Origin of the sequence: Mariprofundus ferrooxydans PV-1 (genome assembly GCF_000153765.1) — a bacterium.
GTDB classification, from domain to species: Bacteria; Pseudomonadota; Zetaproteobacteria; order Mariprofundales; family Mariprofundaceae; genus Mariprofundus; species Mariprofundus ferrooxydans.
On sequence record NZ_DS022294.1, the window covers coordinates 791,619 to 848,841 of the forward strand.

The window sequence follows — 57,223 nt, forward strand, 5'->3', positions numbered from 1 at the left end:
CACAGCCGACCTGAAACGACTGCGGCCCGACCAGTTACCGGAACTGGCCAGCCAGATGCGTCACTACCTGATTGAAACACTTGCGCCCATCGGCGGCCATCTGGGTGCCGGCCTCGGTGTGGTTGAGCTGACCATCGCGCTGCACTATCTGCTCAACTCTCCGCGCGATAAAATCATCTGGGATGTCGGTCATCAGGCCTATCCACACAAGATTCTCACCGGACGCCTGCCGGGCATGCCCGGCATACGTCAGTACGGCGGCCTGTGCGGTTTTACCAAACGCGCCGAATCGGATCATGATCCGTTCGGCGCAGGCCACGCATCCACCTCTATTTCGGCCGCCTACGGCATGGCCGTAGGACGCGATCTGAGTCATCAGGATCATCAGGTGGTGGCCGTAATCGGAGACGGTGCACTGACCGGCGGCATGGCCTTTGAAGCGATGAACCATGCCGGTGGAAACAATAACAAGCTGCTGGTGATTCTGAACGATAACGAGATGTCGATTGCCCCCAATGTCGGTGCCATGTCCTCTTATCTGGCACGCATTATCTCCGGCCGCTCCTATACCCAGGCCAAGGACACAGCCAAACGTATTCTGGAGAAGTTGCCCGGCGCACTGGATGCAGCCAAGCGGGTGGAAGAGCACGTCAAGGGCATGATTACGCCGGGCACACTGTTTGAAGAGATGGGCTTCCGCTATATCGGTCCTGTTGACGGGCATGACTTTGATCATCTGCTGCCAACGCTGCAAAACTGCTCCCGCCTGAACGGGCCGACGCTGCTGCATGTCGTCACCCGCAAGGGATTGGGATTTTCGCCTGCCGAAGAGGATCCGGAAACATGGCACGGCCTCGGCCCTTACGACGTGAAGACCGGCGAGCCGTTCAAGAGCAGCGGCCAGGCAGCGAGCTATACACAGGTGTTTGCCGATATGCTGGCCGATATGGCCGATGCCGACGACCGCGTGGTTGCCATTACCGCCGCGATGCCGGGGGGCACGGGTCTGACCCGCTTTGCCGCCCGTCATCCGGATCGATGCTTTGACGTCGGCATCGCCGAGCAGCATGCCGTCACCTTTGCCGGCGGCCTGGCCGCCAGCGGCAAGCGCCCTTATGTGGCGATCTATTCAACCTTTATGCAGCGCGCCTATGATCAGATTATTCATGATATCTGTATTCAGAACCTGCCTGTGACCTTCTGTCTGGATCGCGCCGGTATCGTCGGCGCCGATGGTGCGACCCACACCGGCATGTTTGATCTGGCCTTCATGCGCAACCTGCCGAATATGACGGTGATGGCGCCCAAAGATGAAGCCGAGCTGCGCCGTATGCTGGTCACCAGCCTGACGATCGACGGACCTGTCGCCATCCGTTACCCGCGTGGTCATGGCTATGGCGTGAGCATCGAAGACAGCTCCCCGCTGCCTGTTGGTCATGCCGAGGTTCTGACAGAGGGTGATAGCGGGCTGGTCATCGCGGTCGGTTCACGCGTACACGATGCGCTGCAGGCGGTGGAGACACTGCGTAGCGAGCATGGCCGCGCGATGACATTGCTGAATCTGCGCTTTATCAAGCCGCTGGATGAGCAGGCGATCATGATCCACCTCAAGAGCGGGCAACCACTGATCATCGTTGAAGAAGGCGTTGCCGCCGGCGGCGCAGGACAGCAGATCGCCGTGCTGGCGTTGCAGCACGGCTGGCATGGTCCGTTTGCCCATATCGCCATGCCCGATGCATTTCCGGCTCACGGCACGCAAGCCGAAATCCTGCGTGATCTGGGGCTGGATGCGGCTGGCATTCTCTCCCGACTCCGTCAGCTGATCGCCTGATCTTAAGCGGTGGCCAAAGCAAAAAAGATACGGCTCGATCAGCTGCTGTTCGATCGCGGGCTGACTGACACGCTCGATATTGCCCGCCGCCATATTATGGCGGGCCTGGTTTACGTCGATGGACAGAAAGCCGACAAGGCCGGCATGACCTGGCGTGAAGATGCCGACATTGAAGTGCGTGAGGTATTGCCCTATGTCTCTCGCGGCGGGCTGAAACTGGCCGGAGCGCTGGACTTCTTCCCTTTCCAGGCAAAGGGAGCCGTATGCATGGATGCCGGTGCCTCCACGGGCGGCTTTACCGATGTATTGCTGCAGCAGGGTGCACTCAGGGTCTATGCAGTCGATGTCGGGCACGGTCAGCTGCACTACCGGCTTCAGCACGACGAGCGCGTCATTAATCTGGAAAAAACACATGTGCGCAAGCTCGATAACACGCTGATACCTGAACCGGTCGATGCACTGGTCATCGACACATCATTTATCTCATTAACGCGGGTACTGCCATGCTGCTGGCCTTTCCTGAAGCCGGGCGGCTGGTGCGTGGCGCTGATCAAACCGCAGTTTGAAGTGGAGCCGAAACATCTGGATCGCGGCGTGGTACGTGATGACGAGTACCGGCAGCAGGCAATCAAGCGCGTTTGCGATATGGTTATCACACTGCCCGATGCCGAAGTCGTCGGCATCACCGAATCTCCGATCCACGGCCCCAAAGGCAATGTCGAATACCTGCTGGGCATCACCCGCACCTTAAAGCCCTCGGATTGACGACAACAAAAAGCATCAGCAGGAGAGTAATACCATGGTAAAACATATCGTGATGTGGAAGCTGCGCGACCGGGCGGATGCAGCCCCTATCAAGGCGAAGCTGGAGGCGTTGGCCGGCCGGATTCCCGGATTGCTGAACATCGAGGCAGGCATTGATTTTCTGCAGTCGGAGCAATCGGCCGATCTGGTACTGGTCTGTGATCTGGCAGATCGTGCTGCACTGACTGCATACCAGCAGCATCCCGAGCATCAGGCCATTGTGCCGATGGTGAAGGCGGCGGCTATTGCCCGCACTGTGGTCGATTTCGACTGCTGACGACCAGCCGGGGAACCAGGACAGTCACATTAAAACGACCCTTTATTCATGTACTGAATATCCAATCCGCAGTCCCGCCCAGCTGGTCATTAATCACAAGTAAAAACTGTATCAGCATTTACCTGTCCTTTCTTTGGCGACACAAAACAGCAGGACAGCTGTTTTGGACGTGCTTTAGCTCGCCCACAGGGTGAGGGGCAGGAAGCCCCGAATCACAAAAGGACGAAAGACAAATCAGCAGGACAGCTCATTTGGGGACCTGAACAGGTGGGGAGAAGCCCTGAGGGCTAGGATAGCCCGAATCAAAGCCGCCCATTTATTACGGAACGGACCTATCGCGCGGCGGGACAACGCCGCTTGCTCCCTTCGGGTGCCCTCGGCATAAATATTTTAGCGGCCACGGCTCCGCCGCTCTACTCCGCGAAAATATTCATACCGAGGCAGATCTAAAAGGAGGATTTGTTTAAGCAGCACCAACAACAGGAGCATATACATGGTGCCAGCCCAGGATCACCCATCTAATCAATATTGAGTGACTACAATACATTTAATCCGATTCCCCCTGCAGGGAAACTGCCACCCGTTCGCACCCGTTGGATATCTGGACTATACTGATTGACTGGATACAGGAGGTCATAATGAATATCTGGATTGTTGTTGCGGACAGTGCAAAAGCGCGAGTCTTGTCAGCGGAGAAACCGGCGGGGCCATTGAGTGAGGTAGCCTCTCTGGAGCATCCCGAGTCCCGCCTGCGGGAGAACGAGCTGACATCCGATCAGCCTGGACGGGCATTTGACAGCGGCGGTCAGGGGCGACATGCCATGGGCACGGCTGTTGAGCCGAAACAGCATGAAGTCATTAAATTTGCCAAAGAGGTCGCGGATTATCTGGAGGCCGGTCGCAATGCCCGGAGCTTCGGGAAATTATATGTGATCGCAGCACCCGGGTTTCTGGGACATTTGAGAGCCCACTGCCCGGCTCCGTTGACCAACAGCATCGCAGATTCAATCAACAAAAACCTGGTAGACCGGGATATTGAGGAGATCAGAACACATCTGCCGGAATTCCTGTAACTCTCCGTTGCAGATCACTGCAAAGGTATTGGTTCCCCGTTAGCAGCCCCTGCTAGCGGGGGGGCGCAAGCCTTATCTTCCCGCTGACGCCAAGAGCCGATAGTAAACACTTACGCTCTGGCCAGTTCGTCCTGAATCACGGCACGCAACTGATCAATGCCGGTAGCCTTGAAGCTGGAGGTAGGCATCGGGCGCAGCAGCCCACCCATGGCATCGGTCATCTCCTGCAGACGGATAGAGCGGGAGTTGCCGGATAATTTATCCGCCTTGGTCGCCACAGGCAGCCAGCGAATGCCGGCTTCATTGAGCCACTCAATCAGCTGCAGGTCGGAATCCTTCGGACCGTGACGAATATCGAGTAGCAACAGCACCAGTTTGATATCGGCATTCGCCAGATAACCCTCGATCATGCTGATCCAGCGGTGCTGCTCCTTTTTTGGCGCCCTGGCATAGCCGTAGCCGGGCAGATCAACCACCAGCAACTGCCCGTCGACATCAAACAGGTTCAGCAATCGGGTGCAGCCCGGATTCTTCGAGGTCTTCACCAGTCCATTGCGTCCAAACAGGGCATTCATTAGTGACGATTTGCCGACATTGGAGTGCCCTGCTACGGCAATCTGGGGCAGATCAACCGCGGGAAAGGCGCCGGGATCGGCGACCGATTGGACAAATTGCGTATTGGGCCAGTGAATGCCGGTGGATGGTAAATGCTCGCTCATGAGGCGAAGCTGACAAGCAAGCGCGATTCGGGCAAGCCGCGACTGGATATCCGCAAGCGACAATATCTGGCCGGAACAGAAAAAAGCGGATATGCTTGCCCATAATTTAGGCACAGGATTGCTTACCCCATGGAAAACAGACTGCTACCCGGCTTCCGGCTCGGTACCTATATGATTGATAACCCGCTGGTACTGGCTCCTATGGCCGGCATCACCGATCTGCCTTTCAGGCGCATCTGCAAACGCTTCGGTGTCGGGCTGATGGTGACCGAGATGATCGCATCGCGTGCGGTCGATATGGGGCGCGAGCGCACCGAGCGCATGGCTGAGCTGGGCGATGATGAGCATCCGGTCTCTATTCAGATTGCCGGTTCCGACCCCGAATTTGTCACCGAAGCCGCACGCTGGGCAGTCGGGCATGGCGCAGATTTCGTCGATATCAATATGGGTTGCCCGGTCAAAAAAATATGCAAGCAGGTTGCCGGTTCCGCCATGCTCAGGGATGAAGCGCTGGTGGCCCGGGTTCTGGCAGCCGTGGTGGCGGCCGTGGATGTACCGGTCACACTGAAAATACGCACCGGCTGGGATGATCAGTCGAAGAATGTACAAAATATCGCCCGCATTGCCGAAGATAGCGGCATTCAACTGCTGACGGTTCATGGACGCACGCGGGCGCAGATGTTTCACGGTCACGCCTGCTGGGAAGATATCGGTCTGGCCAAAGCCGCCGTATCGATACCTGTGATCGGCAATGGCGATATTGTTGATGCCGAATCGGCCCGTGAGATGATTCGCGTATCAAACTGTGACGGAGTCATGGTCGGACGCGCCGTACAGGGCAACCCATGGGTGCTGGGTGAAGTACATGCAGCGATTGCAGGCCTGCCAATTCCGCCCAAACCCACCGCAGCCGAGCGATGGCTCATTGTTGATGAGCATATGCGCCATCTGGTTGAGCATCACGGCATCCGCACCGCCTCAAAACTGGCGCGCAAACATGTGATCTGGTATAGCAAGGGGCTGCATGGCTCCGCCGAATTCCGCCAGTCGTTTCAAGTCATGACAGACTGGCAGCAGATGATGGACTTTGCCGCCGCTTATTTTCTGGGACTGGGTGAATCATGCATCCGGCACGAGTTGTCTTATGCCGCTTGATCAGGTCCCCATGTCGATTCTGCCGCTGCCGCTGATTATGCTCGACACGGATGCCCGCATTATACAAACGAATTTGCTCTGTCAGGAGGCGCTGGGCAAATCCAACCGGCAACTGACAGGCCGGCACCTGTCAGAACTGTTTTCTCCCTCCGTGGAGATCGATCGACTGCTGGGCATGCTGACACCCAATAGCGGCGGCATCTCCGACCATCAGTTATGCATGCATGATGGCGGCATGCCGGTATCGATGCATCTGGGCAAACACGAGGATGGCATGACCGTCGTATTCATCCCCGAGGCTCACCGCAGCGAAGTAGAGCAACATACCCATCGCCATGAGATGGCTGAGGCGGTGGCTCGCATCGCTCTGGAGATGGCGCACGAGGTAAAAAACCCGCTGGCTGCGCTGAAAGGCGCAACACAGTGGCTCAATGAGCAGGAGTTATCACCTTCGGCAAAAGAGGCGTCAACCCGCATGCTTGCCGATGTGGAGCGAATTCGTGAACGCATTGATGCCTTCCTGCAAGTAGGTCCCCGCGCATCCATCCAGATGCAGCCGGCCAACATCCACGCCCTGATACTGGACGTCTGTCAGCCGCTGGACGGCATTCGGCTCACCCGGGTTTTCGATCCCAGCCTGCCGGAAACACTCGTGGACAAAGGCCGGCTCAGGCAGGCGCTTGAAAACCTGTGGCAAAACGCCGTGGAAGCGGCCGATACTTATATCGAATGGCAAACGCGTCTGGCCCCGCTGGTGCATTTGCCCAACCATCACGGGCAGGTCATGGAAGTGCGCATTATGAATGATGGTGAACCGGTGCCGGAAGAGCTGCGCGACCGGCTGTTTGAACCCTATGTAACAGGCAAAAAACGCGGCAGCGGCCTGGGACTGGCACTGGTACAACGGGTAATGCTGGAGCATGGCGGGCGTATCTCCATGCGCAGTGAGAAAGGACGTACAACAATGATATTGCATCTGCCGATACGGCGTGCAGGAGAGGGTAAATGAAGATGCGTGCATTGATTGTCGATGATGATGAGGGCATCCGCTGGATTCTGGACAAGGTGTTGCAGGAGGAGGGCGTCGATGTGGTGCAGGCAGGCAGCATTGCCGAGGCCAAAGCGGCACTGGCCGACGGTGATTTCTCGGTCACCTTTCTCGATGTCTACCTGCCCGATGGTAATGGCATGGATTTGCTGGCGTCAGGATTGTCGATGCCTGTGGTCATGCTGACAGCGGAAACCACGTTTGGTCATGCTGCTGAAGCATATCGTATGGGGGCGATGGAATATCTGCCCAAACCGTTCGATCTGGATGAGGTGCGCCAACTGCTCTCCCGCGTCCGTCCGGCTCAGAAAGCCAGCGCTCCGGCACAGAAAATGGCCGATGGATTGATCATCGGGCGCAGCCCGGCCATGCAACAGATGTTTCGTACACTGGGTCGGGTGGCCAGCTCCGATTTGACGGTATTGATTACCGGCGAATCCGGTACCGGCAAGGAGATGGTGGCCAAAACCCTGCATGAGCGCAGCCAGCGTGCTGACAAGGCCTTTGTAGCCATCAATACCGCAGCGATTCCCGCCGACCTGCTGGAATCAGAGCTGTTCGGCCATGAGAAAGGCTCTTTCACCGGTGCCGATAAAATGCGCGAAGGCCGTTTTGTACAGGCCGATGGCGGTACGCTGTTTCTGGATGAAATCGGGGATATGCCGCTGGCCCTGCAGGCCAAGTTGCTACGCGTGCTTGAAGAGGGACGTGTCCAGCGCGTAGGCGGCAGCGAGTCGAAAGTGGTGAATGTACGACTGCTGGCGGCTACGCATCAAAACCTGAACACTAAAATCGCCAAGGGCGAATTCCGTGAAGATCTCTACTATCGGCTGAATGTGATTCCTGTGCAGATTCCCCCGCTCAGGGACAGGCGCGATGATATCCCGGAGCTGGCCAATTTCCTGCTGGAGCAGGCGGTCAAAGAGCTGGGTATGGAGCAACCGATTCTGCTTGATGATGCCATGGATCTGCTCAGTCGGCATGACTGGCCCGGCAATGTGCGTGAGTTGAAAAATGTCATGCGCAGGCTGGCTGTGCTGACACCGGGAGCGACCATCACACTGACCGATGTGGCATTGGCGCTGGGCAATGTCGACAACCATACGGGTGAAGAGGAGACGCTGGCCGATGCAGTGACACGCTGTACCCGGCAATACCTGCATCAACTGGGCTATGCCAGTGCAACGAATCTGCACCAGCACCTGCTGGAGCAGATCGAGCCGCCACTGCTGGTACTGGCGCTGGAGCAGTGCAACGGCAACCAGCTCAAGGTCTCTGAAATGCTCGGTCTCAATCGCAATACCGTGCGCAAGCTGCTGAATAAATACAACATCAACCCGCAGTATTTCAGGTAACATATAAGCCCCCGCATCGTAGTGTGTCAGGGATGCCGAGCGCTCCACCTGCGATCTTGACTACGACAAACCGCTGCGTAAGGCTGGCAAATGGACAGGGACGTCTGATGCAAAAATACAGAGCGTATGATACTTGAAATAGCATTTATTCGGGAGAAATACACCATGAAATCTCTATTGCTTCGTCTTTTCACACCCACGCTGATCCTTGCCGCAGGCATGATTGCTACAACTCCTGCCAATGCGGAAGACCTTTCCGACTGGAAATTGCCGCCGGTACCTGTACCTGCCGATAATCCACAATCCGCTGCCAAGGTGGCCCTCGGCCATCAACTGGCTTTCGATACCCGCCTGTCAAAGAATGACTCCATCAGTTGCGCCGGTTGCCACCTGCCGTTTGCCGGCGGCGGCGGGCATACCCCACGCGCATTCGGCCAGGGCGGCGAGCTGGGGCGCTGGGCTCCCTCCTGGGTCAATGCAGCCTATTATACCTCGTTGTTCTGGGACGGCCGTGCCGCTTCACTGGAAGAACAAACAGGCGCCCTGCCCGACCATATGGGGCCGATCAGCGCCCCCGGAGAAATGGGCGGGCATATTGCAGCCATAGTAAAAAGGCTCAATCGCATCCCGGCCTATAAAAAAGAGTTCAACAAGGCCTTCGGCGAAGATGCCACCCGACAGAACATTGCCAAGGCCATTGCTGCCTACGAGCGCACACTGATCGCCTCCAAATCACCATTCCAGCGTTACGTTAACGGTGATAGCAAGGCCATATCAGCAGCAGCCAAACGCGGCTTTGCGCTATTTCAGGGCAAGGCAGCGTGCGTAGCCTGCCATTCGGCACCCCTGTTCACCGATAATGCCTTCCACAATATCGGCGTACCGCAGGTTGGCCCGCTGAAGGAGGATTTGGGACGCTATGCCGTGACCAAAGATGATGCCGACAAGGGGGCTTTCAAGACGCCGTCGTTGTATAACTCCGCATCGTTTGCCTTCTTCATGCACGATGGCGCGATGTCCACAATGAAGCAGGTGATCGAGCACTACAACAAGGGCGGTAACCCTAAAGACGCGCATCAGGATGCCATCATCCAGCCGCTGAAGCTTACGCGTAAGGAGAAGTCCGATCTCATTTCCTTCATGAAAACGCTGACGGACAAGCGGCTAAACCACATCCACAGGCCGTGGCTGCCCTGAGTCTTGTTTGACGCAGAGCAGGGCTGGCCATTTGGCTGCGCCCTGTTCTGCGTCATTGATCTGTTTTTTGAACGGGCCGGCCGTAGCTAACTGTTCACACCTCTGTCAGCTGGTCTATGCCGCTTCGGCAATGGCCATCGCGGCGGCATAGCCGGACGACCAGGCCCACTGGAAGTTGAATCCTCCGAGGTGACCTGTGACATCGACCACCTCACCGATGAAATAGAGACCGGGCACGCGCTTGCTCTGCATGGTTTTGGAGGAGAGCTCGTCGGTATCAACGCCGCCGACGGTCACTTCGGCCGTGCGATAACCCTCCGTGCCGTTTGGCTTGAGCTGCCAGGCATGCAGCAGCTCCGCAAGTCCTGTCACCTGCTGCCGGCTGAGCTGGCTAAGCTGCGTTTCGCCCGGCCCATCCTCCATCAGTAGTTGCACCAGCCGTTTGGGCAGCAGCTCGGAGAGGACGGTTGCCAGCTGTGCATGCGGCCGCTCACCGCGTTTCTGCTCGATAAACGCATGGATATCGATGCCGGGCAACAGATCGATCGACAGCGTATCGCCCGGTCGCCAGAACGATGAGATCTGCAGCATGGCCGGGCCCGACAGGCCACGATGGGTGAACAGCATCGCTTCGCTGAATACGCGATGGTTACAGGAGACACTCACATCCAGTGAAATACCGGCCAGTTGCTGCAGCCGCTCCTTCTCTTTCCCGGTAAAGGTAAACGGAACCAGACCCGCGACCGGGGCAATGACATTAAGGCCGAATGATTCGGCTATCTTCAGTCCGAACGCCGTGGCTCCCATCTTCGGAATGGAGAGACCGCCGGTAGCAATGACCAGTGCATGCCCGCGGAATTCGCCTTTGGTTGTTCGGGCGACAAAGCGATCATCCTGCTGCCTGACATCGGTGACTTCCGTATTCAGCGAGAATTGCGCGCCGCCTTCACGGCAGGGGGCCAGCAACATGGCCAGAATATCTTTGGCGGATTCATCGCAGAAGAGCTGTCCGTGTTGGCGCTCGTGGTAGGCAATGCCCGCCCGCTCCACCATATCGATAAAATCAGCGGCGGAAAACCGTGCCAGTGCGGATTTGCAGAAGTGTGGATTAACCGAAACAAAGTCGGCCGGCCCGGCAAAACGATTGGTGAAATTGCAGCGGCCCCCGCCTGAGATCAGTATTTTCTTGCCTGCTTTCTCGGCGTGATCAAGCACCAGCACTGATTTCCCCATCAACGCGGCTGTACCTGCACACATCAGACCTGCGGCGCCGGCGCCGATAATGATGACATCAAATGTATCCATATCCGCATTGTGCACACTATGCTGTTGTCATTCATCAGAAATTCAGAAGTCGCCTGTAATAATCCGGCAACATCTCCGACTGATGATATAATCAGGAGGCTTTATGAAACGAATTATCTTGTTAATGATGGTGACCATGATGGCGATGACGAGCCATGTACAGGCATCGGAGTTGGAACACGCCACGTTTGCAGCGGGTTGCTTCTGGTGCATGGAACACCCGTTTGACGAACTGCCCGGCGTGATCTCCACAACCTCCGGCTATACCGGCGGGCATAAGGATCACCCGACCTACGAAGAGGTTTCGGCAGGCGGCACCGGCCATGCTGAATCAGTAGATGTCCTCTTCGATCCGAAGATCATCAGTTATCAGCAACTGCTCAGTGTCTACTGGCGCAATTCCGACCCGACCACACCCAACCGCCAGTTCTGCGATGTCGGGACACAGTACCGGCCTGCCATTTTTTACCATAACGAAACGCAGAAGAAGCTGGCAGAGGCATCGAAACATGCACTGGAGCAGAACAAGCCGTTTGCCGCGCCGATTGTCACCGAGATAGTAGCTGCCGGTCGATTCTGGCCTGCCGAAGAGTATCATCAGAATTTCTACCTGAAGAACCCGCTACGCTATAAATTTTACCGTTACAACTGCGGTCGGGACCAGCGGCTGGAGCAGTTGTGGGGAGAGCACAAATGAATCGCAGAACCTTTATCCGGGCAACACTGGCAGCGGTTGCATTGGCAGCCCTGCCGCGCAGCCTCTATGCGGGCAGGGAGGCTGGCGCAATTGAAAAGCTGGTAAAAACCGACGATGAGTGGCGAAAAATCCTGACTCCGATGCAGTTCGATGTGCTGCGCAACGAGGCCACAGAACCGGCGTTCAGCAGCCCATTGAACAAGGAGTACTCTAAAGGGGTATACCAGTGCGCCGGCTGTGAGCTGCCTCTGTTCGACTCCTCAACAAAATTTGACAGCGGCACCGGCTGGCCGAGTTTTTATGCGCCGATTGCAGGACACGTCGAAACCAAACGTGACTTTAAACTCATCTGGCCGCGTACGGAATATCACTGCGCCCGCTGCGGGGGGCATCAGGGGCACGTATTCGATGACGGTCCGGCTCCGACCGGCCAGCGCTGGTGCAATAACGGCGTTGCCCTGCACTTCATCCCGGCATAGGCGCTCACCTCTGAGGACGCAGAGCAAAACGTCCAGAGTAAAAGCAAGGAAGCGAAAAGCATGATGGCTTTCGCATAGGGAAATGTGAGTCCCACAAGACAAAGGTGGAGGAAATGATTCTTTCTCAACACTGCTTTGCCTTCCTCTGCGTCCTTCGCGTACTCTGCGGTGAAAGGTTTCTGAGTAGATACATTTCCGGCTTCTCTGATTGATGTGAAGATGTCAGAGTCGGGACATGGCTGAATCACAAGCAACGAAACAGGTTTACCGGGTTGATCTGGGCGCACGCGCCTATGATATCCATATCGAGGCGGGCTGCCTGAAACGGATCGGAGAAGCCCTCAATGGTCTGTTTTCCAGGCCCGCGCGCTGCATGGTCATCAGCAATGTCACCATCGCGCCGCTCTATATGGCAAGCGTCCGTACATCGCTGGAGCAGGCCGGCTGGCAGGTTTCCGAATGCATCCTGCCTGATGGCGAGCGCTACAAAACAATGGAGTCATTCAGCCTGATCATGGATGCGCTGATGGAGGCCCGTCTCTCACGCAATGAGCCGGTGATTGCGCTCGGCGGTGGGGTGGTCGGCGACATGACCGGCTTTGCCGCATCCTGCTATCGGCGCGGTATCCCGTTCATTCAGATACCGACGACTGTGCTGGCGCAGGTGGACTCCAGTGTCGGCGGAAAAACCGCGATCAATCACCCGCATGGCAAGAATATGATCGGAGCCTTCTATCAGCCGAGGCTGGTATGGGTGGATCCGGAGGTACTGCACACACTGGCCGCACGTGAAATCAGGGCGGGTATTGCCGAGGCAATCAAATACGGACTGATTCGGGATGCCGCTTTTTTCGACTGGATGTGCAGCAATATGCAGGCGGCACTGGCTCTCGATCCGGCTGTGATCTCCACGATGATTCACACCTGCTGCCGCCACAAGGCGGAAGTGGTTATGCAGGATGAGACGGAGCAGGGGATGCGCGCCCTGCTGAATCTGGGCCATACCTTCGGTCACGCCATTGAATCAATGACCCGTTACACCACCTACCTGCACGGAGAGGCAGTGGCGCTCGGTACGCTGTTGGCCGCCCGCCTGTCTGAGCAGACGGGCCATGCACCGGCCGGTACCGAGACCAAAATTGCCGCCTGCTATCAACAGGCAGGGTTACCACTGACCATGCCGGACTTCGATGCCGCGCTCTGGCTCGATGCCATGGGTCATGACAAGAAAAACGTCGGCGCACGGATCCGCTATATTTTGCTACGCGGGATCGGCGATGGCTTTATTGCCGAGGATATTCAGCCGGAGAGCATCCGCCGGCTGATTGCTTCTTACCATGCATGATTGCCCTGGCATGCTGTGTCATAAGCCGCCGCAGTCGTCTATACTGATGCTGAAGTTACAGAAGCTGGCGGTACCGCTGCATCCTGTATTGTTTATCGAAGCATAGAGAGAGGTGTAATGGAAATTCCCTCAATTCATCCTGAACAGGAACGCCACAGCACGCTGTTAAAGCCCTCCGGCTACGTAAATCAGCTGGAGGCTATCGCGTCGTGGTTTTCCATGCGGCAGAATCAGGCTATCCCTGAGCCGCTTAAGCCGGAGGTGATACTGTTTGCCGCCGATCATGGTGTTGCAACACCAGCGAATCACGGAGAAAGGACCACTGATCTGGTACGTGAAAGTGCCGCTGAAGGCTCGGCCATTCGACACCTTTGCCAGCAGGCAGGCGCGAACCTCCATATCGTTGATCTCGGAGTGGCTGACGGACTCGTCGATGTCGAGGATATTGAGCATGCGAAAGTGCGCTCAAACGGAGCCGCCGATATCAGTAGACAGGCTGCCATGGATCAAATGAACTATTGGGAGTGCGTGGGTATAGGCGAGGAGATGGCCCACCGTGCTATCGCTGACGGCGCCAATCTGCTGGTCGCAAGCTCTATCTCATGCGGTGACAATATTGCCATTGCAGCGATCGTTGCCGAGCTGGCCGGGCTCCCGCCCAAGGAAACACTGATATCTTCGCATGATTCCGATACCTGTGCACGAGAACTGGCTGCTGTGGAGCAGGCTCTGGCGCGTGCCAGGGGAACGCCGTCGCGTGATATTCTGCGTGAAATCGGAGGCCTCGAATTTGCGGCGATGGCAGGTTTTTATCGCGCTGCAGCTGCAAAGGGCGTTCCTGTCCTGCTCGACGGATACGCTTCGGTTGCCGCCGCATTGGCCGCAGTTGCCTGGGATGTGCGTATCGCAGGCTGGCTGCTGGCCAGCCATGTCTCTGATGATAACGGTCATCGCGAGGCTCTGGAATCTCTCGGTCTGGAGCCAATGATGGAACTGCAATCAAGTATCGGCAAAGGTAAGGTGGCGGCACTGCTGCTGCCTGTCCTGCAATCAGCCGTCACACTGCGACGGGGGCTGACGGCAATCGAGGCCTGATACCGGCTGATGCCAAAGCTCGTCACTACAATCTAATTCTTCAGGATGGATAGACAATGACATTATGGACATGGACGGTACTGCTGTTTGCAGTGACCGCTACAGCTACAGGGCTATATCTCTCCTGGCGGCAAAAGAATGCTGTACGGATGCACCGGACTCAAGTGCCGGCTGCCTTTGCCGACAGCATCAAGCTAGCAGCCCATCAGAAGGCTGCCGACTACACAGCTGCCAGGCTGAAGCTGGAAGATATCTCGCAGCTGACAGGATTGCTGGTGCTGCTGGCATGGACGCTTGGCGGCGGGCTGAATCTGCTCGATGGCGTCTGCGATCTGGCCGGTCTCTCCGGCCTGTGGGGCGGCGTGGTCTTTATGTTGCTGTTCTTCCTGATATCCCAGCTGCTGGATCTGCCGGTCGATATATACCGGACCTTCGCCATCGAGGCACGTTTTGGCTTCAACAAGATAACCCCCGGCCTCTATTTGGCGGATATGCTTAAACAGACGCTGTTGATGCTGCTGATCGGCACACCGTTATTATGGGTGATGCTGGCACTGATGCAGGGAGCAGGTGACCAATGGTGGCTCTATGCGTGGCTGGTATGGGGCTCATTCATGCTGCTGATGATCTGGGCCTACCCGACACTGATTGCACCGCTGTTCAACCGCTTTGAACCGCTGCCGGACGGGGAGATGAAAACGCGTATCGAATCACTGCTGACGCGTTGCGGCTTCCATAGCAGCGGGCTCTATGTCATGGACGGCTCGCGCCGCTCCAGTCACGGCAATGCCTATTTTACCGGTCTGGGCAAAGCCAAACGCATCGTCTTCTTCGACACACTGGTCAAACAGCTCAAGGCTGAGGAGACCGAGGCTGTACTTGCACATGAGCTGGGCCATTTCCACCACGGTCACGTCAAAAGACAGATAGCCATGATGCTGGTTTTGTCGCTGCTGGGTTTTGCGCTGCTGGGCTGGCTGTCGCAGCAGACATGGTTTTATACGGGGCTGGGTGTCAACCAGCCATCGAATCATGCGGCACTAACCCTGTTTCTGCTGGTTATGCCTGCCTTTACCTTTGTGCTGACGCCGCTGATGAATCGCTTCTCCCGGCGCAATGAATTTGAAGCCGATGCCTATGCTGTCGCCAACAGTGACGGGGGTGCACTGATCTCTTCACTGGTGAAAATGTATGAAGACAATGCCAGCACACTGACACCGGACGCCATCTACTCTGCCTGGCATGATTCGCATCCGCCGGCTCCAATCCGCATCGACCATATTGAGCAGTGCATGCGCCAGTAAGCAGGTGAGGTTCATCGCGGAAGTCCGGGAACTGGTGACGCTTCCTGTCCTGCTATTGTTGTTGCGGGAGATATTTATTCACTCTTGGGTGTACAGGAACGAACCAGGACAAATGGCAGAAGTCATTTGGACGCCTGAACAGGCGGGGAGTAGCCCTGAGGGGGCCAGGACAGCCCGAATCAAAACGCCTCATTGTTTTGAATAAGTCCTGTCGCGCAGCGGGAATCAATAAGCATTCTTCAGCCATATTTCGCGCTAGCGCGATGAACAACCGAAAGCGAGCCTGTAGAGGAATGAAACCTGAAAAGGTAAGTTGCTGATTTTACCCGGCAGTATCGTCGTCAGTGACCAGGTGAATATCGACACGGCGATTCTTGCTGCGACCTTCAGCGGTATTGTTGTCGCTGATAAAACCAGTTGCTCCCATGCCTGTTGCATGAACAAGCGTCTGGGGAATGCCTGCATCAATCATCACTGCGGCTACTGCATCGGCTCTGGCCTGCGTCAACGCCTGCAGCGACTTGAGATTGTGTCTGGGTTTGTGCGAATGCTTATAGCCACCAATCGGCTCATCATCGCTGTATCCCCTGATTTCGAGGTGCATCTTGCCCGGATGGGCCAGAAATTTCCCGGCTATGGCGGTCAACACCTTGCGGGTTTTCGGCTCCACCGAAGTTTGACCTGATTTAAAGCTGATTCTGGCCCATAAACGATCATGCGGCTCAAGCATTGCGGGGAGGGCCTTATGCGATATCTTTTGCAATCGCGCCAGCTCATCTTCCGCAGCTTTCAGCTCCTGCTTCATGGCATCGTTCTGTGCCCGTAGTTCATCGTTGGTTTTGCCATCGTCGATAGATGGCGTATGACTGACTGGTGCAGCCTGCTGATTCTGCACAGTCTGCGGAGCACTGGAGTGCAGAGGGGTACCATCCGGATTGGCATCAAACAGAAATGCATCAATTTTCGCACATCCGGAGGACATGAGTATCGTTACGAGACAGACTGTTTTTACTACACGATTCATAGTGATGCTTCCCCCGCCAGACAGTATCTAATTTATTGTGCGCCGGATTGTGTGCTGGCCTTCATGGCCTCAAGTTCGGCTTTTTTCTGTTTCAGCGCCTGACGCAGCGCAGCCGACTCTGCCTTTAGGCGGGCATTTTCGGCCTGTTCCTGGCTGGTTTGTTGCGCAGTCACATCTTCAGCAGGCGGCCCCATCAGGGTAGAGCAACCGGATACGAGTAATAGTACAGAGAAAGCGATTCCAATTTTTAACATGATTGTGACCTCCCGAAGGTACTGTAAGAGTGAGCATAGAAATATTTCCATTACTCAGCAAGCAATCTATTCATAAACCTTGCGCAGCCCCTGCAAATAACGTTGGCCTCGGGTGGTTTCACCTTCAATCCGGGCATCAGGGTCTTCGCCCAGTGCCTTGACCGATGCATCGGCATAGGCGCGTCTTGCGTCTTCTGTCATTCGGGCCCAGTCAGAGGCATCCACGATACCATCTCCTGTCAGGTCAAACTTTGCATCCACCGACAAGCCACCGGCTGCCCGGGCGGATGTTGCACATAAAGCGGACATGAGGATGGCGATGCAAAACAGGCGTTTGATCATCACCATCCTCACCCTCACCCCTTAATAACGGTAGTGATCCGGCTTGTATGGACCTTCTACCGGCACACCAATGTAATCAGCCTGCTGCTGTGACAGCGGTGTCAGATTCACGCCAACCTTGGCCAGATGCAGACGTGCGACCTCTTCGTCCAGCTTCTTCGGCAGGGTGTACACCTCATTGGCGTACTGACCGGTCTGCGTGAACAGCTCGATCTGTGCCAGCGTCTGGTTGGTGAATGAGTTGGACATCACAAAACTCGGATGTCCGGTACCGCAGCCCAGGTTCACCAGGCGGCCTTCTGCCAGCAGCGTGATGCGCTTGCCATCCGGGAAGATGATCTGGTCGACTGCGGCTTCACGTTGTCCCACTCGTAATCCTTGAGGGATGCAACATCAATCTCATTATCGAAATGGCCGATATTGCAGACAATCGACTGATCCTTCATCGCCGCCATGTGATCGTGGGTAATCACGTGGTAGTTACCGGTGGTCGTAACAAAGATATCGCCGAGCGCGCATGCCTCGTCCATATTGACCACACGGTAGCCTTCCATCGCCGCCTGCAATGCGCAGATCGGATCGATCTCGGTGACCCAGGTGGTAGCACCCATACCGCGGAAAGCCTGCGCACAACCCTTGCCTACATCGCCATAACCGAGCACGACACAGATCTTGCCGGCGATCATCACGTCGGTAGCACGCTTGATGCCGTCGAGCAGCGACTCACGACAGCCGTAGAGGTTGTCGAACTTGGACTTGGTGACCGAGTCGTTGACGTTGATGGCCGGGAACGGCAGGTCGCCCTTCTCCTGCATCTGGTAGAGACGGTGAACTCCGGTCGTGGTCTCTTCGGTTACACCGCGGATCGCGGCCTTGCGCTCGGAGTACCAGTTTGGCGAAACTGCCAGCTTCTTTCTGATCGCATTAAACAGGCAAACCTCTTCCTCGCTGGTCGGGTTATTCAGCACGGAGAGATCCGTCTCGGCCTTTGAACCCAGAATCACCAGCAGCGTGGCATCGCCGCCGTCATCAAGGATCATGTTCGGCGTACCGCCGTCATGCCACTCCATGATGCGGTGGGTATACTCCCAATAATCGTCCAGACTTTCACCCTTGTAGGCAAAAACAGGAATGCCTTCGGCAGCAATCGCTGCAGCCGCATGATCCTGGGTAGAATAGATATTGCATGATGCCCAGCGCACCTCGGCACCGAGGGCTGTCAGCGTTTCAATCAGCACGCCGGTCTGGATGGTCATATGCAGGGAGCCGGCAATACGTGCGCCCTTTAAGGGTTGTTCGGCGGCATATTTCTCACGCGTTGCCATCAGGCCCGGCATTTCGGTCTCGGCAATTTCAGCTCTTTACGGCCCCATGAAACGGTTTCAGGGGACATATCCGCCACTTTGTAATCGTTAAAATCAGACATTCTCATACTCCTATACGCGCCTTGGCAGGCATATTGTATGAGCACCGTTGAACTGTTTTCCGACCCAGCCTGCCAAGCGGATTCTTCCTCCAGCGCTCCTCGGTCTTACCACCGCCAGCCCCCACCTCGGCCGCGACCTGCCTGCCTAGGTATAAATTAAATCCCGGCAGCAGCCTTGAGAGCATCAACCTTATCGGTTCTCTCCCAGGTGAAGTCAGGCAGCTCGCGGCCGAAGTGGCCGTAGGCGGCGGTTTTGGCATAGATCGGACGCAGCAGATCCAGCGACTGCACGATACCCTTTGGACGCAGGTCAAACACTTCGCGTACGATCGACGCCAGCTTGTCTTCATCAATCGTGCCTGTGCCGAAGGTATTGACCATGACCGAGAGCGGGTGCGCTACGCCGATCGCGTAAGCCACCTGAACTTCACAACGCTCGGCCAGACCTGCAGCCACGATGTTTTTTGCTACATAACGCATCATATAGCAGGCAGAGCGATCCACTTTCGTCGGATCCTTGCCCGAGAATGCGCCGCCACCGTGGTGGCCGAAGCCGCCGTAGGTATCGACGATAATTTTGCGCCCGGTCACACCACAGTCGCCAACTGGACCACCGATGACAAAACGGCCGGTCGGGTTAATATGATATTCGGTACCGGCATGCAGCAGGCCGGTCGGCCCCAGAATAGGCTTGATCACGGTTTCCATGACCGCTTCGGTCAGATCCTTATGGGTAACTTCCGGATCGTGCTGTGTGGAGAGTACCACGGCATCGATCGCCACCGGCTTGCTGTTCTCATAGCGAACAGTGACCTGTGACTTGGCATCCGGCCGCAGGAAGTCGAGTACACCGGCCTTGCGAACGGCAGCCTGCTTCTCTACCAGCTGGTGCGACAGATGAATAGGCGTCGGCATCAGCACGTCAGTCTCATTGCTGGCATAACCGAACATCAGACCCTGATCGCCGGCACCCTGATCCAGATCCAGCCCCTCGCCCTCATTCACGCCCTGGGCAATATCGGGAGACTGCTTGTCCAGCGTAACCAGCACTGCACATGATTCCCAGTCGAAACCCATAGCCGAGGAGTTATAACCGATATCACGGATCGCACTGCGCACAACATCCTGATAATCGATCACCGCAGATGTGGTGATCTCGCCGGCAATCAGTGCCATACCGGTAGTCACCAGGGTCTCGCAGGCTACGCGAGCATACTTGTCCTGCTCGAGCAGTGCATCGAGCACACTGTCGGAAATGCGGTCGGCAACCTTATCAGGATGACCTTCCGATACGGATTCGGATGTAAAAACAAAATTTCGACTCATAATTTCCTCGTCATTGGTTTGCGCCGGAACATTCATTCGTCAAAAGGCGCTGTGAGGGCCGAATGATAGCTGAAAAAAAAAGATATACCAAACCCGGCAGATGTAGGTGAAGCTCGGGCTATGAACCGCTCAAGGTCAGCAACAGACCTGTACCCAGTATCACTGCTGCCGCCAGCATGGTTGCGCCGGTCAGATCCCGGGCGGCCAGCCAGGCCAGCCAGGCACTGCCGCCTGTCATCAGCGCCACGCCAAGTAGCAACTGCATGCGTGACGGTTCAGGCGCCAGCGGACCACCTTCCGCCTCCAGGCGGGAGAGTGTGCGCTCGAATTTCTGCGGCAGCTGCATCCAGCCAAGCAGCTGACTGCGCAGCTCTTCCGACACCGCCTCGGCCTTGCCTGCCGGCCCCATATGGCGGCTGACCCAGTTGCTGATCAACGGCTTTGCCAGTATCCAGATATTGGCCTGGTCAGCCAGCTCTCGGGCTACCCCTTCGATCACTACCATGGTTTTCTGCAGCAACAGCAACTGCGGCTGGGTTTCCATCTTGAAACGTTCGGTGACGGCAAACATGCTGAGCAACAGCTCTGCGATGGAGATCTCGCCCAGCGGCCGGTTAAAAATCGGTACGGCAATCTCGCGCAGCGCATCCTCAAAAGCGGAAAGGTCTGTATCTGCCGGCACAAAACCGGCATCCAGATGCACCTGTGCCGAACGGTGATAATCCTCTTTCAGAAAGGCCAGCAGCATACCGGCCAGATAGCGACGCGTTTTCATATCGAGCCGACCGACAATGCCGAAATCGATCAGCACGATCTCGCCTGATTCATCGACAAAGATATTGCCCGGATGCATATCGGCATGGAAATAACCATCAATAAACACCGTATGGAAGAAGAGGGTGGCAACCCGTTCGCACAGTTTCATACAATCGTGCCCGGCGGCCTCAAGACGCGCTTTCTCATCAATAGGCACACCGATTATACGCTCGGTCGTCAGCACCTCGGTATGGGTGTAATCCCATAATACTTCCGGCACGCGCACGCCTTCCACATCGACGAGATTCTCGGCAAAGCGGCTGGCATGCGCGGCCTCCGCACGCAAGTTCAGCTCACCCCGGATGCTGGTGGCAAATTCCTCAATCACCTGCGGCGCTTTCAGGCGACGGTACTCGGGAAAATAACGGTCAAACAGGGCTGCCAGCAGGCGCAGGATGGCCAGGTCCGATTCAATCGTGCGGCTGATGTGGTCGCGGCGTACCTTGACTGCCACCTGTCGCCCGTCCCTGAGCTCGGCAAAATGGACCTGAGCAATGGAGGCCGCGGCAACAGGTATTTCGTGAAACTCTGCAAACAGGCCGCCTTCGCCGGTCAGCGGCTGCTTAAAACTCCTCTCAATCACCCGGCGAACACGCGCAAACGGCTCCGGAGGCACATCGTCCTGCAGCTTTTTCAGCTCCAGAGCCACATCTATCGGTAGCAGATCGACGCGGGTGGAGAGCATTTGTCCGAATTTGATAAAGGTCGGCCCCAGCTTTTCCAGAGCCAGACGAATCTGGGCACCGAGATCTTTGGGTAATTCATCGCCGCGCAGCAGCTGTACCACCCAGACATAGGGGTAAAACAGGCGTAGCCGCACAGCCAGTGCGGCCATGCCGTGGGTCGCCAGAATATGGGCTATGCGCATCAGGCGCAGATTACGGCGGAAACTTGCGGGCAGTCGCACCGGACTATTCCCCCCGGTCGTTCAAATGCTGTTCGAGTCGGTGCTGCAGCCGCGTCACCCGCCCCTTTACCCGCGATATCTGGTGCGACAGGTGCTCAACGCCCGCCTGCCATTGCTGCAGGCGGTCACCATCGGGCAGCTCCATCTCACGCAGCCGTGCGCTGACGGTTGCGCGCGAGGCCTCTGCCAGCTTCTGTTCGGTTTTTACCAGTGCATGCGCCGCGCGTGCGACACGCGAGCCGAAGAAATCCCCGAAACTGGCGCGCAGCTCCCTCTCCCAGTCAAGATCGGCAGCAGCAAACAGCTTTTTAAATCGCAACATGGCATCGGAATCGCCGGAGAGTTTCAGTACCTGTTCAAATACCAGATCATCCGGATCCTCATGGCCGAAACACATACGGGCAAAACCGGCGGTACTGCCGGAGAGGCGCACATCGATATCGTCCGTACACATCGAGTGTACCCATGCCCGGTTGCGAGCAAAGCCGAGATACATGACAGCGCCGGTGTCGGTAATATGGATACGGAACACGCGCCCGTTCAGATCATGCAGCAGCGGCTTGAGTGTCTCATCACGCGCAAACACCAGATCCAGCACCGTGGTCATGACAACGCATTGTACCTGTACGGGTATCAGCCGCAGCGGCAGAAACATGACACTCATATTTTATAACCCCGATGCAGGGCGACGATGCCGCCTGTCATGTTTTCGTATTTGACCATCTCAAAACCGGCGCCGCGGATCAGCTTCGCAAAGCGCTCCTGATCGGGGAATCGGCGGATCGACTCCACCAGATACTGATAGGAGTCGCGGTCGCCCGTCACTTTCTCACCGATTAGCGGAATCATGTTAAATGAGTAGGCATCATAGATGACGTCCAGCAGCGGCAGTACGGGTCGTGAAAATTCCAGGCAGATAAACTGCCCTCCCGGCTTGAGTACACGGTAAAATTCGGCAAGGCCTGCCTCTATGTCGAGAAAGTTGCGAATGCCAAAGGCAATGGTCACACAGTCAAAACTGTTGTCGGCAAAAGCCAGTTTGGTGCCGTCTGACTGGATGCAGTCGGCCCTGCCCGGCAGCAGACCAACATCAATCACCCGACGTGCCCCTTCGGCCAGCATCGGACCGTTCAAGTCGGTTAGCACCACGCGCCCCGACGGCCCCATTTTCTTACTCAGGCCGATGGCAATATCGCCGGAGCCGGCGGCAACATCCAGCACGCGGCTGCCTGCACCGATCGCCGCCACGGAAAACAGGCGTCGTTTCCATAACCGGTGCATGCCGCCACTCATCAGGTCATTCATAATATCATACTGGCTGGCTACAGATGAAAACACGCCCATTACCCGCTGCACCTTTTCGGCGCCGCTGACGGTTTCATAGCCGAAGTGGGTATTCGTATCGGCCGTAGTATTTCCGGTTGTCTGATTTGTTGTATTCATGGTGTTGCGCATCGTATCAGGCAGGGGCTTACTATCCAAATGAAAGGCTCTGTTATCCACCGGATGGCGCCGCCAGATGTGCACATCCTGTGGATAAACGGTGCATGGATTGTGTGTGTCAAAACACTACAAGTGGTGTGATGATATATCTTGACCCGCTAGATATAGTGTCTATAGTCGCCCCTCGGGACAGCCGTGCAGATGCGGTTCTGTCAGCCGGAAACAGTTATCCGGCTTCTTAATTACAGTCAGGGAGAGGGAAATATGAGCAGTACGTCCAGCGCGTTGAATATTGCATCGTCAGATGTCGAGGCAAATGATTTACCGGCAGAAATTCCCTTTCAGCCGGCATCCGAAGATATCTGGGACAAGAAATATCGTCTGAAGGATAAGCTCGGCCGGGAGATTGATCTCGACATCCAGGCGACGTACGACCGCGTGGCCACTGCGCTGGCTCAGGTAGAGAACGAAGATGTGCGCGAGCTCTGGCATGAGCGCTTTGTCTGGGCGCTGGCCAACGGCGCAATTCCGGCCGGCCGCATCATGTCCAATGCAGGCGCTGAAGCCCACAAGCCGGCCACCTCGACCATCAACTGCACCGTCTCCGGTACGATCCCTGACTCGATGACCGGTATCCTCTCCATGGTGCATGAGGCCGGTCTCACACTGAAAGCCGGCTGCGGTATCGGCTATGAATTTTCCACACTGCGTCCGAAGGGTGCCTATGTATCGGGTGCCGGCGCTTATACTTCAGGGCCGATGTCGTTCATGGATATCTATGACAAGATGTGCTTCACCGTATCCTCTGCAGGCGGCCGACGTGGCGCCCAGATGGGCACGTTCGACATCTCGCATCCGGATATCGTTGAATTCATACGCGCCAAGCGCGAAGACGGGCGCCTGCGTCAGTTTAATCTCTCCTGCCTGATTACCAGGGATTTTATGGAGGCGGTGAAACATGATGCCGACTGGGACCTCGTCTTTCCGGCCAGCCAGACGGAAATTGACGATGCAGATACCCGCATCGTCTTCAAGCCTGTGGCCAACCCGCCGAAGGGTTCGGTAAAGGATGATCGCGGCCATGTCGCCTGCAAGGTATACAAAACCATGAAGGCGGTGCGTTTGTGGGATGTGATCATGGCCTCCACTTACGATTACGCCGAGCCGGGCTTCATCCTGATTGATGAAGTCAACGAAATGAATAACAACTGGTTCTGCGAAGATGTGCGCGCGACCAACCCGTGCGGTGAGCAGCCACTGCCACCCTACGGCGCCTGTCTGCTCGGCAGCGTTAATCTGACCCGTTTTGTGCGTGACCCGTTCACCGACAACGCCCGCTTTGACTGGGATACCTACCGCGAAGTCGTCTCTATATTCACCCGCATGCTCGATAACGTGGTGGAGATCAACGGCCTGCCGCTGGAAAAGCAGCGTCAGGAGATTATGCGCAAGCGTCGCCATGGTATGGGCTTCCTGGGCCTTGGCTCCACGCTGACAATGTTGCGCACACCTTACGGATCGACCGAGTCACTGGCCTTCACCGAACAGATCGCCTATGAAATGGCCCGCACAGGTTTCCAGACCGGCCTGGAGCTGGTTGATGAAAAGGGTGCGGCACCGGCATTAACGGATCTGTACGAGATCACTCCCGAGATGATGGCCAAGCGTCCTGAAATGGCCGACGACGGCATCAAGATCGGCGATATGGTGGCAGGCAAGGTATTGTGGGGTAAATATTCGCGCTACATGCAGAAGTTCCGCGACACCGCCAATGCTGAAGATGCCGCCATGCTGGACGAGCTGATTGAGAAGGGCTGCCGCTTCACGCATCACTCATCGATTGCACCGACCGGCACGATTTCGCTCTCTCTGGCCAATAACGCATCCAATGGCATTGAACCGAGCTTCGCCCACCACTACAGCCGCAACATCATCCGTGAGGGGCGCAAGTCCAAGGAGAAGGTCGATGTCTTCTCCTACGAGCTGCTGGCATACCGAGCGCATATCAATGCCGATGCCATGCCTTATGCGACGGATGAAAATGCAAAACTGCCCGACTATTTCATCAGTGCAGATGAAGTGACACCGAAGCAGCATGTGGATATTCAGGCGGCAGCACAGCGTTGGGTGGATTCGAGCATCTCCAAGACAGCCAATGTGCCGACCGAGTTCCCTTATGATGAGTTCAAGGATATCTATCTCTACGCCTACGAGCAGGGACTCAAAGGCTGCACCACGTTCCGTTTCAATCCCGAAGCGTTCCAGGGTGTGCTGGTCAAGGATAACGATCTGGCCAATACCACCTACAAATTCACGCTTGAGGATGGCACCGTGGTTGAGGCCAAAGGCAATGAAGAGATCGAATATGACGGTGAAATGCACAGTGCCGCCAATCTCTTCGATGCCCTGAAAGAAGGGTATTACGGGAAGTTTTAAGCATGAATCACGAAGAACACAGAGGCGATGCGGGCGAGCGATTTGAAGCCTGCCACCTGCCTTCGGGTCTTCGTGGTGAGTAAGGTTACATGGGCGGCAATGCGATTTCCGCCGATAAATCTGTGGGTAGTAGCGAGTCTTTCCGAGTGTGAACCATTCCGATGTGACCGCGCCCGCAACCACCGGTCGCAGCGCCCGGGCATAACAGGCACACATGCAAACGCGCTGCATAAAATCGGGCATGAGCAGATGCAGCATATTCTGAACATGCATGGAGGTAAGGGATGAGTATTAAAATCGACAGGAAAATAGTCAGCTATGCCGTGAAACAGCCGGAGGATCAGGCGGAAGCATCAAAAGTGACCGCCATCGCCCCGCTGCTGGAACGGGACGATATTCTCGAAGGCAACACCTACAAGATAAAAACGCCGATGAGCGATCATGCCATGTACATCACCATCAATGATGTGGTGATGAACGCAGGCACGCCGGAAGAGCATCGCCGGCCGTTCGAGATCTTCATCAACTCCAAAAACATGGAACATTTCATGTGGATTGTGGCCCTGACCCGCATTACCTCGGCCATCTTTCGCAAGGGCGGCGATATCACCTTCCTGGTGGAGGAGCTCAAGGCGGTCTTTGATCCACGCGGCGGCTACTACAAGCGCGGCGGCAAATACATGCCGTCACTGATTGCCGAGATCGGCGAAGTGATCCAGCAGCATCTGGTCTCCATCGGCATGATGGAAGGCCAGCTCAATAACGCCGAGCTGCAGGCCAAGCGTAAGGAAGCTGAGGACACGCTCGGAGCCGACGCTATTGCCAAGGGCGGCCAGTGCGACAAATGCGGCGCGATGGCGGTTGTACGCCTGGATAATTGTAACTGCTGCCTGGAGTGCGGCGATTCCAAGTGCGGGTAAGCCCCAAGGGCTGTAAACTTACATAGAGCTGCTCCAACCCTGCTAAAGGCTGCTATTCACATGGATAGCAGCCTTTTTTGTTCAGGTCTGATTCAGAGGTTCGAAACGCCAGCTCCAACAGAACTAGCATGCAGGCAGAAGCCTAACGCAAAAAGGGAAGGTGACATGAAGTCACGTCGACTTTGTATAAAGGAGAGAAACCTAACGCGAAAGGGGGAGTGACATTGAGTCACTCCGGTTTTATTGGATACCCCCTAACGCGAAAGAGCCACGTGACATCAAGTCACGTGGCTCTTTCTTGTTGGTACCGGGAACGGGAGTCGAACCCGTACAGTATTTCTACCGAGGGATTTTAAGTCCCTTGTGTCTACCAGTTCCACCATCCCGGCATGGAATCAAGCGGCAGGAATCATGCCAAAGAAGCGCCGGAGCGCAAGGAGGGCTGTGAAATCGCCGATGCCACCTGAACAGCGCGCTTCTGCAAGGCCACATCATGCACGCGCAATATATCTGCGCCAAAGGCAATACCCATCGCACCTGCAACGGCCGTTTCCAGCTCACGATCGCTGACATCGCTGCCGGTCAACTGGCCGAGAAAGGATTTTCTCGATACACCGAGCAGCACGGGCATACCGAACCGCTGCCTGATCACGCCCAGATTCCGGATCAGTGCCAGATTATCTTCCAGCCGCTTGCCAAAACCGATACCCGGATCAAGCAGCAGAGCCGACTCATCGATGCCAGCAGCAATGCAGACTGAAATGCGCTCCTCGAAAAAGGCACAGACCTCATCGACCACATCAACATAGTGGGGAGCGTTCTGCATGACGTCCGGCTGTCCCTGCATATGCATCAGGCATACGTCCACGCCGGCCCCGGCAACAACCGCTATGCTCTCTGCATCAAAGCATAGCGCACTGACATCATTGATCAGTGTCGCACCGGCAGCAATACCCTGTCGCATCACTTCGGCCTTCATCGTATCGAGCGAGACCGGACAGCCGGCAAGACTCAGAGCACGGACAACCGGGATCACGCGCGCCAGCTCTTCCTGCTCGCTGACCGCTACTGCTCCGGGACGGGTGGATTCGCCGCCAACATCAATAATCGCGGCACCCGCCTGCTGCATGGCCAGGCCATGCCGGACTGCGGCGTCGACGTCGATATAATCGCCACCGTCCGAAAACGAATCGGGGGTGCAATTAAGCACCCCCATCATTCTTACATCACCATGTTCCGGACGATGCCAGCGTGAGCTCATCAGTGGATCTGGCCAGCCTCATCAGCCGGTGATTTGGATGCATCGCTCTCGTCACCGATATCCACTGTCGCAGAAGGCTCTTCCGGCGGCTGCTTGTTGGAAGAGGACTTTGTCTCCATCTCCTTGATCAACAAAGGCTCCTTGCCTTCCATCACACGATCAATATCGGTCGTATCCAGTGTTTCATACTTGATCAGGGCCTTGGCCAGCAGGTGCAACTGATCCATATGCTCTTCAAGGATATGCTTCGCCCGGTCATAATTATCTTCGATCAGCTTGCGTACCACACCATCGATCTTGCGCGCAGTCTCCTCGGAGATATTGGTCTGACGGGTAATTTCACGACCCAGGAACGGCTCATGCTCGCGCTCACCGTAGACCATTGGTCCCAGCTCATCGGACATGCCCCACTGTGTCACCATATTGCGTGCCAGCTGGGTAGCCCGTTCGAAGTCATTGGAGGCACCTGTGGTCATCTGACCCAGCACCAGCTCCTCGCCAAGGCGACCGCCCATCATGATTGAAATCTGATCGCGCAGGTATTCACGGTCATGATTGAACTTGTCCTCAACCGGCATCTGCATGGTAATACCCAGCGCCTGACCACGCGGGATAATGCTCACCTTATGCACAGGATCGGCATTTTTCAGGAACTTGGCGACCAGCGTATGGCCCGCCTCGTGGTAAGCCGTGGTCTTTTTCTGATCTTCGGAGATGATCATCGAGCGGCGCTCGGTGCCCATCATCACCTTGTCCTTGGCTGTTTCAAAATCCGCGCGCATCACCTTGTCACGATCAAAGCGGGCCGCATTCAATGCCGCCTCATTGACCAGGTTGGCCAGATCAGCACCGGAGAAGCCGGGCGTACCCTGTGCCAGCTCCTTGCCATTCACATCGGCAGCCAGCGGCACCTTGCGCATATGCACTTTCAGAATCTGTTCGCGACCCAACAGATCCGGACGCGGCACCACCACCTGACGATCGAAACGGCCCGGACGCAGCAGCGCCGGATCCAGTACATCCGGACGGTTGGTTGCGGCGACAAGAATCACGCCTTCATTGGATTCAAAGCCATCCATCTCCACCAACATCTGGTTCAGTGTCTGCTCTCGCTCATCATTGCCGCCGCCGATACCGGCACCGCGATGGCGACCCATGGCATCGATCTCATCGACAAAGATAATGCACGGCGCCTGTTTCTTGGCCTGCTCGAACATATCGCGCACACGGGATGCGCCGACACCGACAAACATTTCGACAAAATCGGAGCCGGAGATGGAAAAGAACGGCACTTCCGCCTCACCTGCAATGGCCCGGGCCAACAGTGTTTTACCGGTACCCGGAGGGCCAACCAACAGAACACCCTTGGGAATCTTGCCGCCCAGACGCGTGAACTTGGACGGCTCACGCAGAAATTCGATCACTTCGGTGACTTCCTGCTTGGCTTCATCGCAGCCGGCCACATCTTCAAATGTAACGCGTGCAGTATTCTCATTAAGCAGCTTGGCCTTGCTCTTGCCAAAGCCCATGGCGCCGCCCTTGCCGCCGCCCTGCATCTGGCGCATGAAAAACACCCATACGCCGATCAACAGCAGCATCGGGAACCAGGAGATCAGTACCGACAGGAAAAACGGCACCTCTTCCTTCTCTTTTACGTCCAGCTGCACATGCTGATCCAGCATGCGCTTGGACAGGGTCGGGTCATTGGGTACGGTGACATCGAAGCTTTTAAGCTCGCCTGTTGTATCACGAAACTGGCCGCTGACATGATGATCCCTGATCGTAGCCGTTTCGACCATGCCCTGATCGACTTTATCGACAAATGTGGAATAAGCCATCTTGTCCGCTTTCGACATAGGTGCCGAAAACATATTGAACAGGCTCATCATTGTCAGACCGATCACGATCCATAGCAGAATATTCTTTCCCATCAACACAGTCCCTGTCAGCCGTCAGATTAAGTTCGTATAGCTGAATCTTATAATATAATGTTAAGCAACATGCCAAAGCATGCATGGATCAATATGAAATCAAGATTAAGATGACAAATCTGCCGCAGTACGCCGCAGATGCAAGTCCTTACGGCTGCGCAGCAGGCGGCAGCGCGACAAATCCAGCCCGCCATGGCCGCCGCGCTGCGTCCACGCTTCTATCATCAGAATATGCCGCCGACCGGGGGTAACCCCTTCTCCGAGCACAAAGGCCATCATCTTTTGCAGCATCCGCACCCGTATCGGCGCAGCCGTGGCGGACCATATTAGCCAAGGTACGCTTGCGCTTCGTACGCCCTGATTCCTGAGCGATATATCACCCAGCAGTAACTGGGCCTCACTATCAATCTGCTGACCCAGCCGTTCAGCCTGCACCTGCCAGCGCAAAAACAGTTCAGACGGCGATACACCAGCCCGCTGCATGGCGGGAAACAGTCCCTGCCTGATCCGGTTACGCCAGATGGTCATATCATTGTTACTCGGATCTTCCAGCCAGTTGATGTCGGCTGCTCTCAGCGCAGCCTTCAGCTCGCCCGCCTTCACCTGCAACAGTGGCCGAAAAATATCCAGCCGGCCGTGCCTGCGGCGCTGTTGCATACCGCGACAGCCGCTGATGCCGGCTCCCTGCAACATTCGCATACATACCGTTTCGGCCTGATCATCACGATGATGGCCCAGGCAGAGGGTGGTGATGCCGGTTGCCTCCGACCATTGCTCGAATTGGGCATAGCGCCCTTTGCGCGCCTCAGCCTCCCTGTTGCGGCCGGAAGGTGCAGGCAGGCGTGCAACCTGCAGTTCGATCTCCCATCCTCGCGCCTTCTCTGCCAGCAGCTCTGTCTCTTTAATCGAGGATTCCCGCCAGCCATGATCGACATGCCAGGCCTGCACCCGATAGCCCTGTTGCTGCAACATCAGCAGCAATGCGGTTGAATCGGCGCCACCGGACCAGCCAACGGCCACTTCAGCTGGCAGGCCGTCCATCTGCATCCGGCCTGCAACGCTGTTAAAAGGTGTGATCACGCCGGCAGCAGCCCCAGCCCCCTGAGATGCTGAACTGCCGGATTGTGCACATCCATCACCTCGAACAACTCCACATCCGCACCTGCCAGACTCGCCATACCAACCTTCATCAACAGCCAGGGCTCCTCATCATGTCCATGCCGCTGAACAAGCAATAACTCCAGCGGCATTGTCGGCATTCGCCATGCATTCACCATCCCTTTGAGCTGCTGCTTGTCCAGATGCAGCTCGCGAATCGAGGCTTTTCCTGCCAGCGCCCGGGTCAACTCAAACATGGCCGCAGCCGTCATGGCAAAACCGGCATTATGCAGCAGATGCACCGGCTGGCCGGATGCAGCCTTCACTGTTTCGATGCCAACCGAGGCAACCTGTTTCAGCTCCAGCTTTGCATTGCGCGCCCGGACTAACTGCTCTACCGCGCTACTCCGACATACGCCGGCAGTCGCTCGCGCAACAGCCTGCGAGAATGCAATGCGCTGAACACCGGCATGGACATCGGTGATCTCCGAATAACTCCACTCACCACCCATATCCAGACACATGGAGAGTGCAATCGATTCAGGACGGGCATCCAGATGCGCTGAAGCATCCGATAACCACTGCCACAAACGCTCCCGCAATGCGATGCCGGCCTCGGTCAGCAGCACCACAGGCCCACGCAGCAGACAACCGGAAGCCGAGCAGCTATCCAGTAATACACCCTCTCTCTCAGCAACCCATGCAAGGATGCCGGGCAGGAAGGTACGGCTGAAAAATGCATCTGTATCCCCTGTATGCCAGGCAAGCAGGGCGGTAAGATAGTCGCTCCACTCCACAGACAGACTGCCATGCCTGAGCGACAGTTTTTTGCCACTATGCAGGGCGCGACTGACATCCGGCTGGATCAGTACAACTTCCCCTTCCTGCCATGCCTTTTCCATGCCCTGATCGATATCCTGATGACCACCTGCCACGCTGCGCAAACCCGAAGCCTTACGCATGCCGGCCGTACGACCGGCGGAGGGCTTGCCGGACGGACTATCCTTGCGCTCCAGCCAGGCGCGCTCCGCCTGCCTGCGCGCCACTTCGATTTTGATATCTTCGTCGAATACGCGGAAAGCCATCAGAGTGATATTATCATGCAACCATGGCTCACCCGCCGCATTGGCGGCACGTCCGCCCTGTATCTGGGCCAGCAACCAACCGGCTACCGGCACATCGGCATTCGCTTTCAGATTCTCCAGCAGCGCCTCGCCCGGCCGGGTTTGGCCGGCCAGCAACTGATCCAGTTGCTTGGCATTGAGCACATAGCGCATCCAGCCACCCTGATCGCTATCCATCGCCAGCTTCCACAGTGACAAACGCGCCCACGTTCGCCTCTGCAGATGTGTCCCCAGTTTATCTCTGGCCAGCAGCTGAAGGATTCCCCCTTCATTGCGCATGCCCACTTTTGCCCGCAACTCGCGCATGCGGGGTACGATTTCCGGCTCAAGGCCGTATGCCCGGACGATTCGGCTGTCATCCGCCAGCAGAGATGAATCCGGCTGATACTGCATAAACACCATCGGTGTCGCCGGTAGCATCATCGACTCGTAGCTGGCAACGCGGCGCACTTCCACAGCACCTTCCAGATAACGCTTGAGAAATGCCTGCAAAGCCCATGTATACAAACCGCCGATCACATGCAGCGTCACATGCGATGTCAGCTCGATATTCTCATCGGAGAGTGCCGCAATTTCTGTTCTGATCAGCTTCAACAACAGGACATTGACCGCCGGCACCCAGGGCGCGGCATCGGCCTGATCCTGCCTCCACCCCTGCTCCCACAACCCCTCGCAGACACGCAGCAGGGCCGTAGCGCCATCCGGATCTGCACACCAGTGATGCAGCAGATCGCGTGACAGGTGCGGACATTGGCTACGCAGATATGCGACCATTTCGCGCGCCTTCTGGTCCATCGGCGGCAGCTTATGCGCCGAAATTTTTTCGCCGCGAACCATATATCGCAGCGTATAGTCCTGCAGCCGATGCAGGGCCGTGGAGATGCTGCGCTGCAGCGCAGGATGCACGAGATAAGGGATATATTCAGCCGCATCCTGACCGATCATACGGATGGGCAGTTGCCTCACTTCAACCCGGCAACGATCAGAAGGCTGCTCCATCCGGTTCAGGATCGGCCGGTACCAGCTCCAGCGAAAAGAAAAATAATCAGGTGATATCATAGGAGAGATAGTTTCCTCGAAATGCGTCATGAAGCAAGTAACTTCCGCATCAGCGGCTCACCGTGAAACTACAGTATGCATTTATTCCGCTTCACCATAGCATGCTGCGCATGCGTAATCTCACTCGTCTCATTCCTGTTGCCCTGCTTTGGCTATGCGCGCCATCTTCGCTGTGGGCTGCCACCATCAGCGTAACGCTGCCCCCTCTGGCCGGGCTGGTGATGATGCTGGATGATCAGGCCGAGGTGCAATGTCTGCTGCCGGCAGGCGCTGACCCGCACCATTTCCAGATGCAGCCGCGTACCGTCGAGCGCCTGCAGCAAAGTGCACTGTTGATCCGCGCATCCCGCGATGATGGCGGCTGGCCTCTGCCACCCCTGCTCGGCAACACCCTCGATCTATGGCCTGATATTGATCATGGATGGGTCAGTCCCGACGCAGTGCGCAAAGCGCTACCAGTCATCGCAAACGCTCTGATCAGGATACAGCCTGAGCGCGAGCAGCATATTCGGGCACACCTCCAACCAGCTCTTCAGCAGGTGGAGCAGATTGACCGCGCCTGGCAGCAGGTATTAAAACAGGCAACAACAGGCGTCATCATGCAGCACCCCTCCTGGCGGCGGTTAATGCAGGAGATGGGCGTACCTGTGCTCAGTACGCTCGAATCAGGTCATCACGGACATGAATTCGGCCCGCATCAACTCGAACAGACTCTGGCAACGCTCAACCAACATCCCGGCGCATGGCTGCTGGCTGATACAGGTCACAGCGCCGCAGCACTGGACTGGCTGGCCGCCCATAGTGATGTGCCTGCGCGCCGCGTCACCCTTGATGCACTGGGTGCATGCGGAGAGCCGTGGAGCAAATTGATGCTGGATAATATTCAGCTCCTTGACGGACAACGATGAGTGCGCCTGTAGTCCGGATCAGTCATCTGCGCTTTGGTCCGGTCGACCACCCCGTACTGGATGATATCGACCTGACTCTGGAAGCCGGTCACTTTCTCGGCATTGTCGGCCCCAATGGGGCGGGCAAGAGCACGCTGCTGAATATTGTTGCCGGGCTGATCAAGCCCGATGCCGGTCATATTGACCTGATGGGCCAGTGCCTGCGCCGATTCAATCGCCCGCATCTGCTCAGGGATGTCGGCTTTTTGCATCAGCTGCATGACCATCAGCCGTCCATGCCGATGCGCGTGCGCGATGTCGTGGCCATGGGGCTGCGTGCCTACCACTGGCCATGGAATCGTACAGCCAAAAGCGAGGCCATCCCGCAGGCGCTGTCGCTGGTTGACATGGCCGAGCATGCCGATGCCGATTTCCGACACCTTTCGGGCGGCCAGCGTCAGCGCGTTCGTCTGGCCCGCGCACTGGTACGAAAGCCCCGCTTGTTACTGCTGGATGAGCCTTCGGCCGCTCTTGATACGGTGCGCCAGGAAAAGCTGTTCAGGCTGCTGCGAAACCTGTGCGATGAGACCGGCATGGCGGTGATTATGGTTGAACACGATATCGCCGCGATCAGTTCGCATGTCGATTCAGTGGCCTGCCTGAACCGCAGAATCCATCACCACGCCATGCGCGGTGAAAACATACCTGAAGAGATATGGCGCGCGATGTACGGCAACCATATCCATATCGTCGCCCACGATGCCGGCTGCATCGGTTGCGGGCCGGGCGAGCATCAGCATGATTGAGATGCTCAGTGAATTCATTGCCAGTCCGGTGATGCGGGACGCGCTGCTGCCGTCGCTGCTGATTGCCGTGGTTACAGCATCGATGTCGGTCATGGTCATGGCCCATCGCCTCTCCTATCTGACCGTCGGCGTCTCCCATGCCTCGCTGGCCGGCCTCGGTATCGCTGTCACCCTGGCGCTGCCACTACTGCCCACGGCAACCCTGTTTGCCGTCCTGATCGCCCTGCTGCTGGCGCTGATGCCCCGGCGCAAGGGGATCTCGGAAGATGCCGGAACCGGCATGCTCTTTGCAGGCAGTATGGCGCTGGGCATCATACTCATCTCATCGGCCAGTAATGCCCAGGTGGATCTGTTCGGCCTGCTGTTCGGCAATATCCTAACCATTTCCGAACAGGACCGAATCTGGCTATACCTGTTGGCAGGCTTGATTCTGGCCGTACTTGCACTGGCATCACGGGCGTGGTGGAGCATTGCATTTGACCCGATGACGGCCGAAACATCCGGCCTGCCCGTGGCCGGTCTGCGACTGCTGCTGTACGGACTGGTCGGACTGACCGTCATTCTGTGCGTGAAGCTCGCAGGCATTGTGCTGACTGCGGGGCTGATGGTATTGCCGGCCGCCTGCGCCTGGCTCTGGGGTCGTTCACTGGGCAGCCTGTGGCTGTTATCTGTCGTCTTTTCCATGACCGGCACAATCATCGGCCTGCTCTGGTCCTATGCCCACGAATGGCCGTCCGGCGCGTCGGTGGTACTGGCGTTGTGCGTACTGTTCACCCTCAGCTGGGGAGCAAGGGAAGCCGTGAGCCGGCTGGGAACAACACGGGACTGAGCAAACAAAAAGGCCAGCGGAGGAAACAGTCAAAGAAGAGCAGGCTTACGGCTTGCCTTCGTTCAGAGTGACGTCGAGTGCGAGCTCGTGCATCTGAACCGATTGTTGCCTGCGCCACTTATATACCGTGGCATAGGCGATGACATGCTGTACGTAGCGTCGCGTTTCATTGTAGGGAATCGTCTCCACCCAGACCTCACTGCTATCGAACGGGGTTCGCTCCAGCCACTGACTGACCCTGCCAGGACCGGCATTATACGCGGCAGCAGCCAGTGCCAGTTTATTGTCAAAACGGGACTTCATATCCGCCAGATAACGTGAGCCGAGACGAATATTGACGGCAGGAGAAAACAGCTGCCTGTGTCCTCCGTGCAGGTTGATCTGACCGGCCACCATTTTGGCTGTCTTCGGCATCAGCTGCATCAGCCCGCGGGCCCCCGCAGGTGAGAGTGCCTGCCTGTTGAACAGTGACTCCTGCCGGATAACGCCCCAGATTGATGCCGGATCAAGCCCGGTCTCCTTTGCAGCCAGCATCACATCGGATTCAAACTGGAGCGGGAAACGTTCGTCCAGTGCATTCATTTTACCGGCCCGGTATGCAGCACGTATCGCCTGATCGGACCAGTTCCATTGAGAAGCCAGTTGTGCCGCCGCTTGCCACGTTTTCCTGCTTACGCCGGAGAGCGCAGCATACCATTCACGATTCGCTTTACCGTACTGCCCCAGAGCCAGCCACTCCCGCGCGCGCTGAATCCCCGGCAGCTTATCCAGGTCTTGCGTCAGGGCAGGCAAGGCATCCATCTCCTCATTGCTGAAGTTATAGGGCAGGTTTATGCGCTCTGCACTGAGAAAACTGTAATAACCCCGATCCTGAGCCAGACCGGCAAAAACAGCTGTTGCCTCCTCCTCGCTCTTGCCGGTACTCTGCAGTGCGTATGCCCGCCAGTACTGCCAGCGGGCCTGCTGCTGCTCGGCACGAGGCATGGCACGGATCACCTCCAGCACTTTCGGCCAGTCCTGTTGTAACATATACAGCCGTGCCTGCCATGCCCGTGTCTCCTCATTCTGCCGGGCTGCAGGCAAATCACCCAACCACTGAGCCGCAATCGGCATGTGCTGTTTTGCAGCCCTGAGTGCAATCTTTTGCGCCATCACATCGTAGAATGAATCCTCAGCATCCAGTCGGAGCTGTTTCCTGAGCTGCTGTAATGAGAGATCAGCCTGCAGCGGGTCTTTGCGCGCCAACCTTGTCAGCCCATCCCTGATCATCGCCTTTGCCAGCTGAACCTGGTGACTGTCAGGGTGCGATAACGATGAGGGCCAACTGGAAAAAGCGGCCTTGGGGTCGGTTTGCAGCTTGTGCCAGTAACTGAGCCACTGTTTCTCCCGTTTACCTGAACTCAGGGATGGAATTTCCCGCCAGGCGCCCCTGTCTGCCAGATGAATGATACGCGACCAGCGCTCTTCACGGTTTGGGTGACCATGTTTGAGCCAGGCTTTGTGCAGGGATCTGGAGGTGTCAGTCAGTCGGTCATTGTTGCGCCAGCGCTGCGAAAACTGCTGCAGGGCGGCCTCTTTTTCGCCTGTGTACCAGTCGCTCATCATGGCAATTTCGGGATATTTTCGCTTCAGGCCGGGATACGCCCTGAGCTGTTCGGCGACCTGTGACCACTGATCGCGTTCGGCCAGATATTTCACCCACGCAATCCGAAGGTCCTTCGATTCAGGAATATCGGCAAACGTTTTGAGCACAGCTGCCACCCTGTCGTCTGTACCCGCCTTCAACATTTTGCGGGCCTGCCAGATGTCCAGATAGGGCGTCAGCGGGTAGGTATCGAGTTTTGCCTTCAGCTTTGAAAATTTATGCGACTGATGTGCCGCTAGTGCCTTATGCGCCTGCTCAAACCAGTCGCGCTGCTGCTCTATGGTGGACGCCTGCACTGCAGGCGCACCAATAAAGCATAACGCAATGACCCACGACAAAAACCGCATTCGAATGAAACCCCTTGCACGTCCCTGGGGACAGCTTAGATGGCTTTCAATGCTTATGCCAGCGCTGTTTTCCTGTTGCCGGTTATTCCGCCTGATGAAAGGCCAGCGACTCAACCACCTTACCGCCTCTGAAGTGCTCATTCACAATACGATCAATACCGGCTTCATCCAGATGGCAATACCAGACACCCTCCGGGTGCACGACCATGATCGGCCCCTCGCAACATACGCCCAGACAACCGGCCCTGTTCACGCGCACGGCGTCGGGATCACCCATGATCAGTCCCGCCTCTGCGACACGTTTTTTCAAATAGTTAAGCAGTGGCAGATTTTCTCCACAACTTTTGCCGCAGCACATAATCGCATGCCGCTTATAGGGTGCCAGTACAGGCTTGTTCATGACTCGTCTCTCCAGGTGGTGCGGGATGCCACTACATCGCCGATAATGACAATCGCCGGCGATAGTGCCTGTAGTTGCCCGGCGGCTGCCTGCTGCAGGGTGCCGATTGTCGTATGCTCGTCCCTGGTTGTGGCTGCGTGAATGATAGCAACTGCCGTTTCTGCATCCAGTCCTGCATCAAGCAGGCAGGATCCAATGCGTTCCAGATTTCGCGCTGCCATATAGAATACCAGCACCGGAAAAGCACTGACCAGCGCCCGCCAGTCCATGCGACTCTCATCGCTGGCCTCATGGCCGGTGAGAAAGGCCAGCGTGGCATTGACCGAACGATCTGTGACCGGAATACCGGCCATGGCCGGAGCTGCAACACCGGCCGTGATACCTGGAATAATACGAAAGCGGATACCGTGTGCGGCCAGTGCCCGCACCTCTTCACCACCGCGACCGAATACAAACGGGTCGCCACCCTTGAGCCGAACCACACGTTTGCCCGCTTGCGCCCGTGCAATCAGCAGATCGCAGATATCACTCTGGCTGGCCGAAGGACGACCGCCGCGCTTGCCCGCCGCAATGATTTCAGCATCGGGCGCAGCCATCGCCATCACTTCATCCGACACCAGCGCATCATGGACAATGACATCACAGTCGGCGATCAGCCTGGCAGCCGCCAGTGTCAACAGGGCAGCAGCGCCGGGACCTGCACCCACGAGAGCCACTTCACCGGCTATAAGAGGCGCATCCAGTTTCATACAGACTCCTTCAGGCAGTTGGCGATGAGTGCTGTAAAACCATCGTAACTGCTCAACACAGGTGCCAGTGTTACATCTGTTGCAAACGACGCATCAATCATCTGCCGCAATCTAGCAAGCGTGTGTCCATCAAACAGCAACATCGGTTGTACGGTTACCGCTCCGATTTCATCACGTTGCCACAGATTCAGGACACTGGTGATCGAAGGCTCGGAGTGCATGGAGCCCGTAGCGACAAGCGAACAGCGCTTGTTCTGCGCATGCAGCGCAGCAGCCACCGCTTCAAAGCCGGCAAAGCGGTAAAGGGCAAAGAGTATATTCACCCGCTTGCTCTCACGGGTCAGGTGGTCATAGGCCATGGCTGAAAAATCTGCAGCATGATCGCTCAACGGCGCCAGCAGCGTACAGTTTGAGGCAGCAGCCATTGCCGGCACATCTTCCATCATATGCTTACCGGCACCCAGAAACAGCGGCAGCACCTGCGCCCCCTCAGGCAGAGACTCATCCGAGAGGAATGCGCTGCAGACCTCCTCTCCCAGTATCGCGGATACATCCGATGCCAACGTGCGCACCTGTGCTGCATGCGCCGCTGCAGGGGAACCATGTGCCAGCAGTACCTTCATCTCGCCACACCCTATTCCGGCACGAGCCAGCTGAACTGTTTGCGCCCCTTGCCATCGGTAAGCTTGTCGCATACCCAGTTCAGCGACTGCTGCATCGCCTGCTCCGCATGCCATGGCGGGTTAACGATCAACATGCCTGAGCCGTGCATCTGCATATCCGGAAAGAGATCGCCGCAATCAAGTTCAATGCGCAGAATCTTGCGTATGCCGGAGTGCTTGAGCTCCCTGAATAGCTCATTGTGGCGTTCAGCCGGCAGCAGCGGATACCAGATCACATAAACACCGCCGGCAAACTTCCGGTGCGCGCCTGCAACAGCTTTGGCAATAGCGCGATACTCCTCCTTCACCTCGTAAGAGGGGTCGAGAAAGACCAGACCACGCTTCTCCTTCGGCGGCAACATCCCCTTGATTGCCTCGAAGGCGTCTCGCTTGAGCAGGCTGAACCTGCGACTGGCCTGAAAAGAGACGCGCAACGTATCGAACTCCTGCGGATGCAAGTCGCACGCTGCAATACGGTCGCCCTCCCGCGCCATCGCATGCAGCATGGCGGTAGAGCCGGGAAAACGGGTATAGGAATCATCCATATTCAGCGATGCAATCAATTTAAACCAGCGCCGGACACCGGGCGGGTTGGTGGGCTCATCCCGTAGCGGCCATAGCTTGCCTACGCCGCTATCGGATTCCCGATTTTTCAGCGCTTCCGGCGAATTCAGGTCATAGATACCCCGGCTGGCGAAGGCATCAAGCATAAATATCGGCGCATCTTTGTTGAACATACCCGCTGCCACGTCGCCGAGGATAATATGTTTCAATACATCGGCGTGATTGCCAGCGTGATAGGAGTGTTGGTAACTGAGCATGCCGCCACCCTGCAGGGATTCGCGCCGAATGCATAGCCCATTCAATATAGATGCATCATACAATGGTTGCGTTATACAACTATATCGCTAGAGTGCGGCGAAAGGAGAAACAGATGAGCGAATTGAATTCGGATTTTCAACTGGAGGAGGCCATCGGCATGCACGTCAACCGTACTGCATTCCTGATGACCGAAGAGATCGCCAAACGCTTTGCCAGCCACGACCTCCCGCTATCGGCTCAGGATTTCGGCATCCTCTTCCGCCTGCAAAAGCAGGGACCCGTAACACAGGTGGAGATCGCCTCAATGATGATGCGCGACAAGACCACCATCACCCGCCGCATTGACGGGCTGGTGAAGAAGGGGCTGGTGGAGCGCAAGCCCTGCCCTGATGACCGGCGCTACTTTCGCGTCGGCTTAACCAAAGCCGGGCAACAGGCGCTGGTGGTGATGATTCCGCTCGTGCGTGCTTTCCAGCAGGAGGTGCTCAGCGATATACCCGATGAAGAGAAAGCCATCACCATCAGAACACTAAAACAGATATCAGACAAACTGATTAAACTGAAATAAAGGAGAAAGAGATGAAAAAAACAACACCACACTGGATTGCAATTATAGTACTGCTGGCCGTTCTCGCGGCAGGTGCAGTGAAAATCATCGTCATCGGCAATACGGAAAAAGCAGCCGATGGCCGCACGGCAGTAATTCTGGAGCCGGCTGAGCGGGAGGCTGTACTGGGAGAGATGAGGCTGCTGCTGGAAACCACGCAGACAATAGTCGCGGCACTGGCCAATGACGATCTGACTGCAGTGGAAGCCGCTGCGCGTCCAATCGGCAGCGCCGCAATTGCCACGGTGGATTTCCGCCTGCGCGCCAAGCTGCCGCTGGAGTTCAAGCAGCTGGGCTTCGGTACCCACTACGCCTTTGACGATATCGCCAACATGGCCAAAGAGGGCAAGCCTGCCAAGGCGATCCAACAGAAGTTGGCGGAAACGATGAACAACTGTATTGCCTGCCATGCCAGCTTTCAGCTGCCGACGGCACCATTCAAGCAAGGAGAGTAATATGACGACAGAACGCGTTATTCGTATCATTGCAGGATTTTTTATCATGCTGTCGGTATTTCTCAGCTCCCAATATAATGCCACCGTGCTGACCGGGCCGACCTGGCTCTGGTTCACGCTGTTTGTCGGGGCGAACCTGTTCCAGTCCGGCTTTACCCGGTGGTGCCTGATGGAGAAGGTCCTTGTCAGGCTGGGTGTGAAGCCGGGCGGCGCATGCGGCAGTTGCGGATGATCTGAATCAGCATATCTGCAAGCCTGAGATACCGACACGCCTGCGAACAGCGACCCGTGGTACAGCCACCGGTTGCATCAGGGCGCGCGCAGTCGGATACTTGCTCAGGCTTGCCGGTTGCTGATCTGTGCCGGTAACCAGGAGGTATCTATGAAGAAAGCCCTGCTTCTGGCAATCATCATGTTATTAACAACTACTGCCCGGGCCGCTGACAATCTCAATGAAGGAAAGCAGTTGCTGCAGGATAACTGCATGGGCTGTCACAATGCCGAGCTCGATCCGCCAATGGGGCCTCCGATGTTTGCGGTGCAGAAGCGCTATAAAATGGCAACTTCCGACCGGAATGACTTTATCAATCAACTGACGGTATTTACGTTGCACCCCTCCGAGGATCGGGCCGTGATGATCAATGCGGTCGAGCTGCTCGGTGTGATGCCCGATATTGGTGCCGATGAAGCCGATGTGCGCAAGATTGCCGCCTATATCCATGATACCACCTTTGCCCCGCCGTGCGCCCACTGGCAGGCGAGCATCAAGGCGGCCAGAGCACGCGGCGACATGCGGCACGCAAAAAAAGATCAGATGATGTATAATAGAATGTGCAAATAGCGGCTGCGACAATGTGTCCTGTGACACGGATGCTGCTAATCGTCTATCATATAGTGCGAAAACTATTCCCTGTAGAGGTGCTGAAGATGAAGCGAGAAATGTATATGGGCATGATGCTGGCAATGACACTCGGTGTGATGGGCGGCTCAACAGCCGCATACGCCAGCGATGATAAACCGAAGGTATACGGGCGTGAGCTGATGAGCGGGCAGGAGCGCAGCGAGCAACGTCAGAAGATGCGCAACATGAATGAAACAGAGCGCGAGCAGTATCGGGCAGAGCAACATGAGCGCATGCGGGAGCGGGCCAAAGAACAGGGAAAACAGATTCCGGCTGAGGTTGGCGAGCGCAAAAAGGGCATGGGACAAGGTGCCGGTCGTGGCAGCGGTATGGGGCAAGGTGCCGGTCGCGGCAGCGGTATGGGGCAAGGTGCCGGTCGTGGTAGCGGCATGGGACAAGGTGCCGGTCGTGGCAGCGGTATGGGGCAAGGCGCCGGCGGCGGTCAGCGAGGCAGATAGGCGGATGGAAGGCCCTGCATTGCAGGGCCTTCTGGTTTAGGGACTATTCAAACTCTCGCGAGACGGGAGAAGCACCGTTTGCTAATAGCGCAGGAAACGTGCCCTGATCCGCTCTGTCTTGCCGCTTAATTCGAAGGTGGCAAGGCCGGTGAGGATCAGCAGTGACCCTGCGATAATTTGCAAGCTCAGTGGTTCATGATTGAGCACATGCCCAAGAGCCAGCGCGCAGAGCGGTGTAATCAGTGTCAGCAGCGCCACCCGCGTTGCATCGACCTTGCTCAATACATAATAGTAGAGTGCAAAGCCGAGCACCGACCCCAACAGAGCCAGATAAGCGATAGCGCCGATCGTGCGGGTGGAGAGCTGGTCCGGCAACATTGCACCGCTGACCAGCCAGGCGGCCAGAAACAGCGGCGCGGCAAACAACAAGCCGCCGCTGGTTTGAACAATGGCAGGCACCTCCGGCCTGATCCGCTTGATCCATACCGCACTGGCGCAATGAATACTCACCGCCACCAGTATGCCAAGCACACCGAGGGCAGCCTGATCATGCAGACTCAAGCTACTGCCGAATATTACCAGCAATCCGGAGAGCCCCGTCAGCATGCCGAACAGGCGCGGGCGGGTCAGCGGCTCCGCATCCAGCCAGAGACGAGCCATCAGGGCAGTGACAATCGGTGAGATGCCGAAAATGACAGAAATCCAGCCGGTAGGGATGTATTGCGCAGACCAGTAAACACCCATCATACTACCGAAAATGCCGAAGCCGGCAGCCATATAGGCAAGCATGGCACGACGATGCCAAACCATTCCGGCCCCCATCAGGGCGGCAATGATCAGCGCCAGCACGGCACCGATCAGCATACGGCTGCTGACACCAAAGACAAAGCCGACCTCCTGACTGCTCCACAGAATAGCCAGCGGGGTGGTACTCCAGATAAGGATAACGCCCAAATATGCCGATGGTACACCCATTTTCATCTCCTGTTGTCTCGTCCGTTAAAACAGCCTTCACGGCAAAATAGCCGTTTGCAGGCACAAAAAAAACGGCCATGGATTCATCAAAACCCATGGCCGTTTAAACTGATTCAGTACTTAACGAATCAACATACTCCGGCGCACAGGGGATCACTCCAGCGGGCCACTAGCCAGCCGAATGGAACTACCTTTTTGTGCGCAAAATACGTGTTCATGACGGCAGAGTGTCACTGCCAGCAGCTCTGCGTCAACCGGCATGAGAAGCGCTGTGGCAGGAGTGCACAGGCGCATCGACACCCGATGGCGTGTATTTGTTACTGCAGGAGAAGATCAGGCGGGTATTGTATGGCGTGTGCAGGGAGGTGAATGGTGCGAATATTCAATAACATAGTAATCGGACTCTTCCTTCTGTTGACCGGCTGTGCGACACCCTCCGAGCAGCAATTTAAACTGGCTCAACAGAGCGTGCAGCAGGGCGATTATGACGCGGCCTTTAATCAGGCAGCGCAGTCGCTACAGGCGAATATCGGTAACTATAAGATGATCGGTCTGTTTCCCGGCATCACCAGGCAGGCTTATGCGCAGCAGTTAAGCCAAATCGATCACTATAAACAGGCGCGTAAGTGGGATCAGGCGGCCCACGGCTATGACCGCATCAGTGTCATGAACCGGACACTCAAGCAGCTGCAGCAGGCGCTGGCACTATTCGGCAACAGGGTGAATACGTCAAAAGCGAACAGGGCGGCGATTAACAGTATGCTGGCCATAGAGCCGCGTGATGTGGACGTGCAGCGCAATGATGCGTACAAAGTCGCTGCAGAGGCGCATTACGCCAACGGCCAGCGCTATGCCAAAGGCGGTGCCTTCCGGCAGGCACAGTCGGAGTTCGCCGGAGCCCTGTCATTCATCAATCCATACAGGGATGCCGGAGCACAGGCTGCAAAGAACGGACACCTAGCCGATCTTGCTGATGCAAAAATGTATTACAGGCAGGCTGTGCAGGCCGTGCAACAGCAGCAGTACCGGGCAGCAGCCAACGCCTTTGCCAGGGCAGACGGGTTTATTCCCGGCTACCGGGATGCCTATGCGCTGGCCGCAAAATATAAGGCTATCGCCGATCAGGCGGATGCGCTCTTACACTACCAAAGCGGCAAGCAGCTGGCGGCAGAGCATCAGTACAGGGCTGCAGCAACCGCATTTACAAAGGCATTGTCATTTGTACCCGGATATCAGGACGCATCTCTGCTGGCCGCCCGTTATACCAGACTTGCCGACAGGGCGGATGCTGATCGCTATTACGAGCAGGGGATACAGCTGATGCGGGCAGATCGCTTCGCCGAGGCTGCCCGCTCATTCGCTCGGGCGGATCAGTTTGTACCCGGCTACCGCGATGCCCGTGACATGGCGGCAAGAGCCGCTTATTTTGTACCACCGGATGATAATCAGCTCATGCATATCGTGCAGCAGAGCGTGCAACTGGGCATACCGATCAGTTGGTTGCATGATGTACATCGCGGCTATACCGAGAATGTGCAGATCCGCAGCATCAGCGTGCTTCGGCAAGGACGATTTAATCATCGACACGAGTTCTGGCCATACCGCTTGCGACTGAGCGGCACATGCAAACTGGGGATCGCCAGGGGTAACGAGCAGGTCGTGGGTTTTGATGCCGTCGTGGATTATCGTGTGTTCAGGAATGATTTCGGCGACTGGCAGGCAAACTTCAGGGAGACCCGCAGCAACCATTGAGTCCACCAGCACCTGCAACGAAGAAGGCCTTCCAGCGGGACATAGCCTTCCAACATACATGTTCACACGTCAGCCGGAGGGCCGTCGCTTCACACGCGCCCGGTGCACTGTTGCAAAACCACCACAGCTGACAGGCAACGCATGTTAAAGTTGTCTGGATCGTTGACTATAATCAGAGGCAAAACAGCGCAACATGTCGTCAATCAGCAAGGAGGTATTATAATCCCATGGCTGTTTCCCCTCCCGATCCCATAGAGTTTTACACCCGCCTGCGGCACGACGGGCCATCAGAGCAGATTATCAGCGACTTTTCCGCAGCCATGCGCATGCTGCTGGCGCAGCTTGAGCGGGATCTGAGACGCGATGGCGAAAGCGAGTTCGGCGGGCGGCGCGAGGCGGTACTGCATGCACTGGCCGACACGGTACCTGCGATGCTCATGCATGTGGACAGGTTCGAGGCCACCGCACTGCATGCCTCGGAGAATGAGGCCGAGCGTGAAGCCGTGCGCAATATTGTCGCCAATGTTGCCGCCGACCATAACTTCAGCGGGCTTGCCGCAGCCCGCCAGAGCGTACCGCAGGCCAACGAGGCAAAGTTTGATCAGGGACTGGGCGGCACACTGATCGGTGAGACGCCGGAAATGGCAAACAAGTTCAACGACCTGAGCACACTTTTCCCGCCCCTTGCGATCATCGCGGCAATAATCCGAAACATCGGTATTTTCGGCCGCACAGCGCTTGAGCTATCCGGCGGCGATGAGGTCGGCGAACAGCTCGAAAACAAACTGGAGTACGTGATCGGTCAGGTTGGTGTAATCAAGGATGGCATTGCCGGGCTCTCGAACGGGCAGGACAAAATTCAGACGGTAACCGAGCGGATCGATCGCGAGGCTGCAACACTGGAACAGAAGCTGCTGATCCTGGGTCGCCTGCTGGGCAGTACACTGGTCGGCGAGCCGTGGAACATTGAGCCGATGACAACAACTCCGAACAAGCTGCCTGCCCGCGATGTCAAACAGGAGCTGCACGATATTGAAGCACTGCTGCGCGCCCTGATTACCATCATCACCGGCTGGACGCCGCCACCACCTGATAACGGCGATCCTCCGCCACCCCCACCGTTGCCGCCGCTGCCACCGACACCCGAAATTCCACCTGTGATCGACAGTCGCCTGAAGAAGATATTTGTCTATGAGGAGGGTGTCTTCACGCCACAGTCGGTAGCCGATGAACAGGTGATCGATGTGAAAACTGCTGCCTTTGATCTGTTCGGCTGGCTGGATTTAAGCGGCATGCGTAGCGGTGATATGGTAGAAACAATCGTCTCCGTCTCTATTGCCGGTCGTCCCCTCGTCACTCTGGAGAAGCGGACATTTTATCAACCGGGACTCTATTCACTGGCGGATTTTGCCCGCGGTGAAAGCCGGATCTCCGGCAATCATATCCGCATCGGCATCCGGCAATCGCGCTCCGTCGACAGCTTTGCATCGCTTATTGAGCTGCCCTACCAGTTTGTTGTCGAAAGCCAGTGAACCGGCTTCAGCCGCCCTCGTTGTCCTGCAGGCGAATGCCGTCATTGGTGATCAGGATGATCTTGCGTTTGTAGAGCGAGCCGACAGCCTTTTTGTACATCGCCTTGCTGAGGTTGAATGCTTGCCTGATCTCATCCGGTGAGCTCTTGTCGGTGATGGCGAGAAATCCGCCGCCGCGCTTGAGCGCCTTGAGGATGATGTCGCAGGCATCATCGGTCTTGTCGCGTGCGCGCAGATGCAGGGCAATGTCGATCTTGCCATCCTCGCGGATATTTTTGACAAAACCTTTCAGCCGCTCGCCGCGTTTGAGCGGGTGTACAATCTCGTAGTTGTGCAGCAGCCCCCAGTGGGTGTTGTTGATAATCACCTTGTAACCCAGATCGGATTTGTTGGCGACAAACAGATCCACCTCTTCACCGGCTTCAAAATCATTTTCACTCTCTTCATAGAGGAAATCATCCAGCCGGGCCGAGGCGACGATGCGGTTGCTGCTCTCATCGAGGTAGACACGCACCACATAGCGCTTCTCCTCCTCCATCTCATGGATCTGTTCGGAGAACGGCACCAGCAGATCTTTCGACAGCCCCCAGTCGAGGAATGCCCCCATACGCGTGATCGATACCACCTTCAGGCAGGCAAACTCTCCCACCGTTGCATAGGGCTTTTCCGTGGTGGCGATGATGCGATCTTCCGAATCGCGGCAGATAAATACCGGCAGCTCTTCGTCAATCTGCCATTTTTTCGGCACATAACGGATCGGCAGCAGGATCTCTCCCTGCTCCCCCCCATCCAGATAGAGGCCGAAATCGACCTCCTTGACCACCTTCAACCTGTTCAGCTTGCCTATTTCAACCATCAGAAAACCTCATCTTGCCAATACTGCATGTGAGACAGGCAGCTTTATACAGGCGATTCAAACAGATCCGCTCTCATCACCCGACTGATCGGAGAGCGCCGCACTCTCGGTCAGGTGCTTGGGCAGCTCCTTTCTGGTCTTACCTGCCAGCTTACCCAGGGTGGCGATCTGGTTGATAACATTGCCGGGACCGGTGCGGATACGGTTGAGTGATGTGTCATAAGCCGAGCGCGCCTGCTCCAGTCTGGCACCGATCTCTTCAAACGACTCGATAAATGAGACCATCTTGTCGTGCAGCTTTCCGGCCCTATCGACCAGCTTGACCACATTCTCGCTCTGCCGCTCATAGCGCCAGAGCTGCTCGATCAGTTTCAGTGTTGCATAGAGTGTGGAGGGCGTAACCACGGCCACCCGCTGCTCAAAAGCCGCCTCGAACACGCCCGGATCGGCCTCAATCGCCATCAGGTAGGCCCCTTCAATCGGCACAAACATCAGCACATAGTCGGGTGTATGGACATTTGGCAGATGGTTATAGTTTTTTGACGAGAGCCCCTGAATATGACTTTTCAGGCTTCTGACATGGGCTGTCAGTGCCAGTTTGCGCTTGTCGTCATCCTCAGCCGATACGGCGCGCTCATAATCGGTCAGCGACACCTTGGAATCGATGATCACCTGCTTGTCACCCGGCATGTAGACGACCACGTCCGGCCGCAAGCGCCTGCCATCCTCACCGGTAAACGACTGCTCGCGGGCGAACTCCTTACCCTCGCGCAGGCCGGAGGTTTCCAGAATACGTTCAAGAATCATCTCGCCCCAGTTACCCTGCGCCTTGCTCTGTCCTTTAAGCGCATGGGTCAGGCCGATGGCATCCTCGGACATCTGGCGATTGAGCTTCTCCAGCTGGTTCAGATGCTCACGCAGCGAGGCGCGATCTTTGGCATCGTTGAGGTGCACTTCATCCACCCGTTTGCGGAACTCGCCCATCTGCTCCCGCATCGGCTTCAGCACCTCATCGATACTGCTGCGGTTCTGCTCGGAGAAGGTTTTGCCCCGCTCCTCAAAAATCTGGTTGGCCAGCAGTTTGAACTCGTGACCCAGCTTCGTCTTCGCCTCTTCCAGCAGCGCCAGCTTCTCGGCGGCGGCCTCGCGATCCTTGGTGATGGCAATATTCAGCTCGGCAATATGCGCCTCTTGCCGGCTGTTGCGTTCAGCAAGCTCGCCTAGCGCCGCCTCTTTCTCCGCCAGCCGGGACTCCAGCGCGGCCCTGAGCGCCTCGCTGTTTTCCAGCCGCTCGCTGATGGAGGCGCTGGCCACCCGATAATCGGTAATCTCCCGACTCTGGCTCTCGATCAGCGCCTGCCTCTCTGCAGCGACCGTCTCCTGCTCGGCGCTGTGCGCCTCAAGCGATGCGATGCGCTCCTGCTGCTTGCGATGGGTGAGCCACCATACAATCAGTACGAGCAGTAGCAGGGAAAAGAGGGCGACGAGAACGGGAGTGATTTCAAACATGTCTGCAAAAGTAACCTGCCGGCAGCAAAGAGACAATCAACCGCTGCCGCTGTACGCCTCTTCAGCAGATGTGGGTCAGATCAGAGCAGGCTATTAACATGCCCTCCGGGATGCCCGCAATCGACTGCCGGCTCAACCGATCGAGCCTGACCCTGTTGGCTCCGTTCTTTGACGGCTTTACTCATACAGACTATGCTCGAATCCGGACGAGGATTATTTATGCGACCAAATAGATACTCATAAAATTGAAACTCTACTCATACGTTGTTGATCATGACCACGGATTGTCGCCAAATCCAGCCGATGATTTTTGTACTCTGGTACACTGCAAATTCAATAAATCTGGGAGGCGCAGAAATATCGTCGAGATGGCAGAAGTAGGAGACTGGGTACTTGGAACGGGGGGAGAAAATTCAGAAAGTGCGGGAAATGGAAAAATCGTTTACCTCATGCGCGTTGATGAAACGCCATCTTTTCTGGATTTCCTTAAAGACGCTCGCTTTTTTGGGCGCGCAGATCACTGTGATCTAGGCGAAGGTAATACCGCAGCTCTTGTCTCAAAACATTTCTACTATTTCGGTCGTAATGCCGTGGATATACCACCACAGTTTCGCAACTCTTCGCTTGAGAAAAAAGGGCCAGGGTACCGTTCCGACATGACACTACAACAAATTGAGAAATTTATCTCATGGATCCAGAAAAACAAAAACACCGGAGTTCATGGAGAGCCATGTTCCCCCATAAATAACTACATGCAGCCTTCTCAAACTTCTTGCCCATCTTCATGTCTCAAACCACCACTGCTTCAATCTACACCAATTTGCAAAACAAAATGTTGATAATATTGGTCCAATCTTATCATCCGAGAATGACAGCCCAGGAACGGCCTGCCCCCCCTGTTGGTTCTGGCCTTTGACGGGTTTACCCATGCAGCCTATGCTCGAATCCAGAAGGGGGATTATTTATGCGCCCAAATAGATACTTATACTCACTAATAAATTCTCGGAGCATTTTGCGCCCTCGAACAAGCGGATAGAGATCACGTCTTCTGCATGAGGAACTCAACCACCCAGTCCAGCGCCGTTATATCGTAATTAGAACCAAAATAAAGGAAATAAAATGATTTCAATCGCAATGTTTAACAACAAAGGCGGAGTAGGCAAGACAACATTGACTTGTAATCTTGCTGCTTATTTTTCAAATGAGTTTAGAAAAAGAGTTTTAGTTGTTGATTGTGACCCCCAGTGCAATGCAACTCAGCTAATCATGGGGGAAGAATTCGCTACTGAATTTTATTGGAATAATCAATTTGCCCCTCCAGTAACTTCTATCAGAGATATCTTACAACCCATTGAGGATGGTGATTCGCAAATATCTTTCGATATTCGGCCAATTATTAGCTCGAAAAACAGATTCAATGTGGACCTTATCCCTGGGCATCCTGGTTTTTCTATCGTTGAGGACCGCCTTGGAGCTGCTTGGCATGAATTGTTAGGCGGTGATATCGGCGGCATAAGGAAAAATAATTGGAATACTGATTTTTGCAAGAAACTAGAAGATAAATATGACATAATATTTTTCGACCTTGGTCCCAGCCTTGGCTCAATAAATAGAAGTGTTCTAGTCGGTTGTAATTATTTTATAACTCCTATGGGCACAGATATATTCAGTATATTAGGCGTTAAAAATATTGCAGACTGGATTACGAGGTGGGCCGAACTTTATGAAAATAGCATATCATTATCTGAACAACGTAATCCTGGCAGACTCGCCAATTACAACATCAATCAAACTCCCAAGATAACGAACGGCTATATTGGATATACAATGCAGCAATATATTACTAAAGCCAAACAAGGAATAAGGCGTCCGACATCTGCATACGAGAAAATAATTACTTCCGTTCCAAATGTAATAAATGAATCATTAGGTTCGTTTTTCGCTAATGGGATAGATATAAATAATGCAAAACTCGGTGATGTACCACATCTTTATAGCCTGATACCGCTTGCCCAATCTGTAGCTTCCCCCATATTAAATTTAAAGAATGCTGACGGTTTAGTTGGAGCACAATTTAAGCAGAGAGAAAATTACAATGAGCTAATATCTTCAATCTCAAATCGTATATTATCAAATCTCGGGGGGGCTATTTAAAATGGAATGGCCTGTTTCGTTAATAGCAGAGCTTGCCGCTAGAAGATGCATTGTATTTTTGGGTGCTGGAGCTTCAACTTCTTGCTTGCCTCAATCCGGAAGCACAAAACCACCAGGGTGGAGTGTTTTTTTAGAAAAGTTAAAGACACAAATACCTGCCGGCACTGATGTCACAGAAATAGACAATTTGATTTCTAAAGAAAAATACCTTGATGCTGCTGAAATTATTTTAAACAAAATATCACCTGCTGATTTCACAAGAATAATTAGAGAGTTATTTGTTGCTCCTAGGTATCAACCTTCTTCAATACATGAATCCATATTAAAAATTGATCCAAAGATTATTGTAACAACAAATTATGACGACATCTACGATAGTTACTGCCGGACTGGGATGGCACGGGATGGGTATAATATTTGTAAATACTATGAAAAACACCTTGTGGCGGATTTGAGATCACCAGTAAGGCTTGTCGTAAAGGCACATGGTTGCGTATCTGATCCAGCTCAGATTGTCCTGTCGCGTTCCCAATATTTTATGGAGCGCCAAAATAATAGTACATTCTATTCTGTTTTAGATGCTTTATTTATAACGCATACTTTGCTTTTTATTGGTTACAGCATGTCAGATCCTGATATACAACTAGTTTTAGAAAACTCTTCAATTGCAGCGCCTAGTGCTCATCCGCATTATGCATTTATACAAGATAATATTTCAGATGACATTGAGAGTGCCTTAGCTAAATCATATAACATCCAATATCTAAAATACCCGGAGGGCGACCATGATTATGCAAATGAGGCAATTATTGATTTAGCCGAGAGTGTAGAACAATTCCGGGTAACTAATCCAATTTGAACGATAACAGTCATATTCACCAGGCAGCATGAGGCGCGATGGCGCTGATGCGGCAAGTTTAGACGCGGGAGACGCGGTGCCTGGTCTATCATTGTTGCATTTTCCGAGCCTCATTCCGGCGACATAACACAGAATCACTTCACAACAGCAGGTCATATTTTACAGCAGCCGGTCATCTAAGGTTTGGTCGGAAGCGACCATTCAGATTGCTCTTAGAAACCGGCGCGACAGAGATCAGGTGATGGTGAAGTCGGGCGAGGGCGTCTGTGCCGGTGCGGGACAAACCTCAACATGATCGACGTGGGCCGTGGCCGGGCCGTGCGCAAGCCAGGCCTGCATTGAGGCCAGCTGCTCAGCGTCGCCGCAGATGCAGGTTTCCACGCTGCCGTCAGGCATATTCCTGACCCAGCCGGTGATGCCGAGCATCCTGGCCTGAGCCTGCGTGTAATATCGGAAGCCGACACCCTGAACGCGGCCACGAATGCGTAGTAACAGGCAGGACATCAGAAATCCGGGGTGAGGATGGTATCTCTCGCCACAGGCAGCGTTGCAGGATAATCGGTAGAGTAGTGCAGGCCGCGCGACTCATGCCTGCTCTGGGCGCTCATGACAATCAGCTCGGCCATCTGCTCCAGATTACGTAGCTCAATCAGATCCTGGCTGACCGGATGTTTCCAATAATAGGCCTCTATCTCTTCGTGGATGATGCGCAGACGTCGTCTGGCCCGGCGCAAGCGCTCATCCGAGCGCACGATACCGACATAGTGTGACATAGTGGCGCGTATCTCATCCCAGTTCTGCTTGATCTGGATGCGCTCATGCTCCGGTTCAATGCCGCTGTCATCCCACAGCGGCGCACTCTCTGGCATCGCACGCGGATGAGTCAGGATATCTGCGGCACAGTAGTCGGCCATCACCAGGCATTCGAGCAGCGAGTTGCTGGCCAGACGATTGGCGCCATGCAGGCCGGTGCAGGCCGTCTCACCAATCGCATAGAGACCGTCAATGGCTGTTTTGCCACTCATATCGGTCTGAATACCGCCGCACAGGTAGTGGGCCGCCGGTACAATCGGGATGGGCTCAGTCGTCATATCCAGCCCCAGCTCCAGCAGGCGACCGTGAATATTGGGAAAGTGGTTGAGAATCGTATCGCTGCCGATCGGTCTGGCATCGAGATACATACTATCCGCACCCTGTTTTTTCATCTCATGATCGATAGCGCGTGCGACAATATCACGCGAAGCCATTTCGCCTCGCTCATCATAATCGAAGGCGAAGCGTCTGCCGTGAGCATCCACCAGGTGCGCTCCCTCACCGCGCAGCGCTTCTGAAAGCAACATGCTGGAACCTTCCCGATGATAGAGACAGGTCGGGTGAAACTGGATGAACTCCAGATTCATGACCGGACATCCGGCACGCCAGGCCATGGCAATACCATCGCCGGTAACAGCATGCGGATTGGAGGTGAACATATAGACCTTGCCTGCCCCGCCCGTGGCCAGAATGGTGCAGCCGGCAGAGACGGTAATCACCTGACCGGCCGGGTCCAGCAGGTAGGCGCCCAGACAACGGTTTTTCCTGCCACGGCCCAGCTTGCGCGTGGTAATAAGGTCGATGGCTGTATGCTCTTCCAGTCGCCGGATATTCGGATGTGGTGCAATACTCTCCAGCAGGGCTTCGCTGATGGCGCGGCCGGTGGCATCACGGGAGTGGGCGATGCGACGGTTACTGTGGCCGCCTTCTCGGGTCAGGTGCAATTCACCATCACAGGTATCGAACTTCGTGCCGATAGAGGCCAGCTCCTGCACGATTCTGTGCCCCTGCATGACAATGCCACGCACCGTATCCTCATGGCAAAGGCCGGCTCCGGCGATCAGCGTATCCTGCACATGCGATTCGATGGAATCTGTTGCAGAGAGTACACTGGCGATACCGCCCTGCGCGTTCCAGGTGCTGGAATCCTGGAAGCGCCCCTTGTTGACCAGCAACACCGAGCCGTGCCCTGCAAGCCGGCTGGCCGCCAGCAAGCCCGACGCTCCGCTGCCGATAATCAGGTAATCTGCTTCCAGACGCAGTTTCTCATTGGCCATAGGGGTGCTATCCTAGCCTTGCAAGATGGGAATGGAGAAGCAAAAGGTGTTTTTTCTACACTGGTGCAGGTCATGGGGCTGTGTAAGATACGCTCCGCCGGCTCCGGTTCACAATCGGAAGACGACGTATAGGAGTCCATTTGGAACAACAGGTAAGTGTCGTGGCTATCGAAGGAGATCAGGTGCTGGTACAGGGGCGGCGGGCGTCTGCCTGCGGCAAATGCGCCGGTCAGAGCTCCTGCTCGACCATGGGCTCCTGGGTGGAACGTGTTGCCGAGTTGCGTGTGCAGAATACATTGCACGCGCGGGTGGGCGATCAGGTACTACTCGATGTGCCGGACTCCCTGTTATTAAAAGTATCATTCCAGTTGTATGCCTTGCCCATGCTGGCCTTTGTATTTGTCGGTGCGCTTATACGCGCTCTGGCAGTACATATGGGCTGGTGGCAACCCGATGCAATAGCTGCACTGGCCGGCATTGCTGCCGTGTTTGGCTGCTATGCCCTGATTCGGGCGCGCGTAGCGGCCGGTCGCAACCCCCTGGATGCACGTATGATCAGGGTGATCCAAAGTGCCGATGTATGCACCAACACCGGTGAGTCCGTTCCATCAAATTGAAAGCTTTTATTCATCTTTTATTCATCTGACACGCTTAAAAAGCGGTCTGATTTTACTGCCAAGGAGTACAGATTGAGTCATATCAAACGATTGTTCCCGCTAGTATTAATTACAGTAATGTGGGCCCTGCCTGCACACGCCATGCCTGACAGCTTCGCCGACCTGGCTGCTGCACAGGCCGATTCGGTAGTAAATATCAGCACAACCAAACGCGTCAAGAGTGTACAGGGGCTGCCTCCGGGATTCGGATTTCCAAAGGGTTCTCCGTTTGATGACTTTTTTCATGACTTTCTCCGGAACATGCCCGAGCGGGAGCAGCATGCGCTGGGTACCGGTTTTATTATCAGTTCCGACGGCTATATCGTAACCAACAACCATGTGGTCGATTCTGCCGATGAAGTGCTCGTTAAAATGCGGGATGGTTCCGAACATAAAGCGAAGGTGATCGGCACAGATAGCAAGCTCGATGTAGCACTGCTGAAGATCAAGGCCAGTCACTTAAAGGCCGTAAAACTGGGTGACTCCGAAGCATTGCGTGTAGGCGACTGGGTGGTTGCCATCGGTAACCCGTTCGGTCTGGAACAGACGGTAACCGCCGGCATCGTTTCGGCCAAGGGTCGCGTGATCGGCTCCGGCCCCTATGATGATTTTATTCAAACCGATGCCGCCATCAATCCCGGCAATTCAGGTGGTCCGCTGTTCAATGTTCGCGGTGAAGTGATCGGTATCAATACCGCAATCTATTCACGCAGCGGCGGCAATAACGGCATTGGTTTTGCCATTCCGGTGAACCTGGCCAAATCAGCCATTGATGAGTTGCGCAGAACCGGCCATATCACTCGCGCCCGTCTTGGTGTTCATATCACCGATGTCGACGAGGAAACGGCCAAGGCACTGGGCCTGAAAAATCGTGAGGGTGCACTGGTACCTCAGGTTGAGGCGGGCTCGGCGGCTGAAAAGGCGGGCATTCGTGCCGGTGATGTGATCATCTCGATCGACGGCATACAGGTCAAAAAAGCGCACGAACTGCCGATCCGCGTTGCCAGACACACACCGGGCGACAAGGTGAAAATCGGCATTATTCGTGACGGTAAGGAAAGAATCATCACCGTAACCGTGGATACCATGCCGGATGACAAGGTGGCCAGCCGCCATACTCCCGGCCAGACGGACAAGGTGCGTCTCGGTATTGTGGTACAGGAGTTGACCCGCGATATCGCCCGTCAACTGCATACACGTGTCCATCATGGTGTTGCCGTTGAACGTGTGCAGCCGGGTATGCCGGCAGCTCGTGCCGGAATTATGCGCGGTGACGTGATTTACCGGATTAACGGAGAAGATGTGAAAAGCATGAAAGCATTTACCTCCACCATCAGTGCATTCAAGCCCGGTTCCGTACTGCGTGTCATGCTTGACCGTGGCGGCGACCAGGTATTCGCTCTGATTCAGCTGCCGAAACAGCGCAACAAGAACTAACAACGTGTCGACGACAACACCACTGCTGCCGCACATTCAGATGATGAGCCGCCGTGACTGCTGCCTTTGCGATGATGCAGGGGCGGTAATCACGGCGGCCGCTGAACAGGGGTGGTGTACATGGGAATCGATCAATGTAGAGCAGGATAAGGGATTGCTGCTGCGTTATGGCATGGATGTGCCGGTATTGGTCTCTGAGGGCGAAGTACTGTTTAAACACAGGGTCACTGCCGAACAGCTGGAATCCGCACTGCTGGAGATCGCAGACAGAGGCCGGGAGGCGGCATGACAATCCGCTGGCTGATTGTTCTGGCTGTACTGGCGGCGCTCGGTGCGATCATCTGGTATGCACTGCCAGAGGCTCCTGTCTCTGTGGATGCCGGCAGTAAGCGTATCGAGTTTACACTGCCCGACCTCAACGGAGTGCCGCAGAGTTTGCCCAAAGGTGAAGTCATACTGCTGAACTTCTGGGCAACCTGGTGTCCTCCATGCCGCCGGGAGATTCCCTCCATGGCTGAGTTACACCAACGTTTTGCCGGCAGCGGGCTGAAGATTGTAGCCGTATCGGTAGACCAGCGGCTGAGCGATCTGAGTAACTTCGTTAAAGAGTATCAGATGCCGTTTCAGGTACTGCATGATGGCGATGGTGCGATCTCGCACAGTTACGGCGTATTCCGCTATCCCGAATCGTTTCTCATTGATCGCCATGGCGTCGTCCGTCAACATCTGATTGGTGCGGTAGACTGGTTGAGCGCTCCGGTTATCAGCACCATTCAGTCCATGC

General features: G+C 55.7%; 55 protein-coding genes, 1 tRNA gene, 1 pseudogene and 1 riboswitch (2 of these 58 only partly in view). Of the genes and pseudogenes, 32 read left to right on the top strand and 25 right to left on the bottom strand.

Annotated elements, in window-relative coordinates; translation table 11 throughout:
- The 4 genes from dxs to SPV1_RS03720 form a co-directional block, all read left to right on the top strand.
- A protein-coding gene (dxs, locus tag SPV1_RS03705; protein WP_009849768.1) for a 1-deoxy-D-xylulose-5-phosphate synthase crosses the window boundary here: on the top strand, positions 1-1,831 show its 3' portion. Its footprint begins 32 nt before the window's first position; only the last 1,831 of its 1,863 coding nucleotides appear in the window; its start codon lies off the left edge, out of view; the stop codon is at positions 1,829-1,831.
- A 9-nt stretch (positions 1,832-1,840) separates the two neighbouring features.
- Positions 1,841-2,596 carry a TlyA family RNA methyltransferase gene (locus SPV1_RS03710; RefSeq protein ID WP_009849769.1) on the top strand — a complete coding sequence of 252 codons (756 nt, stop codon included), beginning with the start codon at positions 1,841-1,843 and terminating at the stop codon, positions 2,594-2,596.
- 34 nt (positions 2,597-2,630) lie between these two features.
- Positions 2,631-2,912, top strand: coding sequence for a Dabb family protein (locus SPV1_RS03715; RefSeq protein WP_009849770.1), 282 nt, complete (start codon positions 2,631-2,633; stop codon positions 2,910-2,912).
- 638 nt (positions 2,913-3,550) lie between these two features.
- On the top strand, positions 3,551-3,985 hold the full coding sequence (locus SPV1_RS03720; protein ID WP_040881443.1) for a host attachment protein: 435 nt from the start codon (positions 3,551-3,553) through the stop codon (positions 3,983-3,985).
- A 110-nt stretch (positions 3,986-4,095) separates the two neighbouring features.
- On the opposite strand, the gene yihA is transcribed toward SPV1_RS03720, so the two are convergent.
- Positions 4,096-4,704, bottom strand: coding sequence for a ribosome biogenesis GTP-binding protein YihA/YsxC (gene yihA, locus SPV1_RS03725; RefSeq protein ID WP_009849772.1), 609 nt, complete (start codon positions 4,702-4,704; stop codon positions 4,096-4,098).
- Positions 4,705-4,833: 129 nt separating this feature from the next.
- Between yihA and dusB the strand changes: the two genes are divergently transcribed.
- From dusB to SPV1_RS03745, 4 genes are all read left to right on the top strand, one after another.
- Positions 4,834-5,859: a tRNA dihydrouridine synthase DusB gene (gene dusB, locus SPV1_RS03730; RefSeq protein WP_009849773.1), complete on the top strand. Its 1,026-nt coding sequence runs from the start codon at positions 4,834-4,836 to the stop codon at positions 5,857-5,859.
- 10 nt (positions 5,860-5,869) lie between these two features.
- Positions 5,870-6,868 carry a two-component system sensor histidine kinase NtrB gene (locus SPV1_RS03735; RefSeq protein ID WP_231288265.1) on the top strand — a complete coding sequence of 333 codons (999 nt, stop codon included), beginning with the start codon at positions 5,870-5,872 and terminating at the stop codon, positions 6,866-6,868.
- Complete coding sequence (locus SPV1_RS03740) at positions 6,865-8,262, top strand: sigma-54-dependent transcriptional regulator (RefSeq protein ID WP_009849775.1); 1,398 nt, start codon at positions 6,865-6,867, stop codon at positions 8,260-8,262. The genes SPV1_RS03735 and SPV1_RS03740 overlap by 4 nt, the downstream gene beginning before the upstream one ends.
- A gap of 165 nt (positions 8,263-8,427) precedes the next feature.
- A complete protein-coding gene (locus SPV1_RS03745; protein WP_018293870.1) occupies positions 8,428-9,459 on the top strand; it encodes a cytochrome-c peroxidase in 1,032 nt (343 codons plus the stop codon).
- Positions 9,460-9,573: 114 nt separating this feature from the next.
- On the opposite strand, the gene SPV1_RS03750 is transcribed toward SPV1_RS03745, so the two are convergent.
- A complete protein-coding gene (locus SPV1_RS03750; protein WP_009849777.1) occupies positions 9,574-10,764 on the bottom strand; it encodes a BaiN/RdsA family NAD(P)/FAD-dependent oxidoreductase in 1,191 nt (396 codons plus the stop codon).
- A 103-nt stretch (positions 10,765-10,867) separates the two neighbouring features.
- Here SPV1_RS03750 and msrA point away from each other — a divergent pair, with 103 nt between their 5' ends.
- The 5 genes from msrA (at position 10,868) to SPV1_RS03775 (ending at position 15,684) form a co-directional block, all read left to right on the top strand.
- Complete coding sequence (gene msrA, locus SPV1_RS03755; protein WP_040881445.1) at positions 10,868-11,461, top strand: peptide-methionine (S)-S-oxide reductase MsrA; 594 nt, start codon at positions 10,868-10,870, stop codon at positions 11,459-11,461.
- The gene (gene msrB, locus SPV1_RS03760; RefSeq protein WP_009849779.1) at positions 11,458-11,940 is read left to right on the top strand and encodes a peptide-methionine (R)-S-oxide reductase MsrB; all 483 of its coding nucleotides are present in this window, start codon (positions 11,458-11,460) and stop codon (positions 11,938-11,940) included. The genes msrA and msrB overlap by 4 nt, the downstream gene beginning before the upstream one ends.
- A gap of 235 nt (positions 11,941-12,175) precedes the next feature.
- The gene (gene aroB, locus SPV1_RS03765) at positions 12,176-13,285 is read left to right on the top strand and encodes a 3-dehydroquinate synthase (protein WP_009849780.1); all 1,110 of its coding nucleotides are present in this window, start codon (positions 12,176-12,178) and stop codon (positions 13,283-13,285) included.
- 117 nt (positions 13,286-13,402) lie between these two features.
- On the top strand, positions 13,403-14,380 hold the full coding sequence (locus tag SPV1_RS03770) for a nicotinate-nucleotide--dimethylbenzimidazole phosphoribosyltransferase (protein WP_009849782.1): 978 nt from the start codon (positions 13,403-13,405) through the stop codon (positions 14,378-14,380).
- 56 nt (positions 14,381-14,436) lie between these two features.
- Complete coding sequence (locus tag SPV1_RS03775) at positions 14,437-15,684, top strand: M48 family metallopeptidase (RefSeq protein ID WP_009849783.1); 1,248 nt, start codon at positions 14,437-14,439, stop codon at positions 15,682-15,684.
- Positions 15,685-16,006: 322 nt separating this feature from the next.
- Here SPV1_RS03775 and SPV1_RS03780 read toward each other — a convergent pair whose 3' ends face one another.
- The 8 genes and pseudogenes from SPV1_RS03780 to SPV1_RS03815 form a co-directional block, all read right to left on the bottom strand.
- Complete coding sequence (locus SPV1_RS03780; RefSeq protein ID WP_231288266.1) at positions 16,007-16,708, bottom strand: OmpA family protein; 702 nt, start codon at positions 16,706-16,708, stop codon at positions 16,007-16,009.
- Positions 16,709-16,740: 32 nt separating this feature from the next.
- Positions 16,741-16,962 carry an S-adenosyl-L-homocysteine hydrolase gene (locus tag SPV1_RS03785; RefSeq protein WP_231288267.1) on the bottom strand — a complete coding sequence of 74 codons (222 nt, stop codon included), beginning with the start codon at positions 16,960-16,962 and terminating at the stop codon, positions 16,741-16,743.
- A 66-nt stretch (positions 16,963-17,028) separates the two neighbouring features.
- Positions 17,029-17,304: a hypothetical protein gene (locus tag SPV1_RS03790; protein ID WP_231288268.1), complete on the bottom strand. Its 276-nt coding sequence runs from the start codon at positions 17,302-17,304 to the stop codon at positions 17,029-17,031.
- A gap of 21 nt (positions 17,305-17,325) precedes the next feature.
- Positions 17,326-18,730: pseudogene (gene ahcY, locus SPV1_RS03795) on the bottom strand (adenosylhomocysteinase).
- A 32-nt stretch (positions 18,731-18,762) separates the two neighbouring features.
- Positions 18,763-18,837, bottom strand: a riboswitch (S-adenosyl-L-homocysteine riboswitch).
- Between the two features lie 49 nt (positions 18,838-18,886).
- On the bottom strand, positions 18,887-20,056 hold the full coding sequence (gene metK, locus SPV1_RS03800; protein ID WP_018293857.1) for a methionine adenosyltransferase: 1,170 nt from the start codon (positions 20,054-20,056) through the stop codon (positions 18,887-18,889).
- 118 nt (positions 20,057-20,174) lie between these two features.
- On the bottom strand, positions 20,175-21,779 hold the full coding sequence (gene ubiB, locus SPV1_RS03805; RefSeq protein ID WP_009849790.1) for a 2-polyprenylphenol 6-hydroxylase: 1,605 nt from the start codon (positions 21,777-21,779) through the stop codon (positions 20,175-20,177).
- Between the two features lie 4 nt (positions 21,780-21,783).
- Positions 21,784-22,443, bottom strand: coding sequence for a ubiquinone anaerobic biosynthesis accessory factor UbiT (gene ubiT, locus SPV1_RS03810; protein ID WP_009849791.1), 660 nt, complete (start codon positions 22,441-22,443; stop codon positions 21,784-21,786).
- Positions 22,440-23,222, bottom strand: coding sequence for a class I SAM-dependent methyltransferase (locus SPV1_RS03815; RefSeq protein ID WP_231288270.1), 783 nt, complete (start codon positions 23,220-23,222; stop codon positions 22,440-22,442). The genes ubiT and SPV1_RS03815 overlap by 4 nt, the downstream gene beginning before the upstream one ends.
- Before the next feature lie 264 nt (positions 23,223-23,486).
- On the opposite strand from SPV1_RS03815, the gene SPV1_RS03820 reads away from it, so the two are divergent.
- Both SPV1_RS03820 and SPV1_RS03825 read left to right on the top strand, forming a co-directional pair.
- Positions 23,487-25,658 carry an adenosylcobalamin-dependent ribonucleoside-diphosphate reductase gene (locus tag SPV1_RS03820; protein WP_009849793.1) on the top strand — a complete coding sequence of 724 codons (2,172 nt, stop codon included), beginning with the start codon at positions 23,487-23,489 and terminating at the stop codon, positions 25,656-25,658.
- A gap of 284 nt (positions 25,659-25,942) precedes the next feature.
- Positions 25,943-26,578, top strand: coding sequence for a TSCPD domain-containing protein (locus tag SPV1_RS03825; protein WP_009849794.1), 636 nt, complete (start codon positions 25,943-25,945; stop codon positions 26,576-26,578).
- Between the two features lie 302 nt (positions 26,579-26,880).
- Here SPV1_RS03825 and SPV1_RS03830 read toward each other — a convergent pair.
- The 5 genes from SPV1_RS03830 to SPV1_RS03850 all read right to left on the bottom strand — a co-directional run bounded on the left by SPV1_RS03830 (position 26,881) and on the right by SPV1_RS03850 (position 33,051).
- Positions 26,881-26,967 (bottom strand) — tRNA-Leu (locus SPV1_RS03830).
- A 20-nt stretch (positions 26,968-26,987) separates the two neighbouring features.
- On the bottom strand, positions 26,988-27,839 hold the full coding sequence (gene folP / locus SPV1_RS03835) for a dihydropteroate synthase (RefSeq protein ID WP_009849795.1): 852 nt from the start codon (positions 27,837-27,839) through the stop codon (positions 26,988-26,990).
- Entirely contained in the window at positions 27,839-29,770 is a 1,932-nt protein-coding gene (gene ftsH, locus SPV1_RS03840; protein ID WP_009849796.1) for an ATP-dependent zinc metalloprotease FtsH, read from the bottom strand. Before ftsH ends, folP begins: the two co-directional genes overlap by 1 nt.
- A gap of 105 nt (positions 29,771-29,875) precedes the next feature.
- On the bottom strand, positions 29,876-30,850 hold the full coding sequence (tilS, locus tag SPV1_RS03845) for a tRNA lysidine(34) synthetase TilS (protein ID WP_009849797.1): 975 nt from the start codon (positions 30,848-30,850) through the stop codon (positions 29,876-29,878).
- The gene (locus tag SPV1_RS03850; RefSeq protein ID WP_009849798.1) at positions 30,847-33,051 is read right to left on the bottom strand and encodes a hypothetical protein; all 2,205 of its coding nucleotides are present in this window, start codon (positions 33,049-33,051) and stop codon (positions 30,847-30,849) included. Before SPV1_RS03850 ends, tilS begins: the two co-directional genes overlap by 4 nt.
- 110 nt (positions 33,052-33,161) lie before the next feature.
- Between SPV1_RS03850 and SPV1_RS03855 the strand changes: the two genes are divergently transcribed.
- Genes SPV1_RS03855 through SPV1_RS03865 form a run of 3 tightly spaced genes read left to right on the top strand, consistent with a single transcriptional unit; the run spans position 33,162 to position 35,573 of the window.
- A complete protein-coding gene (locus SPV1_RS03855) occupies positions 33,162-33,959 on the top strand; it encodes a metal ABC transporter substrate-binding protein (protein ID WP_231288271.1) in 798 nt (265 codons plus the stop codon).
- Positions 33,956-34,744 carry a metal ABC transporter ATP-binding protein gene (locus SPV1_RS03860; protein WP_009849800.1) on the top strand — a complete coding sequence of 263 codons (789 nt, stop codon included), beginning with the start codon at positions 33,956-33,958 and terminating at the stop codon, positions 34,742-34,744. Before SPV1_RS03855 ends, SPV1_RS03860 begins: the two co-directional genes overlap by 4 nt.
- A 1-nt stretch (position 34,745) precedes the next feature.
- On the top strand, positions 34,746-35,573 hold the full coding sequence (locus SPV1_RS03865; protein WP_231288272.1) for a metal ABC transporter permease: 828 nt from the start codon (positions 34,746-34,748) through the stop codon (positions 35,571-35,573).
- A 45-nt stretch (positions 35,574-35,618) separates the two neighbouring features.
- On the opposite strand, the gene SPV1_RS03870 is transcribed toward SPV1_RS03865, so the two are convergent.
- The 5 genes from SPV1_RS03870 to SPV1_RS03890 form a co-directional block, all read right to left on the bottom strand.
- A complete protein-coding gene (locus SPV1_RS03870; RefSeq protein WP_009849802.1) occupies positions 35,619-37,565 on the bottom strand; it encodes a lytic transglycosylase domain-containing protein in 1,947 nt (648 codons plus the stop codon).
- An 82-nt stretch (positions 37,566-37,647) separates the two neighbouring features.
- Complete coding sequence (locus tag SPV1_RS03875) at positions 37,648-37,965, bottom strand: (2Fe-2S) ferredoxin domain-containing protein (protein ID WP_009849803.1); 318 nt, start codon at positions 37,963-37,965, stop codon at positions 37,648-37,650.
- Positions 37,962-38,714, bottom strand: coding sequence for a uroporphyrinogen-III C-methyltransferase (gene cobA / locus SPV1_RS03880; protein WP_009849804.1), 753 nt, complete (start codon positions 38,712-38,714; stop codon positions 37,962-37,964). Before cobA ends, SPV1_RS03875 begins: the two co-directional genes overlap by 4 nt.
- Positions 38,711-39,337 (bottom strand): sirohydrochlorin chelatase, encoded by a 627-nt coding sequence (locus SPV1_RS03885; protein ID WP_009849805.1) that lies wholly within the window; start codon positions 39,335-39,337, stop codon positions 38,711-38,713. Before SPV1_RS03885 ends, cobA begins: the two co-directional genes overlap by 4 nt.
- Before the next feature lie 11 nt (positions 39,338-39,348).
- Entirely contained in the window at positions 39,349-40,197 is an 849-nt protein-coding gene (locus tag SPV1_RS03890; RefSeq protein WP_040881450.1) for a 23S rRNA (adenine(2030)-N(6))-methyltransferase RlmJ, read from the bottom strand.
- A gap of 113 nt (positions 40,198-40,310) precedes the next feature.
- On the opposite strand from SPV1_RS03890, the gene SPV1_RS03895 reads away from it, so the two are divergent.
- The 5 genes from SPV1_RS03895 (at position 40,311) to SPV1_RS03915 (ending at position 42,619) form a co-directional block, all read left to right on the top strand.
- Positions 40,311-40,766, top strand: a complete 456-nt coding sequence (locus SPV1_RS03895; protein WP_152909323.1) for a MarR family winged helix-turn-helix transcriptional regulator — start codon at positions 40,311-40,313, stop codon at positions 40,764-40,766.
- Positions 40,767-40,777: 11 nt separating this feature from the next.
- The gene (locus SPV1_RS03900) at positions 40,778-41,260 is read left to right on the top strand and encodes a hypothetical protein (protein WP_009849808.1); all 483 of its coding nucleotides are present in this window, start codon (positions 40,778-40,780) and stop codon (positions 41,258-41,260) included.
- A 1-nt stretch (position 41,261) separates the two neighbouring features.
- Positions 41,262-41,492 (top strand): YgaP family membrane protein, encoded by a 231-nt coding sequence (locus SPV1_RS03905; RefSeq protein WP_009849809.1) that lies wholly within the window; start codon positions 41,262-41,264, stop codon positions 41,490-41,492.
- Between the two features lie 150 nt (positions 41,493-41,642).
- Positions 41,643-42,101 carry a c-type cytochrome gene (locus SPV1_RS03910; protein WP_018294648.1) on the top strand — a complete coding sequence of 153 codons (459 nt, stop codon included), beginning with the start codon at positions 41,643-41,645 and terminating at the stop codon, positions 42,099-42,101.
- A gap of 86 nt (positions 42,102-42,187) precedes the next feature.
- Entirely contained in the window at positions 42,188-42,619 is a 432-nt protein-coding gene (locus tag SPV1_RS03915; protein ID WP_040881452.1) for a hypothetical protein, read from the top strand.
- Positions 42,620-42,700: 81 nt separating this feature from the next.
- Here the strand turns inward: SPV1_RS03915 and SPV1_RS03920 are convergent, their stop codons facing one another.
- A complete protein-coding gene (locus tag SPV1_RS03920; protein WP_040881453.1) occupies positions 42,701-43,594 on the bottom strand; it encodes a DMT family transporter in 894 nt (297 codons plus the stop codon).
- A 369-nt stretch (positions 43,595-43,963) separates the two neighbouring features.
- Between SPV1_RS03920 and SPV1_RS03925 the strand changes: the two genes are divergently transcribed.
- Both SPV1_RS03925 and SPV1_RS03930 read left to right on the top strand, forming a co-directional pair.
- The gene (locus tag SPV1_RS03925; protein ID WP_009849813.1) at positions 43,964-45,346 is read left to right on the top strand and encodes an outer membrane protein assembly factor BamD; all 1,383 of its coding nucleotides are present in this window, start codon (positions 43,964-43,966) and stop codon (positions 45,344-45,346) included.
- Positions 45,347-45,573: 227 nt separating this feature from the next.
- Positions 45,574-46,878 carry a hypothetical protein gene (locus SPV1_RS03930; protein ID WP_009849814.1) on the top strand — a complete coding sequence of 435 codons (1,305 nt, stop codon included), beginning with the start codon at positions 45,574-45,576 and terminating at the stop codon, positions 46,876-46,878.
- A gap of 7 nt (positions 46,879-46,885) precedes the next feature.
- On the opposite strand, the gene SPV1_RS03935 is transcribed toward SPV1_RS03930, so the two are convergent.
- Complete coding sequence (locus SPV1_RS03935) at positions 46,886-47,734, bottom strand: CvfB family protein (protein WP_009849815.1); 849 nt, start codon at positions 47,732-47,734, stop codon at positions 46,886-46,888.
- Between the two features lie 57 nt (positions 47,735-47,791).
- Positions 47,792-49,243 carry a DNA recombination protein RmuC gene (gene rmuC, locus SPV1_RS03940; RefSeq protein ID WP_009849816.1) on the bottom strand — a complete coding sequence of 484 codons (1,452 nt, stop codon included), beginning with the start codon at positions 49,241-49,243 and terminating at the stop codon, positions 47,792-47,794.
- Between the two features lie 245 nt (positions 49,244-49,488).
- Between rmuC and SPV1_RS14275 the strand changes: the two genes are divergently transcribed.
- The 3 genes from SPV1_RS14275 to SPV1_RS03950 all read left to right on the top strand — a co-directional run bounded on the left by SPV1_RS14275 (position 49,489) and on the right by SPV1_RS03950 (position 52,256).
- Positions 49,489-50,082: an Nmad2 family putative nucleotide modification protein gene (locus SPV1_RS14275; RefSeq protein ID WP_160315785.1), complete on the top strand. Its 594-nt coding sequence runs from the start codon at positions 49,489-49,491 to the stop codon at positions 50,080-50,082.
- Between the two features lie 280 nt (positions 50,083-50,362).
- Positions 50,363-51,397: a ParA family protein gene (locus SPV1_RS03945; RefSeq protein ID WP_009849817.1), complete on the top strand. Its 1,035-nt coding sequence runs from the start codon at positions 50,363-50,365 to the stop codon at positions 51,395-51,397.
- 1 nt (position 51,398) lies between these two features.
- Complete coding sequence (locus SPV1_RS03950) at positions 51,399-52,256, top strand: SIR2 family protein (protein WP_081441963.1); 858 nt, start codon at positions 51,399-51,401, stop codon at positions 52,254-52,256.
- 234 nt (positions 52,257-52,490) lie between these two features.
- Here the strand turns inward: SPV1_RS03950 and yccX are convergent, their stop codons facing one another.
- Positions 52,491-52,760 carry an acylphosphatase gene (yccX, locus tag SPV1_RS03955; RefSeq protein ID WP_009849819.1) on the bottom strand — a complete coding sequence of 90 codons (270 nt, stop codon included), beginning with the start codon at positions 52,758-52,760 and terminating at the stop codon, positions 52,491-52,493.
- The gene (gene nadB, locus SPV1_RS03960; protein WP_009849820.1) at positions 52,760-54,346 is read right to left on the bottom strand and encodes an L-aspartate oxidase; all 1,587 of its coding nucleotides are present in this window, start codon (positions 54,344-54,346) and stop codon (positions 52,760-52,762) included. The genes yccX and nadB overlap by 1 nt, the downstream gene beginning before the upstream one ends.
- 140 nt (positions 54,347-54,486) lie before the next feature.
- On the opposite strand from nadB, the gene SPV1_RS03965 reads away from it, so the two are divergent.
- The 4 genes from SPV1_RS03965 to SPV1_RS03980 form a co-directional block, all read left to right on the top strand.
- Positions 54,487-54,963: a SoxR reducing system RseC family protein gene (locus SPV1_RS03965; RefSeq protein WP_009849821.1), complete on the top strand. Its 477-nt coding sequence runs from the start codon at positions 54,487-54,489 to the stop codon at positions 54,961-54,963.
- 117 nt (positions 54,964-55,080) lie between these two features.
- Positions 55,081-56,439 carry a DegQ family serine endoprotease gene (locus SPV1_RS03970; RefSeq protein ID WP_009849822.1) on the top strand — a complete coding sequence of 453 codons (1,359 nt, stop codon included), beginning with the start codon at positions 55,081-55,083 and terminating at the stop codon, positions 56,437-56,439.
- Positions 56,440-56,482: 43 nt separating this feature from the next.
- Entirely contained in the window at positions 56,483-56,728 is a 246-nt protein-coding gene (locus tag SPV1_RS03975) for a glutaredoxin family protein (protein ID WP_231288273.1), read from the top strand.
- Positions 56,725-57,223 carry the 5' portion of a peroxiredoxin family protein gene (locus tag SPV1_RS03980; RefSeq protein WP_009849824.1) on the top strand. It continues 59 nt past the right edge of the window, so only the first 499 of its 558 coding nucleotides appear in the window; its start codon is at positions 56,725-56,727; the stop codon falls past the right edge of the window. Before SPV1_RS03975 ends, SPV1_RS03980 begins: the two co-directional genes overlap by 4 nt.

Coding starts and splice junctions, on each gene's coding strand:
- SPV1_RS03715 (WP_009849770.1), top strand. CDS start 2,631: ATGGTAAAACATATCGTGATGTGGAAGCTGCGCGACCGGGCGGATGCA.
- SPV1_RS03720 (WP_040881443.1), top strand. CDS start 3,551: ATGAATATCTGGATTGTTGTTGCGGACAGTGCAAAAGCGCGAGTCTTG.
- yihA (WP_009849772.1), bottom strand. CDS start 4,704: ATGAGCGAGCATTTACCATCCACCGGCATTCACTGGCCCAATACGCAA.
- dusB (WP_009849773.1), top strand. CDS start 4,834: ATGGAAAACAGACTGCTACCCGGCTTCCGGCTCGGTACCTATATGATT.
- SPV1_RS03735 (WP_231288265.1), top strand. CDS start 5,870: ATGTCGATTCTGCCGCTGCCGCTGATTATGCTCGACACGGATGCCCGC.
- SPV1_RS03740 (WP_009849775.1), top strand. CDS start 6,865: ATGAAGATGCGTGCATTGATTGTCGATGATGATGAGGGCATCCGCTGG.
- SPV1_RS03745 (WP_018293870.1), top strand. CDS start 8,428: ATGAAATCTCTATTGCTTCGTCTTTTCACACCCACGCTGATCCTTGCC.
- SPV1_RS03750 (WP_009849777.1), bottom strand. CDS start 10,764: ATGGATACATTTGATGTCATCATTATCGGCGCCGGCGCCGCAGGTCTG.
- msrA (WP_040881445.1), top strand. CDS start 10,868: ATGAAACGAATTATCTTGTTAATGATGGTGACCATGATGGCGATGACG.
- msrB (WP_009849779.1), top strand. CDS start 11,458: ATGAATCGCAGAACCTTTATCCGGGCAACACTGGCAGCGGTTGCATTG.
- aroB (WP_009849780.1), top strand. CDS start 12,176: ATGGCTGAATCACAAGCAACGAAACAGGTTTACCGGGTTGATCTGGGC.
- SPV1_RS03770 (WP_009849782.1), top strand. CDS start 13,403: ATGGAAATTCCCTCAATTCATCCTGAACAGGAACGCCACAGCACGCTG.
- SPV1_RS03775 (WP_009849783.1), top strand. CDS start 14,437: ATGACATTATGGACATGGACGGTACTGCTGTTTGCAGTGACCGCTACA.
- SPV1_RS03780 (WP_231288266.1), bottom strand. CDS start 16,708: ATGAATCGTGTAGTAAAAACAGTCTGTCTCGTAACGATACTCATGTCC.
- SPV1_RS03785 (WP_231288267.1), bottom strand. CDS start 16,962: ATGTTAAAAATTGGAATCGCTTTCTCTGTACTATTACTCGTATCCGGT.
- SPV1_RS03790 (WP_231288268.1), bottom strand. CDS start 17,304: ATGATCAAACGCCTGTTTTGCATCGCCATCCTCATGTCCGCTTTATGT.
- metK (WP_018293857.1), bottom strand. CDS start 20,056: ATGAGTCGAAATTTTGTTTTTACATCCGAATCCGTATCGGAAGGTCAT.
- ubiT (WP_009849791.1), bottom strand. CDS start 22,443: ATGAGTGTCATGTTTCTGCCGCTGCGGCTGATACCCGTACAGGTACAA.
- SPV1_RS03815 (WP_231288270.1), bottom strand. CDS start 23,222: ATGAATACAACAAATCAGACAACCGGAAATACTACGGCCGATACGAAT.
- SPV1_RS03820 (WP_009849793.1), top strand. CDS start 23,487: ATGAGCAGTACGTCCAGCGCGTTGAATATTGCATCGTCAGATGTCGAG.
- SPV1_RS03825 (WP_009849794.1), top strand. CDS start 25,943: ATGAGTATTAAAATCGACAGGAAAATAGTCAGCTATGCCGTGAAACAG.
- folP (WP_009849795.1), bottom strand. CDS start 27,839: ATGAGCTCACGCTGGCATCGTCCGGAACATGGTGATGTAAGAATGATG.
- ftsH (WP_009849796.1), bottom strand. CDS start 29,770: ATGGGAAAGAATATTCTGCTATGGATCGTGATCGGTCTGACAATGATG.
- SPV1_RS03850 (WP_009849798.1), bottom strand. CDS start 33,051: ATGATATCACCTGATTATTTTTCTTTTCGCTGGAGCTGGTACCGGCCG.
- SPV1_RS03855 (WP_231288271.1), top strand. CDS start 33,162: ATGCGTAATCTCACTCGTCTCATTCCTGTTGCCCTGCTTTGGCTATGC.
- SPV1_RS03860 (WP_009849800.1), top strand. CDS start 33,956: ATGAGTGCGCCTGTAGTCCGGATCAGTCATCTGCGCTTTGGTCCGGTC.
- SPV1_RS03865 (WP_231288272.1), top strand. CDS start 34,746: ATGCTCAGTGAATTCATTGCCAGTCCGGTGATGCGGGACGCGCTGCTG.
- SPV1_RS03870 (WP_009849802.1), bottom strand. CDS start 37,565: ATGCGGTTTTTGTCGTGGGTCATTGCGTTATGCTTTATTGGTGCGCCT.
- SPV1_RS03875 (WP_009849803.1), bottom strand. CDS start 37,965: ATGAACAAGCCTGTACTGGCACCCTATAAGCGGCATGCGATTATGTGC.
- cobA (WP_009849804.1), bottom strand. CDS start 38,714: ATGAAACTGGATGCGCCTCTTATAGCCGGTGAAGTGGCTCTCGTGGGT.
- SPV1_RS03885 (WP_009849805.1), bottom strand. CDS start 39,337: ATGAAGGTACTGCTGGCACATGGTTCCCCTGCAGCGGCGCATGCAGCA.
- SPV1_RS03890 (WP_040881450.1), bottom strand. CDS start 40,197: ATGCTCAGTTACCAACACTCCTATCACGCTGGCAATCACGCCGATGTA.
- SPV1_RS03895 (WP_152909323.1), top strand. CDS start 40,311: ATGAGCGAATTGAATTCGGATTTTCAACTGGAGGAGGCCATCGGCATG.
- SPV1_RS03900 (WP_009849808.1), top strand. CDS start 40,778: ATGAAAAAAACAACACCACACTGGATTGCAATTATAGTACTGCTGGCC.
- SPV1_RS03905 (WP_009849809.1), top strand. CDS start 41,262: ATGACGACAGAACGCGTTATTCGTATCATTGCAGGATTTTTTATCATG.
- SPV1_RS03910 (WP_018294648.1), top strand. CDS start 41,643: ATGAAGAAAGCCCTGCTTCTGGCAATCATCATGTTATTAACAACTACT.
- SPV1_RS03915 (WP_040881452.1), top strand. CDS start 42,188: ATGAAGCGAGAAATGTATATGGGCATGATGCTGGCAATGACACTCGGT.
- SPV1_RS03920 (WP_040881453.1), bottom strand. CDS start 43,594: ATGGGTGTACCATCGGCATATTTGGGCGTTATCCTTATCTGGAGTACC.
- SPV1_RS03925 (WP_009849813.1), top strand. CDS start 43,964: ATGGTGCGAATATTCAATAACATAGTAATCGGACTCTTCCTTCTGTTG.
- SPV1_RS03930 (WP_009849814.1), top strand. CDS start 45,574: ATGGCTGTTTCCCCTCCCGATCCCATAGAGTTTTACACCCGCCTGCGG.
- SPV1_RS03935 (WP_009849815.1), bottom strand. CDS start 47,734: ATGGTTGAAATAGGCAAGCTGAACAGGTTGAAGGTGGTCAAGGAGGTC.
- rmuC (WP_009849816.1), bottom strand. CDS start 49,243: ATGTTTGAAATCACTCCCGTTCTCGTCGCCCTCTTTTCCCTGCTACTG.
- SPV1_RS03945 (WP_009849817.1), top strand. CDS start 50,363: ATGATTTCAATCGCAATGTTTAACAACAAAGGCGGAGTAGGCAAGACA.
- SPV1_RS03950 (WP_081441963.1), top strand. CDS start 51,399: ATGGAATGGCCTGTTTCGTTAATAGCAGAGCTTGCCGCTAGAAGATGC.
- yccX (WP_009849819.1), bottom strand. CDS start 52,760: ATGTCCTGCCTGTTACTACGCATTCGTGGCCGCGTTCAGGGTGTCGGC.
- nadB (WP_009849820.1), bottom strand. CDS start 54,346: ATGGCCAATGAGAAACTGCGTCTGGAAGCAGATTACCTGATTATCGGC.
- SPV1_RS03970 (WP_009849822.1), top strand. CDS start 55,081: ATGTGGGCCCTGCCTGCACACGCCATGCCTGACAGCTTCGCCGACCTG.
- SPV1_RS03975 (WP_231288273.1), top strand. CDS start 56,483: ATGAGCCGCCGTGACTGCTGCCTTTGCGATGATGCAGGGGCGGTAATC.